52 protein-coding genes and 1 pseudogene are annotated in these 57,671 nt (G+C 53.4%); 17 read left to right on the forward strand and 36 right to left on the reverse strand.

Annotated features, from left to right (window positions below; genetic code table 11):
• Positions 1-12 precede the first annotated feature (12 nt).
• The 7 genes and pseudogenes from INT19_RS10390 to INT19_RS10420 all read right to left on the reverse strand — a co-directional run bounded on the left by INT19_RS10390 (position 13) and on the right by INT19_RS10420 (position 8,982).
• Positions 13-921, reverse strand: coding sequence for a hypothetical protein (locus INT19_RS10390; protein ID WP_193060674.1), 909 nt, complete (start codon positions 919-921; stop codon positions 13-15).
• Between the two features lie 86 nt (positions 922-1,007).
• Positions 1,008-1,856: pseudogene (locus INT19_RS10395) on the reverse strand (YifB family Mg chelatase-like AAA ATPase); the annotation flags it as partial.
• Between the two features lie 86 nt (positions 1,857-1,942).
• The gene (locus tag INT19_RS10400; protein ID WP_193060675.1) at positions 1,943-2,848 is read right to left on the reverse strand and encodes an ABC transporter substrate-binding protein; all 906 of its coding nucleotides are present in this window, start codon (positions 2,846-2,848) and stop codon (positions 1,943-1,945) included.
• Positions 2,849-3,006: 158 nt separating this feature from the next.
• Positions 3,007-5,133 (reverse strand): TonB-dependent siderophore receptor, encoded by a 2,127-nt coding sequence (locus INT19_RS10405; RefSeq protein WP_193060676.1) that lies wholly within the window; start codon positions 5,131-5,133, stop codon positions 3,007-3,009.
• Positions 5,134-5,301: 168 nt separating this feature from the next.
• Complete coding sequence (locus INT19_RS10410) at positions 5,302-6,270, reverse strand: helix-turn-helix transcriptional regulator (RefSeq protein WP_226916747.1); 969 nt, start codon at positions 6,268-6,270, stop codon at positions 5,302-5,304.
• A 49-nt stretch (positions 6,271-6,319) separates the two neighbouring features.
• Entirely contained in the window at positions 6,320-8,455 is a 2,136-nt protein-coding gene (locus INT19_RS10415) for a TonB-dependent receptor (RefSeq protein ID WP_226916745.1), read from the reverse strand.
• A gap of 185 nt (positions 8,456-8,640) precedes the next feature.
• Positions 8,641-8,982: an accessory factor UbiK family protein gene (locus INT19_RS10420; RefSeq protein WP_089040291.1), complete on the reverse strand. Its 342-nt coding sequence runs from the start codon at positions 8,980-8,982 to the stop codon at positions 8,641-8,643.
• A 360-nt stretch (positions 8,983-9,342) separates the two neighbouring features.
• Between INT19_RS10420 and INT19_RS10425 the strand changes: the two genes are divergently transcribed.
• From INT19_RS10425 to glnK, 3 genes are all read left to right on the forward strand, one after another.
• Positions 9,343-9,681 (forward strand): P-II family nitrogen regulator, encoded by a 339-nt coding sequence (locus tag INT19_RS10425; RefSeq protein WP_038479487.1) that lies wholly within the window; start codon positions 9,343-9,345, stop codon positions 9,679-9,681.
• A gap of 45 nt (positions 9,682-9,726) precedes the next feature.
• Positions 9,727-10,974, forward strand: coding sequence for an ammonium transporter (locus INT19_RS10430; protein WP_038479484.1), 1,248 nt, complete (start codon positions 9,727-9,729; stop codon positions 10,972-10,974).
• Positions 10,975-11,177: 203 nt separating this feature from the next.
• Positions 11,178-11,516: a P-II family nitrogen regulator gene (gene glnK, locus INT19_RS10435; RefSeq protein ID WP_009098335.1), complete on the forward strand. Its 339-nt coding sequence runs from the start codon at positions 11,178-11,180 to the stop codon at positions 11,514-11,516.
• 143 nt (positions 11,517-11,659) lie between these two features.
• On the opposite strand, the gene INT19_RS10440 is transcribed toward glnK, so the two are convergent.
• Positions 11,660-12,436: a ferredoxin--NADP reductase gene (locus tag INT19_RS10440; RefSeq protein WP_038479478.1), complete on the reverse strand. Its 777-nt coding sequence runs from the start codon at positions 12,434-12,436 to the stop codon at positions 11,660-11,662.
• A gap of 183 nt (positions 12,437-12,619) precedes the next feature.
• On the opposite strand from INT19_RS10440, the gene INT19_RS10445 reads away from it, so the two are divergent.
• Positions 12,620-13,546, forward strand: coding sequence for a LysR family transcriptional regulator (locus INT19_RS10445; protein ID WP_009723195.1), 927 nt, complete (start codon positions 12,620-12,622; stop codon positions 13,544-13,546).
• A 20-nt stretch (positions 13,547-13,566) separates the two neighbouring features.
• Here INT19_RS10445 and INT19_RS10450 read toward each other — a convergent pair whose 3' ends face one another.
• The 8 genes from INT19_RS10450 to phnD form a co-directional block, all read right to left on the reverse strand.
• Positions 13,567-15,423: a methyl-accepting chemotaxis protein gene (locus tag INT19_RS10450; RefSeq protein WP_193060678.1), complete on the reverse strand. Its 1,857-nt coding sequence runs from the start codon at positions 15,421-15,423 to the stop codon at positions 13,567-13,569.
• A 348-nt stretch (positions 15,424-15,771) separates the two neighbouring features.
• On the reverse strand, positions 15,772-17,889 hold the full coding sequence (locus INT19_RS10455; RefSeq protein WP_193060679.1) for a methyl-accepting chemotaxis protein: 2,118 nt from the start codon (positions 17,887-17,889) through the stop codon (positions 15,772-15,774).
• A gap of 10 nt (positions 17,890-17,899) precedes the next feature.
• Positions 17,900-19,771, reverse strand: coding sequence for a methyl-accepting chemotaxis protein (locus INT19_RS10460; protein ID WP_193060680.1), 1,872 nt, complete (start codon positions 19,769-19,771; stop codon positions 17,900-17,902).
• Positions 19,772-19,876: 105 nt separating this feature from the next.
• A complete protein-coding gene (locus tag INT19_RS10465; RefSeq protein WP_089040295.1) occupies positions 19,877-20,308 on the reverse strand; it encodes a host attachment protein in 432 nt (143 codons plus the stop codon).
• Between the two features lie 87 nt (positions 20,309-20,395).
• Positions 20,396-21,205: a phosphonate ABC transporter, permease protein PhnE gene (phnE, locus tag INT19_RS10470; RefSeq protein ID WP_089040296.1), complete on the reverse strand. Its 810-nt coding sequence runs from the start codon at positions 21,203-21,205 to the stop codon at positions 20,396-20,398.
• Positions 21,199-22,008: a phosphonate ABC transporter, permease protein PhnE gene (gene phnE, locus INT19_RS10475; protein WP_089040297.1), complete on the reverse strand. Its 810-nt coding sequence runs from the start codon at positions 22,006-22,008 to the stop codon at positions 21,199-21,201. Before phnE (INT19_RS10475) ends, phnE (INT19_RS10470) begins: the two co-directional genes overlap by 7 nt.
• Complete coding sequence (gene phnC, locus INT19_RS10480) at positions 21,995-22,801, reverse strand: phosphonate ABC transporter ATP-binding protein (RefSeq protein WP_089040298.1); 807 nt, start codon at positions 22,799-22,801, stop codon at positions 21,995-21,997. The genes phnE (INT19_RS10475) and phnC overlap by 14 nt, the downstream gene beginning before the upstream one ends.
• Before the next feature lie 57 nt (positions 22,802-22,858).
• The gene (gene phnD, locus INT19_RS10485) at positions 22,859-23,848 is read right to left on the reverse strand and encodes a phosphate/phosphite/phosphonate ABC transporter substrate-binding protein (protein WP_089040299.1); all 990 of its coding nucleotides are present in this window, start codon (positions 23,846-23,848) and stop codon (positions 22,859-22,861) included.
• Positions 23,849-24,005: 157 nt separating this feature from the next.
• On the opposite strand from phnD, the gene INT19_RS10490 reads away from it, so the two are divergent.
• Positions 24,006-24,599, forward strand: a complete 594-nt coding sequence (locus INT19_RS10490; RefSeq protein ID WP_193060681.1) for a histidine phosphatase family protein — start codon at positions 24,006-24,008, stop codon at positions 24,597-24,599.
• Between the two features lie 112 nt (positions 24,600-24,711).
• On the opposite strand, the gene INT19_RS10495 is transcribed toward INT19_RS10490, so the two are convergent.
• The 7 genes from INT19_RS10495 to hemE form a co-directional block, all read right to left on the reverse strand.
• Positions 24,712-25,440 (reverse strand): amino acid ABC transporter ATP-binding protein, encoded by a 729-nt coding sequence (locus tag INT19_RS10495; protein ID WP_009723183.1) that lies wholly within the window; start codon positions 25,438-25,440, stop codon positions 24,712-24,714.
• A gap of 86 nt (positions 25,441-25,526) precedes the next feature.
• Positions 25,527-26,627, reverse strand: a complete 1,101-nt coding sequence (locus INT19_RS10500) for an amino acid ABC transporter permease (protein ID WP_193060682.1) — start codon at positions 26,625-26,627, stop codon at positions 25,527-25,529.
• A 21-nt stretch (positions 26,628-26,648) separates the two neighbouring features.
• Complete coding sequence (locus INT19_RS10505) at positions 26,649-27,839, reverse strand: amino acid ABC transporter permease (RefSeq protein WP_193060683.1); 1,191 nt, start codon at positions 27,837-27,839, stop codon at positions 26,649-26,651.
• 91 nt (positions 27,840-27,930) lie between these two features.
• Positions 27,931-28,956 (reverse strand): amino acid ABC transporter substrate-binding protein, encoded by a 1,026-nt coding sequence (locus INT19_RS10510; protein ID WP_193060684.1) that lies wholly within the window; start codon positions 28,954-28,956, stop codon positions 27,931-27,933.
• Between the two features lie 267 nt (positions 28,957-29,223).
• Complete coding sequence (locus INT19_RS10515) at positions 29,224-30,234, reverse strand: amino acid ABC transporter substrate-binding protein (protein WP_193060685.1); 1,011 nt, start codon at positions 30,232-30,234, stop codon at positions 29,224-29,226.
• A 92-nt stretch (positions 30,235-30,326) separates the two neighbouring features.
• Positions 30,327-31,187, reverse strand: a complete 861-nt coding sequence (gene speE / locus INT19_RS10520) for a polyamine aminopropyltransferase (RefSeq protein WP_038479432.1) — start codon at positions 31,185-31,187, stop codon at positions 30,327-30,329.
• The gene (gene hemE / locus INT19_RS10525) at positions 31,187-32,299 is read right to left on the reverse strand and encodes a uroporphyrinogen decarboxylase (RefSeq protein WP_089040305.1); all 1,113 of its coding nucleotides are present in this window, start codon (positions 32,297-32,299) and stop codon (positions 31,187-31,189) included. Before hemE ends, speE begins: the two co-directional genes overlap by 1 nt.
• A gap of 230 nt (positions 32,300-32,529) precedes the next feature.
• On the opposite strand from hemE, the gene ribA reads away from it, so the two are divergent.
• From ribA to trhA, 4 genes are all read left to right on the forward strand, one after another.
• Positions 32,530-33,165 carry a GTP cyclohydrolase II gene (ribA, locus tag INT19_RS10530; RefSeq protein ID WP_030071109.1) on the forward strand — a complete coding sequence of 212 codons (636 nt, stop codon included), beginning with the start codon at positions 32,530-32,532 and terminating at the stop codon, positions 33,163-33,165.
• 226 nt (positions 33,166-33,391) lie between these two features.
• Positions 33,392-34,621 (forward strand): formamidase, encoded by a 1,230-nt coding sequence (gene fmdA, locus INT19_RS10535; RefSeq protein ID WP_089040306.1) that lies wholly within the window; start codon positions 33,392-33,394, stop codon positions 34,619-34,621.
• Between the two features lie 88 nt (positions 34,622-34,709).
• A complete protein-coding gene (locus INT19_RS10540; RefSeq protein ID WP_038479420.1) occupies positions 34,710-35,042 on the forward strand; it encodes an FmdB family zinc ribbon protein in 333 nt (110 codons plus the stop codon).
• 84 nt (positions 35,043-35,126) lie between these two features.
• Positions 35,127-35,825 carry a PAQR family membrane homeostasis protein TrhA gene (gene trhA / locus INT19_RS10545; protein ID WP_193060734.1) on the forward strand — a complete coding sequence of 233 codons (699 nt, stop codon included), beginning with the start codon at positions 35,127-35,129 and terminating at the stop codon, positions 35,823-35,825.
• On the opposite strand, the gene INT19_RS10550 is transcribed toward trhA, so the two are convergent.
• The 5 genes from INT19_RS10550 to INT19_RS10570 form a co-directional block, all read right to left on the reverse strand.
• Positions 35,822-36,448: a glutathione S-transferase family protein gene (locus tag INT19_RS10550; protein ID WP_193060686.1), complete on the reverse strand. Its 627-nt coding sequence runs from the start codon at positions 36,446-36,448 to the stop codon at positions 35,822-35,824. The genes trhA and INT19_RS10550 overlap by 4 nt on opposite strands.
• Positions 36,449-36,510: 62 nt before the next feature.
• Complete coding sequence (djlA, locus tag INT19_RS10555; RefSeq protein WP_193060687.1) at positions 36,511-37,272, reverse strand: co-chaperone DjlA; 762 nt, start codon at positions 37,270-37,272, stop codon at positions 36,511-36,513.
• 29 nt (positions 37,273-37,301) lie between these two features.
• Complete coding sequence (gene dxs, locus INT19_RS10560; protein ID WP_193060688.1) at positions 37,302-39,227, reverse strand: 1-deoxy-D-xylulose-5-phosphate synthase; 1,926 nt, start codon at positions 39,225-39,227, stop codon at positions 37,302-37,304.
• A 29-nt stretch (positions 39,228-39,256) separates the two neighbouring features.
• On the reverse strand, positions 39,257-40,153 hold the full coding sequence (gene ispA, locus INT19_RS10565) for a (2E,6E)-farnesyl diphosphate synthase (RefSeq protein WP_193060689.1): 897 nt from the start codon (positions 40,151-40,153) through the stop codon (positions 39,257-39,259).
• Positions 40,147-40,443, reverse strand: a complete 297-nt coding sequence (locus INT19_RS10570) for an exodeoxyribonuclease VII small subunit (RefSeq protein WP_172422333.1) — start codon at positions 40,441-40,443, stop codon at positions 40,147-40,149. Before INT19_RS10570 ends, ispA begins: the two co-directional genes overlap by 7 nt.
• A gap of 283 nt (positions 40,444-40,726) precedes the next feature.
• On the opposite strand from INT19_RS10570, the gene serA reads away from it, so the two are divergent.
• Positions 40,727-41,971 (forward strand): phosphoglycerate dehydrogenase, encoded by a 1,245-nt coding sequence (gene serA / locus INT19_RS10575; protein ID WP_193060690.1) that lies wholly within the window; start codon positions 40,727-40,729, stop codon positions 41,969-41,971.
• 181 nt (positions 41,972-42,152) lie between these two features.
• Here the strand turns inward: serA and INT19_RS10580 are convergent, their stop codons facing one another.
• Positions 42,153-42,443, reverse strand: coding sequence for a hypothetical protein (locus tag INT19_RS10580; protein WP_446719025.1), 291 nt, complete (start codon positions 42,441-42,443; stop codon positions 42,153-42,155).
• 198 nt (positions 42,444-42,641) lie between these two features.
• On the opposite strand from INT19_RS10580, the gene INT19_RS10585 reads away from it, so the two are divergent.
• Positions 42,642-44,009: an L-serine ammonia-lyase gene (locus INT19_RS10585; protein WP_193060691.1), complete on the forward strand. Its 1,368-nt coding sequence runs from the start codon at positions 42,642-42,644 to the stop codon at positions 44,007-44,009.
• On the opposite strand, the gene INT19_RS10590 is transcribed toward INT19_RS10585, so the two are convergent.
• Positions 44,006-44,899 carry a LysR family transcriptional regulator gene (locus INT19_RS10590; protein ID WP_193060692.1) on the reverse strand — a complete coding sequence of 298 codons (894 nt, stop codon included), beginning with the start codon at positions 44,897-44,899 and terminating at the stop codon, positions 44,006-44,008. The two genes, INT19_RS10585 and INT19_RS10590, sit on opposite strands and share 4 nt — an antisense overlap.
• Before the next feature lie 174 nt (positions 44,900-45,073).
• Here INT19_RS10590 and INT19_RS10595 point away from each other — a divergent pair, with 174 nt between their 5' ends.
• The 3 genes from INT19_RS10595 to mtgA all read left to right on the forward strand — a co-directional run bounded on the left by INT19_RS10595 (position 45,074) and on the right by mtgA (position 47,840).
• Positions 45,074-46,183: an S-(hydroxymethyl)glutathione dehydrogenase/class III alcohol dehydrogenase gene (locus tag INT19_RS10595; protein ID WP_089039612.1), complete on the forward strand. Its 1,110-nt coding sequence runs from the start codon at positions 45,074-45,076 to the stop codon at positions 46,181-46,183.
• Positions 46,184-46,258: 75 nt separating this feature from the next.
• Complete coding sequence (gene fghA / locus INT19_RS10600; protein WP_193060693.1) at positions 46,259-47,113, forward strand: S-formylglutathione hydrolase; 855 nt, start codon at positions 46,259-46,261, stop codon at positions 47,111-47,113.
• A 10-nt stretch (positions 47,114-47,123) separates the two neighbouring features.
• Positions 47,124-47,840 carry a monofunctional biosynthetic peptidoglycan transglycosylase gene (gene mtgA / locus INT19_RS10605; protein ID WP_193060694.1) on the forward strand — a complete coding sequence of 239 codons (717 nt, stop codon included), beginning with the start codon at positions 47,124-47,126 and terminating at the stop codon, positions 47,838-47,840.
• A 4-nt stretch (positions 47,841-47,844) separates the two neighbouring features.
• Here the strand turns inward: mtgA and INT19_RS10610 are convergent, their stop codons facing one another.
• A complete protein-coding gene (locus INT19_RS10610; protein ID WP_193060695.1) occupies positions 47,845-48,780 on the reverse strand; it encodes a DMT family transporter in 936 nt (311 codons plus the stop codon).
• 146 nt (positions 48,781-48,926) lie between these two features.
• Here INT19_RS10610 and INT19_RS10615 point away from each other — a divergent pair, with 146 nt between their 5' ends.
• The 3 genes from INT19_RS10615 (at position 48,927) to INT19_RS10625 (ending at position 52,176) form a co-directional block, all read left to right on the forward strand.
• Positions 48,927-49,316, forward strand: coding sequence for a DUF4168 domain-containing protein (locus INT19_RS10615; RefSeq protein WP_193060696.1), 390 nt, complete (start codon positions 48,927-48,929; stop codon positions 49,314-49,316).
• 222 nt (positions 49,317-49,538) lie between these two features.
• Positions 49,539-51,449, forward strand: coding sequence for a DUF294 nucleotidyltransferase-like domain-containing protein (locus INT19_RS10620; protein ID WP_193060697.1), 1,911 nt, complete (start codon positions 49,539-49,541; stop codon positions 51,447-51,449).
• Between the two features lies 1 nt (position 51,450).
• Positions 51,451-52,176 (forward strand): 3'-5' exonuclease, encoded by a 726-nt coding sequence (locus INT19_RS10625; RefSeq protein WP_089039606.1) that lies wholly within the window; start codon positions 51,451-51,453, stop codon positions 52,174-52,176.
• Between the two features lie 80 nt (positions 52,177-52,256).
• On the opposite strand, the gene INT19_RS10630 is transcribed toward INT19_RS10625, so the two are convergent.
• The 5 genes from INT19_RS10630 to INT19_RS10650 all read right to left on the reverse strand — a co-directional run bounded on the left by INT19_RS10630 (position 52,257) and on the right by INT19_RS10650 (position 57,669).
• A complete protein-coding gene (locus INT19_RS10630) occupies positions 52,257-53,897 on the reverse strand; it encodes a BCCT family transporter (protein WP_193060698.1) in 1,641 nt (546 codons plus the stop codon).
• Between the two features lie 82 nt (positions 53,898-53,979).
• A complete protein-coding gene (locus tag INT19_RS10635) occupies positions 53,980-54,402 on the reverse strand; it encodes a universal stress protein (protein WP_193060699.1) in 423 nt (140 codons plus the stop codon).
• Positions 54,403-54,562: 160 nt separating this feature from the next.
• Positions 54,563-55,435 carry a glycine betaine ABC transporter substrate-binding protein gene (locus tag INT19_RS10640; protein ID WP_193060700.1) on the reverse strand — a complete coding sequence of 291 codons (873 nt, stop codon included), beginning with the start codon at positions 55,433-55,435 and terminating at the stop codon, positions 54,563-54,565.
• Positions 55,436-55,630: 195 nt separating this feature from the next.
• On the reverse strand, positions 55,631-56,467 hold the full coding sequence (locus tag INT19_RS10645; RefSeq protein ID WP_089039603.1) for an ABC transporter permease: 837 nt from the start codon (positions 56,465-56,467) through the stop codon (positions 55,631-55,633).
• On the reverse strand, positions 56,467-57,669 hold the full coding sequence (locus tag INT19_RS10650) for a quaternary amine ABC transporter ATP-binding protein (protein ID WP_089039602.1): 1,203 nt from the start codon (positions 57,667-57,669) through the stop codon (positions 56,467-56,469). The genes INT19_RS10645 and INT19_RS10650 overlap by 1 nt, the downstream gene beginning before the upstream one ends.
• Positions 57,670-57,671 lie beyond the last annotated feature (2 nt).

Raw genomic sequence — 57,671 nt, forward strand, 5'->3', positions numbered from 1 at the left:
ATCCTACATACATTATGCACGAAAACTTTCGGTTAGGCACTTACTAAAAGGCCACGTTGCTGAGATTATCTCCAAGCAAAGATATTTGTTAGGTTCTGATTGTATTTGAACTGCACGTACAGAAAATTTAAAATTGTTAACTAGAAAAGGAATGCCTGCATATATATAAGACTCACCAGTAGCCCTTAAGGCATTAGCATAAATAGCATTAGCTGCTTGAATGCCATGTTCAGAAATAGTGAGATTCGCTGCATTATCAGCAAACTTATCCTTAATTCTCTTTCTTAAAATTACCAACCATTCGTCATCGGAAATTGTTCCAGTTTTTTGTATATTAACAATTCTTTCCCTAGTTGTTGCCCATGGCCCCGTTGTTAATGCTAGTGCGAACTCAGAAGAGGGTGCCATGAGGGCCCTAAAAACTTCGTGGCAAGGGATTATATAGGTACTTTGTGCTTGCTGAATTACAACGCAGTAGCTGTTAGAAAAGTCTTTTCCAAGATTGTATTCTGACTGCCCTATCCAACGGTATGGGAATTCATCTTTCCACCAACTTGGCCTTTCAGGCATGATATCGTTTGCTTTAACAATTCTAGAACTGTTATCTGTTAAATCTGCATTAATATTAATAGTTTGAGCATTAGCGCGACCAATTAGGCGCCCATTTTTGTATATGGTACCTAAAACAAGCTCTGGAACTATTCCCGTATGTGCGCGTACCAGGATCTCTTCACTCAGGCTGGCAGGCTTGCAGATTTCTTGTTTGTTTGGGTTCGAGCTTACTGGACAAAGCTTGACGCCAACAGAGGGGGTTGATGTTCGTCCCTCATGCGATTGGTACCCATCTACCCACCGTATCATCCAGTGGCGACCATCGTGAGGAAATTCTTCAAAATTAGTGATTAGATTTCGACTAGCCATGCAAATATTAGCACCTATTTTTTTCTTAAGTGCAGTATGCCAGTCGTGCAGTTTTTTGTTTAGTCGTTTTTATTAATGTAATTCACACCTCCCCCCACTAACGCGGCGGCGCTGGCGCTGTGGTGGGGCTGGCGAAAAGGGCGCTGGCCCCAGTCTGCTTCAAGCGGTAGCCCACAGACTGAACGTACAGCGGCCACCTGCAGCGCATCGTCTTCGCAAAGCGGCGGCAAAATGCCCGGTAAGCGGCTAGCGAGCATGGTTTTTCCGGTGCCAGGAGGCCCTGCTAGCAGCAAGTTATGGCCACCAGCGGCCGCCACTTCCAGTGCGCGGCGTGCCTGCTGCTGGCCGCGCACGTCGGCTAAGTCGGCAATGGGGGCCGTGGATCTCACCGAGGCAGACAGTTGGTGGGGCGATATTTTCTCTTGTCCCAGCAAGTGAGCAACGACCTGCCATAGGGTGTCGGCAGGTAAAACCGGTAAGTCGCCCGCTAACGCGGCTTCGTCGGCACAGGCGCGGGGAATAATCAGTGCTTTGTTGACGCGCCGTGTGGCGAGAGCAAAGGGTAATACGCCGGGCACGGCGCGTAGTTTGCCATCCAATGCCAGTTCACCTGCGCACTCCATGCCTTCTAGCGCATCTACTGGAATCTGGCCAGAGGCGGCCAGAATGCCGAGCGCAATCGGCAAATCGAAGCGGCCGCCCTCTTTAGGTAGGTCGGCGGGGGCAAGGTTGAGGGTAATGCGCTTGGTGTTGGGGAAATCAAACCCGGCATTGATGAGCGCGCTGCGCACCCGCTCTCGGCTCTCTTTGACGGCGGTTTCTGGCAGCCCCACCAGCGTTAGTCCCGGCAAGCCGTTGGCTAGATGTACCTCGACATGCACGGCGGGTGCTTCCAGCCCAACCCCTGCGCGCGTGGCCACAATGGCTAGTGTCATGGCGCCCCCTCGCTAGTTTTTTATTCCTGAGATAACCCTACGTTAATTGGAACGTTTAAAAATAGCGTGCGCCTGGAAAACTGACCTTAGTTAACAGTTGAGTCGGTTACTTGAGCTGGGCTGCCTGCCGACAGTGCAGCAAACAACTCCCTTGCAAAACGCTGGGCGGAGGGCAGTGCGCCGAAGCTCCATACCGGCGGTAGACGGACTATCCTGTCATGCCTGACGCTGGGGAGTTGCTGCCACAGGCCGCTGTTTGCGAGCTGCTCTTCGGCTCCGATGGGCAGTGGGTCGATGATCACCAGCGTTGCTTCTGGGTAGCGCGCCAGCGTTTCAATCCCCGCTAGTGCAAACCCCCAGGCATTGGTGGGTTGATCCCAGGCATTGGGCAGCTCAAGTTGCTCCAGCACGGCGTTATATAAGCTGTTTTCCCCAAACACCCGCACGTGGCGGGCATCCATAAACTGTACCATCAGCAGCGGCGCAGTTTCAGACTGAGAAAGGGGGCGAGATTCGCGCAGCGTGGTCATCAACGTTTGGGTCTCTTCAATAAGCTGCTCGGCCTGGGGCTGGTGCCCGGTTAACTCGCCCAGCTCACGGGTCAGGGTTTGCATCTCTTGCCAGGTATCGGTGCCGGGCAAGTAGAGCGAGAATGAAGTGACCGGGGCAATGCGCTCCAGGCGCGGTGTTAAACCGGAAAACATGGGCGAGATCAGCGTCTGTTCCGGAGGCACTTGGGCCAGTAGTTCTAAATTAGGCTGGGTGCGTAGCCCCATATCGGTGGCAGTGTCGGGTATCTGTGGCTCGCCCACCCACTGGTGATAATCACTCTGTTGAGCAACGCTGCTAACTGGCGCATCAATGGCCAGTAGTGTTTCAGCGATGGTCCAATTCACCGTGGCCCACTGCGCCTGGGCAGTGGAAACGCTCAGCATACAAACGGCGAACAGCCCGCAGCGCGCGAGCAAAGAGAACAGGTTAGTGTGGCGCATGGTGGTGAGAGGCTATCCAGAAAATAAGAACTGTATTTAAACGATAATATTTATTGTTTGCAAACTTGTCTTCAAGGAAAAATGCCCAGGCACAGCGGCCTGGGCAGATATGTTAACGATTACGTAATGATTCTTAGCCAAGGGCTTAAAACGGAAGTTTAGAAACGGTAGTGAACACTGGCGGTCACACCGCGTTCGGCGCCGAAGTAGCAGTACTCCAGCGAGTTGCAGGAGGCCACGTACTCCTTATCCAGCAGGTTGTTCACATTGAGGCGCGTTTCCACCCCTTCCACGCCGAGCTGGCTTAGATCGTAGCCAATGGTGGCATCCACCAGGGTGTAGTCAGGGACGGTTTCGGTGTTGGCTCGATCGGCGGCAATATCCGCATAGTGGCGTACGCCAACACCGACATCCACGCCGTTTAGCCAGCCCTTATTGGCCTCGTAGTGGCCCCACAGCTGTACTTGGTGGCGTGGGGAGTAAATCGCGTTGTTACCCTGGTTGCCATCATCGCTTTTGGCGTAGGTGATGTCGGTGAAGCTATAGCCTGCCTGAACCGAGAGGGTATCCGTTAGCTGGGTTTGTGCCTCCAGCTCCAGTCCTTGGGATTCAATTTCACCTACCGCGCGATAAGGGTCGGATGGCTGCACCTTGGTCGCGACGTTCTCTTGGCTGATATGGAACAGCGCCGCGCTGAATTGGCTGGCGCTGCCGTTAGGCTGGAGTTTTAAGCCGGCCTCCCACTGTTCGCCTTCCATTGGTTGAAGCAGGTCGCCACTCTCATCCACAAAACTAGTAGGGGTGAAGGCGGTGGAGTAGCTCAGGTAGGGCGCTACTCCATTGTCAAACAGGTAGACCACACCGGCGCGGCCGCTGAACTGGGTGTCGCTAAGTGAACTGGTGTCACCGCTATCGCGGTTGGTATTGTCGATATTCACCCAGTCGTAGCGGCCGCCTAGCGTGAAGCGCCAGTTATCGACGGCGATTTGATCCTGTAGATAAACGCCGGTTTGATCAATCTCGTGGCGCTCACGGGTAGGTGCGTAAAATTCAATCGGCCCGCTGCCATAGACAGGGTTAAAGGCATTGATGGGGTGGAAATACCCAGTGGGCCACGATACGTCGTTTTCCCGCTGTTGATAATCGACCCCGACAAGCAGTGTGTGATCCATAAAGCCGCTGCTGACGGTGGCTTCAAGCTGATTGTCGATAGTCCAAGCTTCCAGGGACTCATCACTGCCAGAATAGTAGCGGGTTAGTTCATCAGAGGTGGGTGACGTCCAGCCATAGCCGTAGACTTGATTCAGCACCACATCGGAATTGAGGTAACGCAGTAGCTGGCGACCCGTTACGTCGTCATTAAAGCGATGTTCCAGAGTATAGCCAGCCATGCGCTGAGTACGCTCGTAGGCGTTGTAGTCATCTTCGCCATCAAAGAAGTTGTTACTGATCTGCTTGCCGTTTCTGGGTACTACCGCTCCTTCATAGGGCACGCCGGAGTGGTAACCGCCTTCGGGTTCATCCTGTAGATAGGCCTCAACCGTTAGGCTGGTGTCGTCGGTGATATCCCAGGTTAGCCGCGGCGCAATGGCATAGCGCTCCTCTTCGGCGGGGCCAAACTGGGTGTCGGCGGTGCTGGCAATGCCGGTCAGGCGAAACGCTACTCGCTGCTCTGCGCCAATTGGCCCAGTGAGGTCAAAGGCGGCACTGCGCTGGTTATTATTGCCTACCCGAAAACGTAGCTCACCGCCTGGTTCAAACTCAGGGCGCTTACTGTTTAGCGCCACCACACCACCCGGCGACGCGCGGCCATAGAGCACCGAGGCAGGCCCGCGCACCACTTCAATGCTGTCTAAAAACCACGGATCGATGCGCATACTGCTATGGGAGTTGGCATCGCCCATCACTTTAAGACCATCTAAGAAGGTATTACTCAAGCTGCCGTCAGAAAAGCCCCGTAGTACCAGGTAGTCGAAGCGGTTGGAGGCGCCCACCTGATTGCTGTAAACACCGGGCGTATAGTCGGTGGCGCGCTGAACGGTGTCTACCCCACGGTGTTCCATTTGTTCGCGGGTAATCGTAGACACGCTTTGCGGCGTTTCAATAAAAGGGGTGGTGACTTTAGTGGCCGCCTGCTGGGCGGTTACCGTCACAGTGCCTAGCGCTGTACTTTCCAGAGTACTTTCCTGCGCACTTGCCTGAGCGTAAACCGAGGGTGCCGTGAGTGCCGCGATAACAGCGGCACTGAGTGGAGAGCGTAAAAGACGGCGAGGCGTAAAAGACATGGAGGTATACCTGCAATGAGAAGCAATTAACCAATGTGTTAATGAGAATTATTGCGTTTAATTGCTTTGGAAAGGTATGCGCTATGACAAAGAGGTTATGCGCACTGCCAAAAAATGCAGAGTAGGGGAACTTACGGCAAGACGTTATGGGTAGTTATGGATAGTACGTTAGCGACACTTGAAGACCTCATGCGGCGTGACACCAAAGGCCCGCTTATATGCCGTAGCAAAGTTGCTGGCGTGGCGGTAGCCGCAGGCGTGGGCAGTTTGCTGCACGCTATAACCTTTGCGTAAGTACGCCTGAGCTTGGGTCAGGCGACAACGCCGTAGGTAGTCGAATATCGAGCAGCCGTAACAGCGCTGGAACTTGGTGCGTAGGCTACTAGGGCTCATAGCGGCATTTCGGGCCAACTGCTCCAGCCGGTAATGCTGGTTGGGATAATGTTCGAGCTGCTGGCGCAAGCGCTCCAGACGTTGGTGATCGCGATGAGAAAGGTCCGGAGGGGGGCCATCTTGTGTGTTTTTGTCGCCGGTTTCCAGGCAAGCGGCAGGCAGGCCATGAGCGAGTAACTGGAGCGCGAGGCCTTGCCATAATAGGCACTGCCGTTCTGCTGACCAGTTCGAAGCCAGTGCTGTTTCTAGGCTATGGCGAAGGAGCGGCGGTACTTGCCAAGTGTGTAGCACTGGGGTGGCTGGAGGGGCAACGCTGATGGGCGAGGAAGAGAGAGACTCGAGGCCATCTAGAATCGACACGTTGAGGGTGCGTAAGCGTTGTGGTGCCGGCTGGAAGACCTCAAGCCCGGTCTGCTGATTGAAGTGCGCACTGAAGGCGTCGCCAGCCTGTAATTGAAATGACTGGTGGCCGAGCCCCACGTGAATGCAGCCCTCAAGTATCACACTGAGAAACCACGGAGCGGTACGACGGGAGGTGGAGGCATAAGCGTGCAGAACATCAAGATCTGAGTGCGTCACGCGTAGGGCTGGGGTGATCTCGAAATCGATCACACGCCCGCGAGCCACGTAAGGCGATGGGGAGTGGTCAGGCGCTTCGGGAAAGCGGTAATCGATCCCGAAGCGCTGACCAAGGGCCAGCAGGTCATAGGTGGTGAGTGGCGCGAGTGTGTCGAGTGTCGCCATTCCCATTACCTCGCTGTTGAGCGGCTGCCTGCGAGTAGCGGGGCGGTGCTTAATACGCCATCGACCAGTTCAGGGTGTAAGTACGTCCGCGCCCTTGATAGTCGTAGAGGTATTCTGGACCGTAGTAGGGCGAATAGAACATAGCGGCCCGCTGGCCCCAGACGGTGGAGTACTGATCATCGAGTAGGTTCTGTATGCCCAGACTCACGGTGCCAAAATCGGTCTCCTGGCTGAGCGATAGATCGAGGGTGGTGTTGCCGTCGATCTCACGATCCGCGTCGTCTTTCAGATCGAAAGTATGGCTGGCTTGCAAGCGCGCCGAACGCACGTAGTCGGTCCAGCCGATAAAGGCCGTTGAAGAGGAGAGCGATGCATAGCGGGCGTCACGCTTCTCCCACTCCCCTTGGCTGTTCTCCTGCTCGGAACGCACTAAGTGTAGAGTGCCGCCGACCTCCAGGCCGTTGTCGAAGTAACGGGTTACCGCGCTCTCTAGGCCAAAGTCGCGTTTCTTTTCGTCCACTACGCTGACGCTCAGATCCTGGGCGTTCTCTACTGCCTTGTCCGACCAAGCGTAGTAGAGTGCCGTTTGAGCCATCCAGTTACCCCCCTGGTAGCGCCAGCCTAGCTCCACCTGATCTGTCTCGATGGCAGATAGAGGGTTGTTATTGACACTCACCTCGGGGCTCTTGCCGTAGTATTTGGCGGGATCTGGCAGCTCGAAGCCCTGGCTAAACTGCAGCCAGTTCTGGTGACCGTTGCCGTAATCGTAGAGGACGCTGGCATTCAATAGCGTGGCTTCGTAATCGTTCTTACCGCCGGGAATACCCTGGAAATCGCCCACTTCGACATCCATATGCTGCTGCCGCAACCCTGCGGAGAGCTTAAGCGCCTGGGTGGCCTGCCAGTCACCTTGGACGAAGCCCGAAAGCCCGTCCACCTGATAGCCTGGGTAGCGGGGCTCAACGCCCGAAGCCTGCTGCACCAAACCTCCGGTGGCATCTGATACATCGGTATTAAACAGCATCTGGCTGGCATCGAATTTTTCGCGATCCAGGTCGAGCCCATAGGTCAATGAAATGTCATCACCCAGGCGCGACTCAAACAGCGCTTTAATACCGCTTAAATCAGTATTTTGTTGCGATGCACGAAACTGCAGGCCATCCGAGACAGGGTAAGGAAAGGCCTGGAAGCTGGATTCCTCTTCTCGATGGAAGGCCTGTAGATAGAAGTTTTGTCCCCATAGGTTAGCGTGGTGATAGTTGACGTTGACCAGCTTGCGGTCGGTTTCCGGGTCGCGCTGTGAACGGTAGCCGTCGCGAATCTCGGCATCGTTCAAGTTGGGCGTGGCTGCGTCGAGGTTGGGAAAGTAAACCCCCCGGTTACCTTCGTAACCGGAACGATACAGCTGGGCGCCCAGTTCCAGGCTCTGTTCATCGGTCAAACGGAACGAGAGGTTGCCCAATACATCAATGCTGCGATTGTCCTGCAGGTCGGTCTGGGCAATATCGGGAAAGATCTCCTGACCACTGCCGTCATAGTGACGGCCGTTGTCCACAATGGAGGTACCCAGATAGCCCTGAACCCGCTCATTGCCGCCGCTGATCGATTGCGACAGACGTCGATCCATATCATCGCTGTTGTTGAAGCCTGTGGTGATGCCTGCTTCGGTGCGCCAGTTCAGGCCTTCTTCGCCTTTGCGCGTAATGATATTGATCAAGCCCCCCGTAGCACCGCCGCCATACAGGCTGCTGGCGCCGGAAAGCACTTCTACACGCTCAATATTGAAGGGATCGATGGCATCGAACTGACGGGAAAGCCCACGCGAACTGTTCAGAGATACGCCATCGATAAGCACCTGCACGCCCCGACCACGCATGTTTTGCCCATAATTGGTGCGCCCTTGCGGTGCTAGATCCAGCCCCGGCACAAGTTGCCCCAAAGCCGTCTTTAGGTCTGCACCATTGCGGGTCTGCTGTTGCAGCATCTCTTTATCAATCACCCATACCGCGCCAGGTATCTGACTGATCTGGGTTGGGGTGCGGGAGCCAACCACCACCATGGTATCTCCAGCGTTTGCGTTTAGCGTGGATCCAGACGTTGTGTTTTGGGCGAAAACAGCGCCGGAAAAGCCTAGTAATAGACCCGTGCCAATGAGTGTAGCCGTTGAAGAAGACCAGTCAGACATGGTGAACAATCCGCGAGCAGTTAGGGAGTAGGAGGCGGAGAGTATCACCACAACAATCAAAGTCAATGATATTGATTCGTGTTTATTAAGTGGGTATGACGCTCTTTACGTCATCAACATCAACGTATTAAGCCACCACTTAGTCGGCAATAGGCGTCGTCAACCTATTGCCGTCCGTTCTGGATTTAGGCGGGCTTGTCATCCTCTGAACCATCACTGTTCGGTTCAGGAGCGGGGGTTGGTGGTGCTTCTGCTTCAATGGGGGAAGGGCTCGTTGAGGTAGACGCTTCCACGGCGGCCTCAAGGCTGGCCACTTGGCGCTCTAGAGCTTCAACGCGTGAGCGGGTGCGCTGCAATACATCCATCAAAATATCAAAGTCTTCCCGTGACACCAGCTCCAGCCTGTCAAAGGCACCACGCACTACCTGCTGTACGCCTTTTTGAATATCTTCCGGGGCTTGGGAGGCGTTCTGTAAACGATCCCCAATTTGCTGGGCTAAACGGCTAATGCGATCTTGAGGCGCCATCGCTCTCTCCTTAAATGACCACGCATAAATGTGCACTGCTTACTAATAAGGATACGCAACCCGCCGTCGATGCGCATGCATCGTTTGCAAATTAGCCTCTGGCCTCTCTTTATCGGCGGGGTGCATCGAAGGAGTGCATCGAAATAGAGCGCCGCGTTTTTATTCATGTTCTTTTATGGTGCAAGCGGGCAGTGGCGGCGGCTACTAAGTCTTCCTTGCCACCGAAAAACCTTAATTTTTATAAAACAAACTGCTGACTTATAAGAAAAAAAAGTTGGGTGGCACGGTATGCGCATTAACGAGATAAGCAGTTAATTCGGGCGGCGCTGCCGCTACCTAATCCAGCAGGGGAGATCCGGGATGAAACTCATCACCGCTATCATCAAGCCATTCAAACTTGACGACGTTCGTGAAGCGCTCGCTGACAACGGCGTTCAGGGCATCACGGTGACTGAAGTTAAAGGCTTCGGTCGTCAAAAGGGGCATACCGAGCTGTATCGGGGGGCAGAGTACGTCGTCGACTTTCTACCCAAGGTAAAAGTTGAAGTGGCCGTGGACGACACCCGGTTAGAGAGCGTATTGGAAGCGATCTGTAGCGCAGCTAACAGCGGCAAGATCGGTGACGGCAAGGTGTTTGTGACACCGCTTGAAGACGTTATTCGGATTCGGACAGGCGAACGCGGTGCAGACGCCGTTTGAAGCTGTTTTTTCGGATCATTTCTATAGTTCAACGGGGAACTTAAAATGAATGAGTTGACTGATCTGAGCTACGCGCTCGACACGTTTTACTTCCTAATTTGCGGCGTGCTCGTCATGTGGATGGCCGCTGGCTTCTCAATGCTTGAGGCTGGCTTGGTACGTTCGAAAAACACCGCCGAGATTCTGACCAAAAATATCGCGCTGTTTGCGATTGCCTGCACCATGTACTTGCTGGTGGGTTACTACATTATGTATTCCAGCAGCGCGGGTGGCTTCCTACCCAACCTTGGTTTCTTGATTGGCGCTGAAAACAGCGTGGATGCAGTGACCGCAGGCGGTGATGATGCGCCTTACTACTCAATGCGCTCTGACTTTTTCTTCCAGGTAGTGTTTGTGGCCACAGCCATGTCGATTGTGTCTGGTGCGGTTGCTGAGCGCATGAAGCTGTGGGCATTCCTGGCCTTCGCAGTAGTGATGACAGCCTTTATTTATCCGGTGTCTGGCTACTGGACGTGGGGCGGCGGCTGGTTGTCTGAAGTCGGCTATTCCGATTACGCGGGTTCCGGCATTGTTCACTTAGCGGGTGCCGCGGCTGCCTTAGCGGGTGTATTGGTGCTTGGCCCACGTAAAGGTAAGTACGGTAAAGATGGGTCTATCCACGCGATTCCAGGCGCCAACATGCCGCTGGCCACACTGGGTACTTTTATCCTTTGGATGGGTTGGTTCGGTTTCAACGGCGGCTCTGAACTGAAAATGTCCGACATCAGCTCTGCCAACAACGTTGCTCAAGTGTTTGTTAACACTAATGCGGCGGCTGCCGGTGGCGTGCTTGCCGCACTGATTCTTGCCAAACTGTGGTTCCGTAAAGCGGACCTTACCATGGCGCTTAACGGTGCACTGGCTGGTCTTGTCGCGATTACTGCGGATCCTCTGTCGCCTTCTGCGCTAGGCGCTGCGGTGATTGGAGCGGTGGGTGGCTTGATCGTTGTCGCTGCGATCGTCACGCTGGACAAACTGAAGCTTGATGATCCGGTCGGTGCTATCTCGGTACACGGTGTGGTGGGTATCTGGGGCGTGCTGGCGGTTCCGCTGACCAATGGCGACGCTTCTTTCGGCGCACAGCTGATCGGTATCGTTGGTATCTTTGGCTGGGTATTCGTTGCCAGCCTAGTGGTGTGGCTGGTGCTGAAAGCCATCATGGGTATCCGCGTTAGCGAAGAAGAAGAGTATGAAGGTGTCGATATTGCTGAGTGCGGTCTTGAAGCCTATCCTGAATTTAGCGTTAAGAAATAAGCTTACGCTAATGAAATGAGCTGGCGTGCTCTTTTGGCCTCCCCTAACGGGAGGCCTTTTTGCCTTAGTGCATTGTTACAATCCATAGGCGCTGATTTTTTATTCTCTGCCTGTAGCGGTGTATGCTTAACGCTAACGGGCTTGGCTAACAGCAGTGTCCCGCCAACCTTTAATAAAAGGCCACCAAGCTAGAGGATGTCGCAATGAAATTGATCTCAGCCATTATCAAGCCGTTTAAGCTTGATGACGTACGCGAATCGCTCTCTGATATCGGCGTGCAGGGCATTACGGTAACGGAAGTGAAGGGCTTTGGCCGTCAGAAAGGTCACACAGAGCTATATCGTGGTGCAGAGTACGTGGTGGATTTTCTGCCCAAAGTAAAGCTAGAAGTTGCGGTAGATGACGATATGGCGGAACAGGTTATTGATGCCATTACGCAGGTTGCCAATACCGGCAAAATCGGCGATGGCAAAATCTTTGTTATGCCGCTGGAGCAGGTGATTCGTATTCGTACCGGCGAAACCGGTAAAGACGCGGTTTAATCGCGACGGGTGCTTCGCAGCCTAAAATTACCAAAACGCCCCGCTAAGCGGCCTGCTTAGCGGGGCGTTGCGTTGTTACTTACGAGTTGGCAAACCTTTCCTTGCCTTCTATTTCTGACTCTTCACTTCTTACTTTTCACCCCTTACTTCTCAACAAAGGCACGCTCAATCACGTAATCGCCCGGCTCGCCCATCCGCGGGGAAATATTCAGGCCCAATTCGTCTAGCAGCGCGCTAGTGTCGTCGAGCATGGCGGGGCTGCCGCAAATCATCGCGCGGTCTTGGCGCGGATCAATCGGCGGAAGACCGGTATCTTCAAACAGCTTGCCGCTGCGAATGTGATCGGTTAGGCGTCCCATGGTGTGGAATTCTTCACGGGTAACCGTGGGGTAGTACACCAGCTTCTCGGCAATCTCTTCGCCTAAATACTCGTGAGCAGGCAGCTCTTTGGTAATAAAGTCGGCATAGGCAAGTTCAGATACTTCGCGTACGCCATGCACCAGCACAACTTTTTCAAAGCGCTCGTACACTTCTGGGTCTTGGATCAGGCTCATAAACGGTGCAAGGCCTGTTCCGGTGGAAAGCATGTAAAGGTTGCGGCCGGGAAGCAGGTCATCGCATACCAGCGTGCCCGTAGGCTTGCGGCTGACCATAATTTGGTCGCCAACTTGAAGGTGCTGCAAGCGCGAGGTGAGCGGGCCATCGGGTACTTTGATGCTGAAAAATTCCAGATGGTCTTCGTAGTTGGGGCTGGCGATGGAGTAAGCACGCATCAGCGGTTTGCCGTTCACTTCCAGGCCAATCATCACAAACTGACCATTTTTGAAGCGTAGGCTACGCTCGCGAGTGGTGCGGAAGCTGAACAGGGTGTCGTTCCAGTGGTGAACGCTGAGGACTTCTTCCAGGGCAAACTTGCTCATGCTAACTCCTCCAATGGGCAGAGTGGCCTAAGCCTCGTCTGCCATATTCTAAAAAAGCATAAAAAATGGCTAAATATGTTGCTACTAATTCTAAATAAAGAGAGATATATCTGTTAAGCGAATTATACTGATAACACTTATCTAAAGAATAGATATGTCGCCGAAACAAGATAGGTTGTCTCTATGCATTACACCCTGCGCCAGTTGGAAGTCTTTGTGGCCGTCGCCCAGCACGAAAGTGTTTCTCAGGCGGCGCGTGCCCTCGCTATGTCCCAATCTGCTACCAGTACGTCGCTAGCGGAGCTTGAGCGTCAGTTTGACTGCCAGCTTCTCGACCGCATGGGCAAACGGCTGAAGCTTAATGCGTTGGGCTTTCAACTGTTGCCAAAAGCGGTGGCCTTGCTGGACAGGGCCGAAGAGGTAGAGGAACTGTTGCGCGGCCAGCAGGGCGTAGGCGCATTGGACGTGGGTGCAACGCTAACCATTGGCAATTATCTAGCCACTCTGTTGATCAGCGATTTTATGCAGCGCTACCCAGGCAGTCGGGTGCGGTTGGCGGTGCGTAACACGCGCCACATTATTGAGAGTGTGCGCCAGCACTCGCTTGATTTAGGGCTGATTGAAGGGCAGTGCGACGACGATATGATTATTAGTCAGCCATGGGTAGAGGATGAGCTGTGCGTCTTCTGCTCACCGCGCCACCCGTTGGCGGGTCGCGAGCATCTTGAGCTGGAACAACTGTTGCGTGAAGACTGGATTATGCGCGAGGAGGGTTCTGGCACCCGCATGACTCTTGAGCACGCCGCGCGGCATCGGCGTAGTCGGTTTAATACCCTGTTGGAGCTTGAGCATACCGAGGGTATTAAGCGGGCAGTAGAATCAGGCCTGGGGATTGGCTGCGTTTCCAGGCTAGCACTGCGTGATGCTTTCCGGCGTGGCAGCTTAGTGCCTCTGCCAACACCGGAATTAGACTTAAAACGTCAGTTTACTTTCATCTGGCACCGCCACAAGTACCTTACCACGGGGGTGCGCGAGTTCTTGCGACTTTGCCGCGAGATGACCGCGGGTGCCAAGCGCAGTGATGATATTCCACTGCCGCCGATTCCTTAGTCACTCAATACGATAGTCACTCAATACGATGGCAAAACGTTGGGCGAGTTGACGGTTAGGGGAGCCGAAGGGTGTCGAGACAGCTTAAAGCTGCTGATGGTGCCCTTCAGATGATCAGCTTGCTCTTTCAGCTGTTCAGCGGCAGTGGTGGACTCTTCCACCATGGCAGCATTCTCCTGGGTCATACGGTCAAGTTCAGACACGGCGATATTGATCTGTTTAATACCATCGCTCTGCTCACTCGTGGCGGAGTTGATTTCCTCCAACACATCGGTAACGCGAGTGATATGAGCGACAATGTCCTGCATGGTTGCGCCCGCGTTTTGCACTAATGCGGTACCGTTATTCACTCTGCTTTGTGAGTCTTCAATGAGTTTTTGAATATCGTTGGCGGCTTCACTACTGCGCCCTGCTAATTTGCGTACTTCATCAGCAACGACCGCAAAACCACGGCCATGCTCCCCTGCCCGGGCGGCTTCTACGGAAGCGTTAAGGGCCAGCAAGTTGGTTTGGAAGGCAATACTGTTCATTAGCGTGACGATTTCGCCAATTTTATGGGAGGCCTGGGAAATATCTTCCATCGTGGTAACCACATTGGCGACCACTTGCCCGCCTTCTTTCGCTACTTTCGAGGCCGTTTGAGAGAGTTTGTTGGCCTCTTGGGCCGAGGCAGCGGTGTGCTCTACGGTGCTGGTTATCTGTTCGACTGAGGCAGAAGTCTGCTGCAGGCTAGAAGCTGCGTTATCGGTACGGCGGGATAGATCCTGGCCGCCCAAGGCAATTTCGTTAGCGGCATGGTGCACCGATTCACTGCTGGTGCGTACATCGACCAATACCGCTTCCATTTTGCCTACAAAGCGGTTGAAAGCACCGCAGATCTGAGCTACTTCATCACTGCCCTGTTCGGGAAGTCGGCGGGTTAGATCACCTTCGCCGCTGGCAATGTCATCCAGGGCATCACGCGCCCGTTCTAGGCCAGCGAAAGTACGTTTGAGCCACAGGCTCAACAGCAGCGCCGTGACAGCAATGATGGCGATTAGCGTCAACAGTGAAGATTTGAGGATGGCCCGCAGCCCTGCAGTAGCTTCATGCTCGTCTAGTGCCACGCCGAGTTCCCAGTCGGTTCCTGCGATGGGGGTCACTGAGAGTCGCTTATCCAGGCCATCGACTTCAATAGGCTCCCACGCGTCTTGCGCAGCACTTAGTTGTTCGATGGACGCAGGGGACAGGGTGTCGCTAATTCGACTCAGCGGTTTGAGCGTCAGTGCAGTGTCGGGGTGAGCAATGACTGTTTCGCCACCGCTACTTAGAAAGGCGAAACTCGAAGGCGTTGGCCGAATAGCGTTGACCTGACTGACTAGGTTGTCGATGACGACATCGCCGCCGATCACCCCATACAAACGGCCATTACGCTTGACTGGCGTAGCAAAGCTAACCACTAGCTGATTGCTATTAGCGTCCACGTAAGGCAGCGAGACGATAGTACGATCCTGCTTTGTTGCTGCTTGGTACCAGTCGCGCTGGCGTGGATCAAAATCACTGTCTGGTACCCAGCCATCGGACGAAAGGTGGCTACCATCGGCTTGGCCGAAAAATGCCGTTAGGAAACCGCCTGACTCTGCTACCTGAATGAGTGGCGCAAGCGGGTCATTATCGATCACTGGCGTGCGCGCGGCTTCTAGTATGGCGGCTCGGGCATCAACCCACTCCTCAATGGCCAGGGCGTTACCCTGTGCAATTGAGGCCAACTGCTGAGTTACCTGCTGGTCATTATGTGTTTGCAGGGTCAGGTAGCTGACTGAGGCATTAATAGTCAGTGCTAGCGTAATTACCATTAATGTGATGATAAGAATACGCAAGCGTAGGGACGACAGCATGAATATAGTCTCGCTAGTTAGGAAAGCTAAGGCCTGAAATAGGCCACTTTGTAGGTACTATCTGTTACGTACTATCTGTTACGTACTATCTGATAAGTACTATCTGATAAGTACTATCTGCAGCCCTACTATCGGCACCAATGATTACGACTTTAGGCGTATGCTTAAGATCGTGTAGTTATCGGTTCGCAAGGGGGAGAACACGCCCTGGAGTAAACTGAGCTAAGGCAGGATGGATAACGAGGTGGGCCTCGCAATGAGGCCTGGCAGGATAATGACCGCCGGAGCCCAGCGTAGCGATAAACCTCCGCTACTGCCGATCTCCTGGCGGCCTGATTTAATCGCTGTTTAGTACTGTGCCGGCGTTGGCGCAGGCAGCGTGTGTTGGCTCTGTGGGTGGCGGTTGTCATGTGCTTCAAGCGTGAAGCCACCCACCAGTGCATCGAGCCGATCCGCCTGATCTTTTAGCTGTTCGGCGGCGGTGGTGGACTCCTCCACTAGGGCTGCGTTTTGCTGAGTCATCTGATCTAGATCGGTGACGGCAATGCTTACCTGACTGATACCATCGTTTTGTTCTCGCGCGGCCGTGCTGATATCGCCGAGCATTTGAGTAACGCGCGTCACGCTTTGAGCCAGTTCATGCATAGCTGCTTCGGCATCACGCACCATTTGGGTACCGCTTTCTACCTTACCTGCCGAGGCATCGATGCGTTGGCGAATATCTTTGGCGGCGTCGCTGCTGCGCGAGGCGAGTTTGCGCACTTCATCAGCCACGACGGCAAAACCACGACCATGCTCCCCTGCACGGGCAGCCTCTACAGATGCGTTTAGCGCCAGTAGGTTAGTCTGGAAAGCGATACCATCAATGACGCTGACAATGCTCTGAATTTCATCAGAGTTGGTGCGAATATCCGTCATCGTGGCGACCACCTGCTCAAACGCACTGTCAGTACGGGACGCTAGCTCCGAGGCGGTTTGGGAAAGCCCGCTGGCTTCCTGTGAGGCGTGGGTGGTGTGGCCAACGGTACTGCTGATCTCTTCCATGGCTGAAGAGGTCTGTTGCAGGCTGGCGGCGGCCTGTTCGGTGCGCCGAGAAAGATCGTGCCCTCCTTGGGTAATCTCATTGGCCGCATGGTTAACCGCTTCGCTGCTGCGCCGTACATCCAGCAAGATGGTTTGGATTTTCTCCGCGAAGGCATTGAACTGTTCTGCTACCGCTGCGCTCTCGTCGCGGCCATGAACTGGCAAGCGTTGGGTAAGGTCGCCATGTCCGGTTGCGATCTCTTCCATCCGGTTGGCTAGGCGTTTAAGAGGGCGTGCGATTCGTCCACCAATCCACCACAGTGCGCCGACACCAATCGCGGCCAGCAATAAGCCCACCAGCGTCATGCCCAGCGTGTTTTGCTGACGCTGCTCGCTGAGCACGTCTTGCAAGGCGTTCAGTTCGGCCAGTACCACTGACTCGGGAAGCTGCAGTACCAGCACCCAGGGCTGGTCCGTATTGCCAAGGGTGATAGGCTGATAACGCTGGAACATACCATCGGCCATGCTGCTGTGTAGGCTGCCCTGCGTTGTTGCCTGCTCAATGCCTGCCAATAGCGTGTCACTTAGCGAATCGCTAGCGGGCAAGCCCAAGGCTTCTTTGCCAGCGGTATCCGCTACCAAACCGCCACGTCCCGCCACCAGTGTCATCCGGCCAGCGCCGTTATAAAGCGCCTGGTTAGCATCGTTTAACAGGGTTTGGATAAAGTTAAGCGCCAAATCAATCCCCGCCACACCGCGAAATTCGCCATCTACCAAGATCGGCGCGTTGAACGAGGTGACTAGCTGGGTTTCACCGCCGAAGTCGTAAGCCGCGGGGTCGATAATACAGGGAGCTAAGGTTTCCCGTGGACACAGGTAGTACTCGCCTTCGCGCACGCCGCTTGCCAGGGGCGTTTCGCTCTCTATGTCCTCACCTAGCGGCAGTATCGCCAGCTCGCCATCATCAGTGCGGTACCACCAAGGCATAAAGCGGCCGCTGGCGTCATGGCCGTAGCGCTCGTCACCCGCGTAGCGCGCGTCATCTCCAAAAGCGTTGGGCTCCCAGCCGATATAGGCATCCACTAGGTCAGGGTTGTCGGCGACGGTTTGGCGCACAAGGTTTGATAGCTGTCGGCGGCTTAAGTAGAGTGCGCGTTGGCCTTCTGCATCGTCCATGCCCATTAACGCATTGGTCATGGCGAGTTGGCTGGCCAGCGTCATCGCTTTGTCCAGCTCGCGCTGAATGCGCTGACCTTCTGCTTCGGCAATGGCGTTTAAGCGGGCATCCAGCGCGCCTTCCATGAGCTCACTGGTGTGGTCATCCACGGTTTGTTGAGTGTGTGAGGCGGCGATCAAGTTATACACCACCAGGGCGGCCACAATGGCTAACAGGCAAGGGCCTGCTAGTGCCACGACAAAAGAGCGTAATGAGCGGAAATGCATAGTGTAATCCCTAGGCGATATGGCGACGTTGGTTGTCAGGTGTTTGGTAGGGCACTTGCAAAGCAGGCGTGGCAGCGTGGGACAGTTTAAAGCTGCTGATAGTCCCCGCGAGATGCTCCGCTTGCTCTTTCAGTTGCTCAGCAGCAGTAGTGGACTCTTCCACCATGGCAGCGTTTTCCTGGGTCATGCGATCAAGCTCGGCAACGGCAATATTGACTTGATTAATGCCGTCGCTCTGCTCGCTGGTGGCTGCGTTAATCTCCTCCAGCACATCGGTAACACGGGTGATATGGGCAACAATATCCTGCATCGTCGCACCCGCATTTTGTACCAGAGAGGTGCCATTGTTGACTTTGCTTTGTGAGTCTTCGATTAGCTTTTGAATATCGTTGGCAGCTTCGCTACTGCGCCCCGCAAGCTTGCGGACCTCGTCGGCCACTACGGCAAAGCCACGGCCATGTTCGCCGGCACGGGCCGCTTCTACAGAGGCGTTGAGTGCCAGTAGATTGGTTTGGAAGGCAATGCTGTTCATCAGCGTGACAATCTCACCAATTTTATTAGAGGATTGAGAAATGTCTTCCATTGTTGTGACGACATTTGCCACCACTTGGCCGCCTTCCTTCGCAACGTTTGATGCGGCATGGGAGAGCTGGTTGGCTTGCTGGGCAGATGCGGCAGTGTGTTGAACGGTGCTGGTGATTTCCTCGATCGACGCAGATGTTTGCTGCAGGCTTGCGGCCGCGTTATCGGTACGGCGTGATAAATCCTGACCACCCATGGCAATTTCGTTGGCCGCGTGATGAACCGCTTCACTGCTCGTGCGGACATCAACCAATACGGCTTCCATTTTGCCGACAAAACGGTTGAACGCGCTGGCAATTTGGGTCACTTCATCGTTGCCTTCTTCTGGCAAACGCAGGGTTAAATCGCCATCTCCCGAGGCAATGTTATCCATCGCGTTGCGCACGCCAAGCAGTCTACGAAGCATCAATGAAAGCAGGACACCAAATATAACGGCGGTGATGGCCGCGACAATCAACAAAGTGATAATTGAGGTAGTCGCAATGGCACGCAGGCCTGCGGTGGCTTCGTGCTCATCAAGCGCCACGACTAACTGCCAGCCACTACTGCCGCCCACTGTGCTGCCCATCAGCAGCTTGCCACTGTTTTGCAGTTCAAGCGCTTGAGGCTCTTCGGCTTGGATAATCTTGGCCAAGCTGTCGTTGGTTAGATCGCTGCTCAACACTGAGGACGGCTCAAGCGTTAACTCAGCGTCAGGATGCGCCACAAGCGTGCCATCTTCCGTCGTCAAAAAACCGAAGCTTGAAGGTGTCGGGGCGATACTGGCCACAATATCAATGACATCTTCAATGGTGATATCTGCACCAATGACAGCGGCGAGCTGCCCGTTACGGTAGAAGGGGCGTGCAAAGGTAACGATTAACCCCCCTGTTTGGGCATCGACATAAGGCGTTGTGATAATGGTGTCTTTGGCGTTGGCAGCGTCTTGATACCAGGGGCGTTGGCGAGGGTCATAATCACTAGGCGGCTGCCAGTTATCAGAAAAAACAGCATCAGACGTAGAGGGATAAGCCATATAGGCCGTCATGAAGCTTCCAGAATCAGACAGCTGTCGCAATGCGGCAAGCGGGTCGCTGCTGCCAACAGCATCATCCATGCTGGCCAGCATGGTATAGCGAGCGTTAAACCACTCATTAATCGCCTGGGTGTTACCGTTAACGACGGCACTGAGATTGCGACTTACTTGTTGATTGTTGTGATGCTTGACGGTGGTGTAGCTGGCTATGCCATTAATGATGAGGGCTACAATAATGGCCGTGAGGGCGGCTAGTAAGATGCGGGCTCGCAGGGAGGAAAACATGGTCGCTCTCTAAATCGTCAGGGGTCAGACGACTATCGGCAAAAGCGACCACTTCTTTAGCAGAAAAGCGTGCTTAGTGGGAAAGCGAGGGTGACGTAGAGAGCATTAGCGTAGGTCGCTAACGGCGTTTTGAATATCGGCCAGGGAAGCTTTACTCAAATCTTTTGAAAGCGTGTGAATGACCAGTTTGTGGGTGGTGTTGTCGAGCTTTTCTCGCAGTAGCCCAAGAAATTTCGGTGGCGCGACCATAATAAGCTTTTCCATGCTGTTATCGACGCGTGCACCATATAAGCGCTTGGCGACTTCTTTGGCAAACAGCTCATTTTCATGCTGCGAGGCAGCGCCCTCTTCTCCAGACGAGCGCGATGAGGTTGACGTAGATTCATGAACATCGGCACCGCGGCGATCGGTGATTAAATCACCTTCGTGCAGCCTGCCTGCTGCGTGTACAAGGCTCTCATGCTCAGTGAGATTCAACGCATCACGGGTAAAAATACGCGCGCGGGCGGCGTCAGCTACCACGATATAGGTGGTCATCGTCGTACGTCCTCCTTGTCGTTAGTTACCCTCTAACCATGGCAAGCGTTTGCCGTTTGGTCAAACACTTGCGAAGGTAAAAAGGGGTTAAAGCACTTTGCTGCGCAGTAGGCTAGTAATGGCTTCGCCAATCAGTACCAAAATGATAATCGCGATCAAAATAGTAGCGACTGTCGGCCAAGCAAAGGTGTCGATAGCGCCTTGCAGAATCACGCCAATGCCACCTGCGCCAACGAGTCCCAGCACGGTGGATTCCCGGATGTTGATATCCCAGCGCAGAATCACGATGGCAAAAAAGGCTGGCATCACCTGGGGCACAATAGCGTAGGCGACCACTTTTGCCTTGGAAGCACCGGTGGCTTCCATCGCTTCCACCGGGCGACGATCGATTTCTTCAATGGCTTCACCCATTAATTTGCCAATAAAGCCTATCGAGCGAAACACAATCGCCAGGATCCCTGCTAATACGCCGGGGCCAAAAATAGCCACGAATAACAGCGCCCATATAATCGTATTAACCGAGCGGCTGGAGACTAGAATAAAGCGCCCCAGCCATAGGCAAGCACGATTGGGGGTGGTGTTCTGGGCGGCGATATAGGCGACTGGCAAGGCGAGAAAAATAGTCAGAAATGTGGCTAACGTCGCGATATGTACTGTTTCGAGCAGCGCGTTCAGAATATTGCTTAACCCGGCAGGGCTAGGCGGCCACATTCGCGCAGCCAAATTAGACATTTGGTTGGGCGCGTCCCATACCCAGGGCCAGAAAATATCAATATCGCGAACCGCCCAGAACACCAGCATCAGTGTGCCTAGCAGTACAGCGTAGCGGATTAAGCGTTCTTTACGGTCGTAGCGATGCCAAACACGGTCGGCAAGTTGCTGAGCGTGATCTACCATATTTTTTTCCTCACCCAGCCGCTGATGCCTTCACTCAGTAAAATAACCGCAATAATGACCAGTAAAATCGCAAAGGCGAAGTCGTAATCATAGCGACCAAAGGCATTCATTAATGTGCCACCGATACCGCCTGCACCGACGATGCCGACCACCGCAGAGGCGCGTAGGTTGCTATCAAGTTGGTACATCGATAGACCGACCTGGCGGGGCAATATTTGTGGAAAGACGGCGTAATAAAGCGTGGCAATGTAGCCTGCTCCTGCCGCGCGCATGGCTTCTACCTGCCCCCAGTCAATCTCTTCGATCTCTTCTGCTAGCAGCTTTCCAACAAACCCGATGGAGTAGAGAGTCAGCGTTAAAATACCTGCCAGCGGCCCAAACCCAACGGCTGCCACGAATAAAATAGCCACGATAACGGGGTGAAAGCTGCGCGAGATAATAATGACCGCGCGGCCAATCACGTAAATGGGCATCGGGGCGATGTTACGAGCGGCCATCACCGCAAAAGGAATCGATAGAAAAACGCCTAGTAGTGTGGCGAGAATGGCAATTTGGAAGCTCTCTTTAAAGCCTGTTAGTAGCAACTCGTAACGTTCCAAGCTGGGTGGAAAGCCCCCGCTAAAGATGCGCGCTGCCCGCGGTAAGCCTTCTGAAATGCGCGCCCAGTTAAACGGCAAAGAACCGAAAGCCCACACCAGATAAATCGCCGCGACAATAAAAATGCCGTAGCGGATGATGGGGTTGGCAATGAATGGCGGTTTTTTCCAGGTACGTGGGGGAGACGGGGAGTCAGACGGCGTCATGTCGTGGCTCCTCAGCATGGGCACCGGGCTGCTCGGTAATAGCATCGTCAGGCGCTTCAATACCACCATAAATGGCATCAAGAGCGTCTTTGTTGAAGTCTGCAGGCACGCCATCAAAAATCATCTTGCCGTGGCGTAAGCCGACAATGCGCTCAGTGTAGGTTTTTGCTTGCGCAACGTTATGAATATTGATCAATACCGGTAGCGAAAGCTCACTGGCAAGGCTCTGCAGCAGTATCATTATTTGCTCGGACGTGCGTGGGTCGAGCGATGCTGTTGGTTCGTCGGCCAGCAACAGGTCAGGTTCTTGCATTAATGCCCGCACCACCCCGACACGCTGGCGCTCACCGCCGGAAAGCTCATCGGCACGTTTATTGGCGTAATGAGCAATCCCAACGCGCTCCATAAGGGTAAATGCACGCTCTATATCGGCTTGAGGGTAGCGACGTGAGATTGCTTGATAGAGATTAACGTAGCCAAGCCGCCCAGCCAGTACGTTCTCCATGACGGTGAGGCGATCAAGTAAGTTAAATCCCTGGAAGACCATGCCAATTTTGCGCCGGGCACGGCGTAATTCAGCGCCTTTCACATTCACCAGTTCGGTGCCGTTGAGTTTGATAGAGCCCGATGTAGGTTCTACTAAGCGATTGATACAGCGAAGCATGGTGCTTTTACCAGCACCAGACGCGCCAACAATAGAAACAACGCTGTTGTCCTCTACCTTAAGATCGAGTCCCTTCAGCACCGCCTCGTTGTGGCCATAACGTTTGACCAGATTGGTAATTTCCAGCATGTGATTGTTTCCATCGAAAGGCGAATAATTGCGCCGCTGGGGGCGGCGCAATCGTTGTTACTCCAGGTTTTCTCGTGTATAGCTCACGTCATTAGCCGCCTGGATGGTACGAATCACTTGCCAGTTATCTTTGTAATTAATCGGAATAAACTTTTCGACGCCTTCAAACTCCTCGCCAAGCTCGGTGCCGACGAAATCGAAGGTAAAGAAGGCTTCCTCGATTTTTTCTACAAGATCCGGGTGTAAGTTATGGGCGTAGTTATAGGAAGTGGTTGGGAATCGATCAGATTCGTAGATCAGACGTACATCTTCCTCATCGTAAAGGCCGCGTGCTGCCATACGTTCGACCACTTCAGAAGCCACCGGCGCGGCATCGTAATCCCGAGCGACGACGCCCAGCATCGATTGATCGTGGCTGCCCGAGTAAACGATGTCGTAATCCTCTTCGGGAGTGATGCCAAGCTCTGGCAGTAAGGCACGCGGCGCTAGATTACCGGAGTTGGACGTTGGCGAGGTGTGGGCAACACGCTTGCCCTTGAGGTCTTCCAGGCTCTCAATGTCTGAGTCTACGTGGGTAAATAGCTGCAGGGTGTAGCCGAACTGACCATCATCTGACCCCATCAGTGCGAAGGGGACCGCGCCTGCTAAGTTCACGGCAAAAGGAGTCGGGCCGGTCGAGAAGCCAGCAATGTGTAAGCGCCCGCTGCGCATGGCTTCGACTTGGGCGGCGTTAGATTGAACAGCAAAGAAGCGCACATCGCGTTCGGTGACCTCGGATAGATGATCAATAAAGGGCTGCCAGATATCCGAATAAATGGCCGGATCTTCTACCGGGGTATAAGCAAAAATAAGCGTGTCCGGGTTTGCCCATCCAGACTCGTCGCTTGGCCGATCAGCCACCATGTCGCCGTTTTCATCGCAGTACAGTGGGTCCAGGTCACCACGCTCGCACTCTGCCAAGGCATGGGTAGAGAGGAGTGCGAAGGGGAGCAGTGATGCAGCCGCTAGCATGGCAAGCGGACGCTTGCAGAAACGTGACGTTTCCATAGTTAGCCTCTTATGTGCGTTATTTTTGTGTTGTGCTATCCACTATCGAATTCAGCGCTTCTTTTACTGCGCGTACGTTTCGTAAGTGGACATTTGTAGCGCTAGATGTTTATTTTTCGAAAACGATCTCTTTCAATCTAGGGTTTATTACGAAGATATGTCAAACACTTTCACAGCTGCCTTCTACCATTGGCGAAATCGCTATCTGTTGATGCGCCATGGCCATAGCCAAGCGAACGAACAAGGCCTCATTATTAGTTCGCCTGGGCGTGGGCTTTGCGACTTCGGCTTGTCGCCTCTGGGCGAAGAGCAGCTCTCAACAGTCGTTGCACAATGGTGTTGGCCGACGCCCACCAAGGTGCTGCACTCAGACTTTTTGCGGACAACACAAACCGCTGAAAGAGTTGCTGCAGCGTTTGGCTTAACGCTGGAAAAAGAGGAGCGCCTTCGTGAGCGTTACTTCGGTGAACTCGATGGCCAACCGGATAGGCATTACCCTGACGTCTGGGAGTTAGATGCCCAGGATGCTGAGCATCAACAGCATCAGGTGGAGGCGGTCAGCAAGGTCGCCGCAAGGATGTATGCAGTGATTGAGGAGCTAGAGCGCCGCTGTGAAGGCGAAACGGTGCTGGTGGTGAGCCATGGCGATCCACTACAGATATTGCTCACAGCACTCGCCAATAAACCGCTGACGCAACACCGCGAGCAACCTGCCCTGCAGCCTGCCAGTATTACCCCGCTGGGGAGTTAGTCGGGTTGGCAGTGGTTGTGAGAGAGCGGGCAATGAATCGGCATCGTTGCAGATAACAATGGGCCTTCGATGAGGCCCATTGCTTTATCAACTGCTTTATCAATTGCGTTACTTAGTGCCCCAGAATCTGGCTTAAGAATAGCTGGGTACGTTCTGACTGCGGGTTATTGAAGAACGGCTCAGGGGCGTTTTCTTCGATGATTTGCCCTTGGTCCATAAAAATCACCCGGTCGGCAACGGTTTTGGCAAAGCCCATTTCGTGGGTCACACACAGCATGGTCATGCCTTCATTGGCAAGCTCCACCATGACGTCTAGCACTTCCTTGATCATTTCTGGGTCAAGCGCCGACGTTGGTTCGTCGAATAGCATGACGTCAGGGTGCATGCACAGTGAGCGGGCAATGGCGACCCGCTGCTGCTGGCCGCCGGAAAGCTGACCCGGGTACTTAAGCGCCTGTTCAGCAATACGCACCCGTTCTAAGTACTGCATGGCCATTTCTTCCGCCTCGCGACGCGGCTTTTTTTGCACCCACATGGGCGCTATACAGCAGTTTTCCAGCACGGTTAAGTGAGGGAAGAGGTTGAAGTGCTGGAATACCATGCCCACGCTACGGCGGATTTGCTCGATACGCTTAACGTCTTGGGTAAGCGGTACGCCGCCTACCACGATATCGCCTTGCTGGTGCTCTTCCAGATGGTTAATGCAGCGAATCAAGGTTGACTTGCCCGAGCCTGAAGGCCCGCAAATAACAATACGCTCGCCGCGCTTTACTTCCAGGTCGATATCGCGCAACACGTGAAAATCGCCGTACCATTTATTAACGCCGCGCATTTCAACCATTAGATCAGAAGTCGGGGTGCCAGAGATGTCGGTAGCTGCTTGAGTCATGTCTTTATCCTGCTAAAAAATCGTTAATAAAAGCGGCGTTAGCGCTTATGACCGGTGTGTAGCTTGCGCTCTAAATACTGGCTATAGCGCGACATGCTGAAACAGAAGACCCAGAACATGAAGGCGGCAAAGACATAGCCTTCCAGTGAGAAGCCCAGCCAGCGTGAGTCGGCCAGCGCCGCTTGCACGATCCCCAATAGGTCAAATAGCCCGATGATCATGACCAGGGTGGTGTCTTTAAACAGCGAAATGAAGGTATTCACAATGCCGGGAATCATCATTTTCAGCGCCTGAGGAAGCACAATCAGCCCCATACGCTTCCAGTAGGTCATGCCAAGCGCAGCAGCAGCCTCTTCCTGGCCTTTTGGAATGGCTTGCAGGCCGCCACGAATCACCTCGGCCATGTAGGCGCTTTGGAATAGCGTTAGGCCGATCAGCGCCCGTACTAAACGGTCTACATTCATTTCAGAGGGTAGGAACAGCGGCAGCATTACCGAGGCCATGAATAGCACCGTAATCAGAGGTACCCCACGCCAGAACTCGATAAATACGACGCAGAAACTTTTCACGATGGGCATATTGGAGCGCCGCCCCAGCGCCAGCACAATGCCGATAGGCAGTGCGCCCACCATACCGACGGTGGCCAGCAGCAGGGTTAGCAGTAAGCCACCCCAGCGATGCGTAGGCACGCGAGGCATGTCAAAGTAGCCGCCGTGCAGCAGCACATAGGCAACGATGGGGAAACCGACGAGCGCGAATATCGCCACCCAACGTTTGAGGGGCAGGCGGGGAATAGCTAGCCAGGCTATCAGCGTAAAGAAACCAGCAAAGACGATGTTGGCTCGCCAGATTTCCTCACGGGGATACAAGCCGTAGATAAACTGGGTGAAGCGTGCATTGATGAATACCCAGCAAGCCCCTTCCCGAGAGCAGTCATCTCGTGTGGTGCCGATCCAATCAGCATTCAAAAACGCCCACTGAACGGTGGGAACGACAAGCAAATAGAGTATGTAAAGCCCGATTAGGGTAAAGATAGTATTGATCGGGCCGTTGAACAGATTGGCACGTAGCCAGGCAACCGCCCCGACAGAACTACTGGGGGCTGGCCGCTCTTTAATGATTGTTTGATTATGGATCATGTAAATATCCTCACCGTCGGCCTAGCGTTCAACCAGTGCCACTCGGGCGTTGAACCAGTTCATAAACATGGACACCAGCAGGCTGATGGTTAGGTAGACCGCCATGGTCATTGCAATGACCTCAATGGCTTGGCCGGTCTGGTTCAGCGTGGTGCCTGCAAACACCGAGACAAGGTCGGGATAACCGATGGCGGTTGCCAGCGACGAGTTCTTAATCAAGTTCAAGTACTGGCTGGTTAGCGGCGGAATAATGACGCGCAGTGCCTGAGGGATAACCACCAGACGAAGTACCAGGTTACGTGGCAGGCTTAGTGCCTGTGCAGCTTCCGTTTGCCCGTGCGAAATTGCCTGAATGCCAGAGCGGACAATTTCAGCAATAAACGAGGCGGTATAAATCGACAGTGCCAGCCAAAGCGCGAGGAACTCAGGGATTACCGTAATACCGCCACGGAAATTAAAGCCGCGTAGTTCCGGCATTTCCCAGGTGACTGGCACGCCAGTGGCAACTAGCACTAACAGCGGTAAGCCAAAAATCAGTAAAAACGAGATCCAGTAAGCCGGTAGGCGTTTGCCTGTGGCTTCATGGCGACGCTTGTTCCATATCACCAGGGCAATACTGGCAACAATGGCGACAAGGAAGGTAAGAGGGATCAAGCCAAAGCCAGACTCAAACAGCGGTTGGGGTAAATACAGTCCGCGTACGTTGAGAAAGATGACTTCACCAAATGCCAGGCTATCTCTGGCGCTTGGCATCGTGCGTAATACCGCAAAGTACCAGAAGAATATTTGCAGTAGCAGCGGGATATTGCGGAAAGTTTCGATATAGGCAGTGGCTAAGCGCGCTAGCAGCCAGTTAGGCGACAGGCGGGCGATGCCCACAATAAAGCCAATGATGGTCGCGGCCAATACCCCTAGGCCACCCACCAGCAACGTATTCAGTAAGCCGACCAAGAAGGTGCGGCCATAAGTGCTTTGAGATGAGTAGTCGATCAGACTCTGCACAATCCCAAAACCTGCGGTGTTGCCCAAGAAACCAAACCCGGTGGTGATACCACGTGCGGATAAGTTGTCTTGGACATTACCGACAATGTAGAACAAAAAGGCTGCCACAGCGGCGACGAGGAGTAGCTGGAAAATAAGCGCACGTTTGGCGCGATCTCGCCAAAACGGCGGCTTGTGGCCAGCGGGACGAGTGTTAGGGCTTACGGACATGGAAGGCGTCTCCGCGATACGGACGGTCAATCAAATGGCCCGCCGATGCCCTTGGAAGGATGGGGCGGCGGGCCGGGGTCAAACGAGACGCTTAGCGAATCGGCGGTGCGTACTGGAAGCCACCTTGGTTCCAGAGGGCGTTAACACCACGTTCAATTTCAAGCGGAGAGCCCATACCGACGTTGCGCTCAAAACTTTCACCGTAGTTACCGACTTGGCTCAGGATGTTGTAGGCCCAATCGGCTTCTAAGCCCATACCTTCACCGTAGTTGCCATCTTGGCCAAGTAGGCGGGCAACATCAGGATTCTCAGAGCTGAGCATCTCTTCGGCATTTTCGCTGGTGACGCCATACTCTTCGCCGTTAATCATGGCGAATAACGACCACTTCACGATGTTAAACCATACATCGTCGCCTTGACGTACCACAGGGCCCAGAGGCTCCTTGGAAATAATGTCGGGTAGAATGACCGCGCTGTCCGGTTCATCTAGCTGAATACGCAGTGCCGCCAGCTGAGACGTATCCGAGGTTAATACATCACAGCGCCCAGACTGGAAGCCACCCACGGTTTGTTCAGAGGTATCAAATACAATGGGGTCGAACTGCATATCGTTGGCGCGGAAGTAGTCGGCTACGTTGAGTTCGGTAGTGGTGCCAGACTGAATACAAATAGCGGCACCATCCAATTCGTCTGCACCACTCAGACCCAGATCGCGGTTAACTAGGAAGCCGATACCGTCGTAAAAGGTCACGCCAGTGAAGTTGAGGCCCAGGGTGGTGTCACGAGTGGTGGTCCAGGTGGTATTACGTGATAGTACGTCGACTTCGCCAGACTGCAGGGCCGTAAAGCGCTCTACGGCGTTCAGGGAAATGTAGTTCACCGCATCAGCATCACCGAGAACGGCGGCGGCAACGGCACGACATACGTCAACGTCGAGTCCTTGCCAGTTACCTTCATCGTCCGGGGCGGAAAAGCCTGGCAGGCCGTCGCTGACGCCGCACTGTACGGCGCCGCGTTCCATCGTGTCTTCTAACGTATCAGCTTGAGCAGTGGCGACACCGGCCAACGTGATAGCACCCGCGGAGGCCAGCAGTACCAAGTGTTTTTTATTCATCATGGTCGTTCCCCTTACTCGATTTAATGTCGTTATGCATGCAGATGCATGACACTAGAAGCTAGCAAGGAAGGTGCCAGAAAGGATATGTCGTCAAATTCAGCGCTTTTCAACGCAAAATGCCTGCTGTATACGAAAGTATTGGTGCAAAAAGAAACATTAGCGACTAGTGATTGCTCTATTTTGATGCATAGTCGCTAATGTGGCTGTTAGCTTAAAAAATAGTGTCGCTCAGTGTGATGGATTAACGGGCTTGAAGGATGAACAGGGTTAACGAATAGGGGGTGCGTACTGAATGCCACCATCTTTCCACAAGGCGTTTAAGCCTCTGGCAATCTTGAAATCAGAGTCGGCACCAACGTTTCTATCAAAGATATCGGCGTAGTTACCCACCTGCTTGATGATTTGGTACGCCCAATCGGTATTGATGCCCATTGGCTCGCCAAAGTCACCATCTTGACCAAGCAGGCGCATGACATCAGGATTCTCCGAATTAAGCTGTTCATCTACGTTAGCTTGTGTAATGCCCAGCTCTTCCGCATTTAGCATGGCAAACAGCGACCACTTCACAAGATTGAACCATTGGTCATCATTTTGACGAACGGCTGGGCCTAGCGGTTCTTTCGAGATAATTTCAGGGAGCACGACCGCCATGTCGGGATCAGCAAGCTGCATCCGCTGGGCATACAGTTGGGAAGCGTCGGAGCTTAAAACGTCGCAACGGCCCGCTTCAAAGCCGGCAATAGACTGCTCAGGCGCATCAAAAACGACAGCATCATAAGTCATGCCGTTGATGCGGAAGTAATCAGAAAGATTGAGTTCGCTGGTGGTGCCGGACTGGGTACAAACTGCCGCGCCATCAAGCTCTTTGGCGCTTTGCACGCCTAGATCGCTGGCCACCATAAAGGCTTGGCCATCGTAGTAACTTACGCCGGTAAAGTTCATCCCCATCGTTGTGTCACGGCTTGAGGTCCAGGTCGTGGTGCGTGATAGGACATCGACTTCGCCAGACTGCAGCGCGGTGAAACGTTCTACCGAGTCGAGTGGCACGAAATCTACTTTTGTCGCGTCACCAAGCGCCGCAGCGGCTATGGCACGGCATACATCGGTATCCAGGCCCCGGTATTGGTCGTTGTCATCTAATGACGAAAAGCCTGGCTGGGCAGCGTTGACGCCGCAGCGCACGCTATCGCGCTCTTGAACGGTTTCCAGCGTGCTGGCCATGGCCATCGCAGGTACTAAAACACCAATTCCTACTCCCAACCAACGAACGGTTTTCATTTGTTATTCCTTAACGTGAAAGGGCAAGTAAACGTAAGCACATAAAAAAAGCCGAGCAATGCTCGGCTTTTTGGCTATTCGCAGGCGCTAAGTTATGCGAAGGCTTTACGCATAAAAGGCGGCAGCGATAGTGCACCACGGTGAGCATCACCAGTGTAGTACTGTAGCGGCATTTTATGCTCAGCGGCAGCCTGTTCGCGGAAGCTTTCAACGCTGGTCGCTTTACCGGCCAGCGTGACGCTCCACCAGCCAGAAGGGTAAACCGGCTGTGGGAAGGGCAGTGTGGCCACGCTATCAAAGCCCGCTTCACGCATATCGTTACGCAGTTCGCGAATAATAGAGCCGCTGTGGTAAAGCGGTGATTCGCTTTGCTGCACCATCACGCCGCCATTTTTTAGAATACGGTGGCAGCGCTTCAGGAAGTCGGTTTTAAACAGCCCTTCGGCGGGGCCGACCGGGTCGGTAGAGTCGATAATCAGCACGTCGATGCTCTCGTCGGCAGCGTCGTCTACCCACTTCACACCGTCTGCAAACAGCAGCTCGGCACGCGGGTCGCCGTTAGCTTCTACCAGCGCTGGGAAGAAACGCTCGGCGGCCTTGGTAACTTCTTCATCGATGTCGATTTGCGTCACTTTTTCAACGCCCGGATGACGCAGCACTTCCTTCAGCGTGCCGCAGTCGCCGCCGCCAATAATCACTACCCGCTTGGGGTCTTGATGGGTGAACAGCGCCGGGTGGGCAATCATTTCGTGATAGAGGAAGTTGTCGCGATCGGTCAGCATCACGCAGCCATCGAGCACCATCAGGTTGCCGTAGGTCTCCGTGGTATACACTTCCAGGTGCTGGTAGGGGCTTTGCACATCCAGCAATTTCTCAGTGACTTTCAGCGAGAAAGCGCTGCCGTGGCTATCAAATACTTCGGTAAACCACTGGTCGTCGCGTAAATCGCTCATTACTTTGCTCCTGGGCGCGGGGCGTTCGTTTGGGTAGGAATGCCTTGATGATACTGCGGGCTTAAATCGTGCAGCGCCTCCATAAAGGCGGTGACGTGGTCAGGGTTGGTGAACTGGCTGATGCCATGGCCCAAGTTAAAGACGTGGCCCGGGCCGTGGCCGTAGCTCTCCAGTACGCGAGCCACTTCGGCGCGAATGGCCGAGGGGCGGGCGAACAGCACGTTGGGGTCGAGATTGCCCTGCAGCGCGACTTTATGGCCCACGCGGGAGCGGGCGTCGGAAAGCTCGGTGGACCAATCGATGCCCAGGGCATCGGCTCCGGCACAGGCGATGTGTTCCAGCCATTGGCCGCCGTTCTTGGTAAACAGAATAACCGGCACATGGCGACCATCGTGCTCACGAATCAGGCCGGAGACAATTTGCTCCATGTAGCGCAGCGAAAATTCCAGGTAGGCGGGGGTTGAAAGCGCACCGCCCCAGGTATCAAAAATCTGTACCGCTTGAGCGCCCGCGCGAATTTGCGCGTTTAGGTAGTCGGTTACCGACTGTGCCAGGGTATCCAGCAACTGGTGCATGGTGTCTGGCGTATCGTAAAGCATGGTTTTCAGATGACGGAAGTCTTTGCTGGAGCCGCCTTCCACCATGTAGGTGGCTAGCGTCCAGGGGCTACCCGAAAAGCCAATCAACGGCATGCGGCCGTTCAGCTCACGACGAATGGTCGATACGGCACGCATCACGTAATCGAGATCGCGCTCGGCGTTGGGTACCGTTAACGCTGCAACCTCTTCTGGGGTGCGTACGGTTTTTCTGAATTTAGGGCCTTCACCGGTTTCGAAATAGAGCCCTAGCCCCATTGCATCTGGGATTGTGAGGATGTCGGAGAATAGAATGGCGGCATCTAGCGGGTAACGCTCAAGGGGCTGTAGCGTTACTTCACAAGCTAGGTCATGGTTGCGACACAGATCCATAAAACTGCCAGCATCGGCGCGGCTGGCGCGATATTCTGGCAGGTAGCGGCCTGCTTGGCGCATCATCCACACCGGAGTGCGGTCGACGGGCTGGCGAGCCAGCGCACGAAGAAAACGGTCGTTTTGCAAAGGTGTGGTGGTCATAAACACTTGCTCTTGAGAAGTTTGCCCGCATTGTAAGGGAGTCATTGTACTTGAAGATAACGGTACTTGAAGATAACTGTGTCTGAAGGCGGCAATTGTACTGAAAAACGTACTTAAAAACGCCTCTCCCTGTTGAGACCGTGAGGCTACCGCTGCTTCCTGGTAGAATGTTTTCTTATTTTTCCAACACCGGTGTGGTTAGCTGGTTTGGTTAATCGACGAGGTAACCTGTGACCATTCGCTTCATTGCCGCTTCCCGGCTGCCCACCCCTTGGGCCACATTCACCATGCACGGCTTCGAAGACGAAGCTACGGGTAAAGACCATATCGCCTTAACGCTAGGTGATGTGAGCGGCGGCGAGCCAGTACTGGGGCGCGTGCATTCTGAATGTTTAACCGGCGATGCGCTGTTTTCCATGCGCTGCGACTGCGGCTATCAGCTACAAGAAGCGCTCAAGCGTATTGCCGAAGAAGGTCGTGGCGTGCTGTTCTACCTGCGCCAGGAGGGGCGAGGTATTGGGCTGCTGAATAAAATCCGTGCTTATCATCTGCAAGATCAAGGTGCAGACACGGTTGAAGCCAATGAGCAACTTGGTTTCGGTGCGGACATGCGTCGCTACGACCTGTGTGTGCCGATGCTTAACCACTTGGGTATCACGGCATTAAAACTGATGACCAACAACCCTCGTAAGGTGGATGCCTTAACCCGGGATGGCGTGAACGTGGTTGAGCGCCTGCCGATTACCACAGGCCTAAATCCCCATAATGAGCACTATCTCTCAACCAAAGCGGGCAAGCTTGGCCATATGATGGCGCTGGACGATTTTACCCAGGCCAGCGACGTCGATATTGAACGTAAAGGGTGACTAAGCCCTTTTGTCACACTGCTGAACCGCTCTTCTGTCTGAAAGCTTCTAAAGCCCGCTCTCCTGAGTATTTGTTGAGCAGATACTCGGCTGAGTTTCGTTAAGGCTGCGTAATAGTCGAGATGTAATTAGCTTATAACTGTCTGAGTGACTATTTTGCATAGTGGGGTAGGGGAAACGATCTTCTCTACGCTGACTATCCTACGTTACGTGACAGAGGTTTGTTATGGCTGAAACAATTATTAAAATTGACCTTAAACAATCACCTTACGAGAACGAACAGATCCATAATCGCTGGCATCCCGATATACCCATGGCCTGCATGGTAAAGCCTGGCGACGACTTTATCGTTGAGTGTCATGACTGGACTGGCGGGCAAATCCATAACAATGATAGCGCCGACGATGTGCGCGATGTGGACTTAACCCAGGTTCACTTTTTATCAGGTCCTGTGGGGGTTGAAGGTGCTGAGCCTGGTGATTTGTTGGTGGTCGATATTCTTGATATTGGTACCTTTGAGGAGAGTCAGTGGGGGTTCAATGGCTTTTTTTCTAAACAGAATGGCGGTGGTTTTTTAACCGAGCACTTCCCAGAGGCTCAAAAGTCGATCTGGGACTTTAATGGCATGTTCACTAAATCCCGACATATTCCTGGTGTCGAGTTTGCTGGTTTGATCCATCCCGGCTTGATTGGCTGCCTACCTTCAAAAGAGATGTTGGCTGAATGGAATAAGCGGGAAAAAGCACTTTACGATACCGAGCCTGACCGTATCCCTCAGTTAGCCGCGCTGCCCTACGCCGATACGGCGCATATGGGTAAATTGTCAGGCACTGCCAAGCAACAAGCTGCCGCTGAAGGCGCGCGAACAGTACCGCCCCGTGAACATGGTGGTAATTGTGATATCAAAGACTTATCGCGTGGGTCGACAATTTATTTTCCCGTTTACGTTAAAGATGGTGGCTTGTCGGTAGGCGACCTGCACTTTAGCCAAGGTGATGGGGAAATCACCTTTTGTGGCGCTATTGAGATGGCCGGTTGGATCCACTTGCGGGTTAACCTGATCAAAGGCGGGATGGAGAAGTACGCCATCAAGAACCCTATTTTCAAGCCAAGCCCTATCACGCCGAAATACGATGATTACCTGATTTTTGAAGGGGTGTCGGTAGACGAGCAGGGTAAACAGCACTACCTGGATGTACATGTGGCTTATCGTCAGGCTGTTCTCAATGCCATCGAATATCTCAAAAAGTTTGGTTACACCGGTGCTCAAGCCTACTCGCTGCTAGGCTGCGCGCCCGTACAAGGGCATATCAGTGGCGTTGTCGATATTCCCAATGCTTGCGCAACACTTTGGCTGCCAACGGATATTTTTGATATTGATGTGAAGCCGAATGCCAATGGGCCTGGAGCGCAGGTTGCCCAGGGGGCTGATCTGCCGCTCTCCAAAGATAAGTAGAGCGCTTAGCCACCGCTGCATTGAGAAAGGCAGCGACACGCCAGTATCGCTGCCTGTTTAAAATGGATGCTAACAAGGAGAAAGTGGTATGCCTCTCTATGACTATAAGTGTGCTACCCATGGCTTGTTCCACGAACTGGTTCCACTGCGCGAAGTAGGTGATGCTTGCGCTTGCCCAACGTGTGGAACCTTGTCACCACGAGTACTGCTGGTCGCCCCTCAGTTATTAACGATGGATCCAGCGCGGCGCAGTGCCTTTGCGCGGAATGAAAAAGCCGCACATGAGCCCAGGCATGGCAACCAGCATAGTGAGCACGAAAAAGGCTGTTGTCATCAAGAACGTCATAAGCCCCAAGTATTTTATACGGCGGAAGGTAATAAAATGTTCCCTTCCGCACGGCCTTGGATGATAAGTCATTAAAGCCACGTTACCTGCGCCAGCGTTGTAGGTATTGAACGCATGGAGTGATAATGGTGGGGCGTGGCATATCAGGAGCGCCCCAGGCTGAAAGCTCTAGATGAACAACGGCATGACGTGCTGCCTCAAGAGCAAGGCGAGTTCAGCATTGTCGAAGAGTGGTTACATAGCATTACCCACGGGGTTGGTGCTGTGCTCAGCTTGGTGGGTATGGTCGTACTGCTGGTAGTAGCGAGCTTAGCCGCCCACGTCGACCCTTGGAAAATTGTCAGCCTGAGCCTGTACGGCACCACGCTAGTCCTGCTTTATACTGCCTCGACTTTCTATCATGGCATTGCTCATCGGCGCTGGAAGCAACGCTTCCAGCTGCTTGACCATTGCGCAATTTACTTGCTTATCGCGGGCACTTATACGCCTTTTCTGCTCGTTAATATGCGTGGCACCACGGGCTGGGTGTTATTTACCGCCGTGTGGTCGCTAGCGCTAGTGGGGATTGGCTGCAAACTGCTCTGGCCACAGCGTTTCGCGGTACTCCGCGTGGCTATCTATTTACTGATGGGCTGGATGATCGTCCTGGCCTCTAGAGAGATGGCGGCCAGTTTGTCGGTGACCGGCATCGCTCTGCTTGCCGCAGGGGGAATCATCTACACGCTAGGGGTTATCTTCTATGCCGTGCGTGCCATTCCCTACAATCACGCTATTTGGCATCTGTTTGTGATTGCCGGAAGTATTTGCCACTACTTTGCCGTCTACAGCGCTGTTCTACCTCATGGGTCGGTTACCTAGCGATCAACTGCCGCTTCTTGCTCTTTTTCCATGGCACGGGCTAGCGCTGGGCGCTCAGCGTGACGTGCGCGGTAGACCGCTAGGGGTTCAGGCAGTCGGTGTTTCATACTGGCTGCCCACGTTAATGTATGGGTAAGGAAGATATCTGCCAGGGTGAACGTCTCGCCGACTAACGTCTCCTGGCCCTGGTAACGGCGTTCTAGTGCTAGCAGTGCCCGCTGAAATTCCCAGGCGGCGGTGGGCAATACTGAAGGCACGCGCTTATCTTGGGGGAGGGCAAATTTATGCTTGGCCTGAAGCCACAGCGGTTGCTCGATTTCGGTGACGATAAAGCTTAGCCACTGGTCGACCTGCGCTCGCTCAGCGGCGCTTTCTGGCAGAAGGCTGCCATCACCGTATTGCTCGGCTAGATAACGGCAGATAGGTGCCGATTCAAACAGCGTTAGCTCACCATCTTCAATCACTGGCACCTTGCCATCTGGATGGCGGGCTAGGTGCTCAGCAGTTTGTCCCTCGCCGCTATCCAATGCGACATGCCGGCAGCGGTACTCCAGGCCAAGCTCTTCAAGTGTCCAGGTAACCCGCAGCGAGCGAGAGTTCGGAAAACTGTAGTTCGTTATCATTAGGCGACTCCTAAGCAGCGCGGTGAAGCTTTAATGTAGCGAGTGCTTGGAAACCTGTCGAGCTACTGGTCTCGGGCGCTACGGATGCGTTCGTAAGCGTTGCCAATTTCGCTGGTGCGTGCCTGGGCCACTTCACGCATGCTTTCAGGCAACCCTTTACCGGCGAGTTTGTCGGGATGGTTTTGGCTCATTAGGCGGCGGTACGCTTTTTTGATTTCAGCGTCGCTGGCGTCTTCACTCACTCCTAGTACTTGATAGGCGTCTTTCAATGCCTCTTCGCTGGAGCCCTGCGAATTCGCGGCGGCACCGTGAAGCATGGCTTCAATCTGCTGAACTTCCGCTTCACTACAGCCAACCCCACGGGCCACGCGCAAAATCATCTCGTGCTCGGCAGGGTGCAGCACGCCGTCGGCAGCGATAGCGGTTAACTGAACCTGCAAAAACACTTGGCGTAAAACCGGTTGGCGCTGGGTCAATCGGTTAACGTTCGCCAGTTCTGCATCTAGGTTGAAGTCGTCGGCGCGTCCGCGCTCGAAGGCGGCTCGCGCTTTGGCACGCTGTTCGCCTTGAAGATGCATTTGGTCAAACAGCTTTTCGGCCACGCCAAGCTCGCCATCGGTGACTTTACCGTCGGCTTGGCACAAGCAACCCATTACCGAGAAGATCGACTCTAAAAAGCCTTCTTGGATTTGTGTGCGGGCAGCGTTTAAGCGGCGGCTAATGCGTCGCCCTAGCCACCAGCCCAACCCACCGCCTACCAGCAGGCCAATGGGGCCGCCGACAGCAAGGCCAATCAGGCCAAACAAAATAATCAAAAATAGCATGGTGTTATCAACCGTTGAAAAGTTAAAAGTTACGGGAGACGAGCGCGAATAGCGCGCTCGATACCGTCGGCATCCAGGCCGCAGTCGCGTAGCAACTCTGCGGGGGTGCCGTGCTCAACAAAGGTGTCAGGCAGGCCTAAATTAAGCACTTCGATTTGTACGCCTTCCGCGTGCAGCAGCTCGTTCACTGCGCTGCCGGCGCCACCGGCGATCACGTTCTCTTCCAGAGTGACCAGCAGCTCATGTTCATCGGCGGCATGCAGCACGGTGTCTCGGTCCAGTGGCTTGATAGAGCGCATATTGATATGCGTTGCGTCGAGCTTTTCGGCAACCTCAGCGGCGGCGCTGTTGACGCTACCAAATGCCAGCAATGCAATACGCACACCTTCAGTCCCAGCATCGCGGCGTAGCTGTGCTTGGCCAATGGGCAGCGGCTCTAAGTGTTCAGGAATGGCTGCGCCCGGGCCTGTGCCACGTGGGTAGCGAACCGCTGCTGGGCCTGGGTGATGGTAAGCGGCGCTAAGCATGGCGCGGCACTCTGCTTCATCAGCAGGGGCTAAAATCACCATGCCTGGAATGCAACGTAAAAAAGACAAATCCATGCTGCCGTGATGCGTTGGTCCGTCTTCACCCACAAGGCCTGCGCGGTCAATCGCAAATGTTACGTCTAGATTCTGTACGGCCACATCGTGAATAAGTTGGTCGTAGCCGCGCTGTAAGAACGTGGAATAGATCGCCACAACAGGTTTCATGCTCTCGCAGGCCATGCCCGCAGCGAGCGTTACGGCATGCTGCTCGGCGATCGCGACATCAAAATAGCGCTCAGGATACTGCTGGGAGAAACGAATTAAATCCGAGCCTTCGCCCATGGCGGGGGTAATTCCCATCAGCCGTGAATCGGTGGCTGCCATATCGCACAGCCAGTCGCCGAACACGTTGCAGTACTTTTTCTTAGCCGGGGCCTTGGGCGCTGCCGCTGGCTTCACCAGTGGCGCATTGGCAGTGGCGCTGGGCTTTTCTAGCTTAGTGATGGCGTGGTAGCCAATCTGGTCAGCTTCGGCGGGCAGAAAACCTTTACCCTTAACTGTTTTGATATGCAGAAATTGAGGGCCATCCTGGTCGCGCAGGTTGCGCAATGTTTCGGTGAGCGCCTCCAGGTCGTGGCCATCGATCGGGCCGATGTAGTGAAAGCCCATTTCTTCAAATAGCGTGGCAGGGCTCACCATGCCTTTCATGTGCTCTTCGGTGCGCTTGGCAAGTTCGAGTGCGCCCGGCAGATGGGAGAGCACTTTTTTGCCTTCTTCACGCATCTTAAGGAAGGGCTTACTAGACAGTACACGGGCTAGATAGGTCGCGATGCCGCCAACATTTTCCGAGATCGACATCTCATTGTCGTTCAGCACCACTAGCATATTGGCGTTAACGTGGCCCGCATGGGCCAGCGCTTCAAACGCCATGCCCGCAGTGAGTGCGCCATCGCCAATAATGGCGCACACACGACGCGGGTCGTTTTGTGCCTGGGCGGCTAACGCCATCCCCAGGGCGGCTGAAATCGACGTGCTGGAGTGGCCAACACCGAAGGTGTCGTAATCAGATTCTGCGCGGCGGGGAAACGCTGCTAGGCCGCCATGCTGGCGAATACTGAGCATCGCTTCGCGTCGCCCAGTTAAAATTTTATGCGGATACGCTTGATGGCCTACGTCCCACACCAAACGGTCTTTGGGCGTATGAAATGCGTGGTGCAGCGCTACGGTCAGTTCCACAACGCCCAGGCCTGCACCGAAGTGGCCGCCTGTCACACCCACGCTGTATAGCAAGTAGGCACGTAGTTCGTCAGCCAACTGGGCAAGCTGCCTAGCATTCATGGCCCGCAGCGCAGCGGGATGATCAAAAGAGTCGAGCAGCGGCGTTGCCGGGCGCTCGCGGGGAATCTCGTCGAACAGCTTCATAGGCATGTTTTCATGGACAGGGTCATGGACATCGTTTAGTGGTCGCGCTCGATCATATAGTGGGCAAGATCGGCCAGCGGTGCGCCTTGCTCGCCAAGCGGGGCGAGGGCGGCAATGGCCTCTTCGATAAGCATATTTGCTTTGCGTTGTGCGCCGGAAAGTCCCAGTAAGCTAGGGTAAGTCGGCTTGGCACGTGCAGCATCAGCGCCAGAGATTTTACCCAGTGTGACGGTATCGCCCGTCACATCAAGGACATCGTCATGAATCTGGAAGGCTAGACCAATGGCGCGGGCGTAGCGAATCAGAGCGGCAAGCCGAGGATCGTTTTCATCCACTGCGACTAAGCCGCCTAAGCGCACTGCGGCCACAATCAGCGCGCCAGTTTTGTGGGCATGCATATGAGCTAAGGCATCCACGTCCGGATGGCCACCTACGGCGGCTAAGTCGAGTGCCTGGCCTGCGACCATTCCTGCCCGGCCAGAGGCAACGGCCAGCGTGGTGACCATGCTGCCAAGCCGTGGATGAGGCTGGCTGGCAAGTACCTCGAAGGCCAGTGCTTGCAGTGCGTCTCCCGCTAAAATTGCGGTGGCTTCATCGAACGCTTTATGCACAGTGGGTTGGCCGCGACGCAGGTCGTCATCGTCCATGGCAGGCAGATCGTCATGAATCAATGAGTACGCATGAATCAGCTCAATGGCTGCTGCAGGGGCATCCAATGCGTCGTCCCGCGCCCCTAGCGCATTACCTGCGAGATATACCAGCAGTGGCCGCAAGCGCTTACCACCTACCAATAGGCCGTGACGCATAGCGGCTTCCAGGCGTGGCGCGACGGCTGGTTGGGAGTCAAACAAGGCTGAAAGTGTGGCATCCACCCGTGTGTTACTCGCCTGGCGCAGCGTCGCCAGTTGAGAAGCATTAGCTGTTGTTACCATGGCGGCGTTTCCTCGCTGTCGTTGCCGTGACCTGTGGCATTGTCCGTTTCTGGCGCCGTCGCGAAAGAGGTAATGTCAAGCTTACCATCGCGGTCTTCACTTAGTGCGCGAACTTTTAGTTCGGCGTTGTCGAGCCGCTGCTGGGCTTCACGCGTGAGTCGCACGCCTTGCTCAAACGCGGTCAGAGCGTTCTCCAATGAGAGTTCGCCGGACTCAAGGCGTTCCACAATGGTTTCAAGCTGTGAAACCGTTGCGGCGAAATCTTGCGCTGGTGGAGTGTTATCGCTCATTGGGTAAGGCCTACTATTTTGCTGGCGCCCTGACGCTGATTAAGGGCGGCGACTGTGGCTATAGCCGTGTTATCAAAAAATAAACGCCCAGTATACACCGAGCTAAGGGGGTGGCGTCTGCCCTCATCCCGGGTCAATTCTGCTACTTGCGTCTGGTTCATCTTGTAAACGCACACTTTTCATCATCTCAAGACGCCGAGAGCGGCTGTGGTTGTGCTACCATATGCACCTCCCGTGAACCGATACACGGCGCATGCCGCCGACCATAGAGGTTGATTCAGCCATGGCCAAAACGTCCCTGGACAAGAGCAAGATCAAGATCCTGCTGCTCGAGGGCGTCCACCAAAGCGCGGTGGACAATTTTCACAACGCAGGTTACGAGAACATCGAGCACCTGCCGACATCGCTAGATGAGGCGTCGCTGATCGAAAAGATTCGCGATGTGCACTTCATCGGCATTCGTTCGCGTACGCAGCTCAATGAGCGCGTATTTGACGCGGCAGAAAAGCTGGTGGGCGTTGGCTGTTTCTGTATCGGCACGAACCAAGTTGATTTAACGGCAGCCCTTAAGCGCGGTATCGCGGTCTTTAACGCGCCGTACTCGAATACCCGCTCAGTTGCAGAGCTGGTACTGGCAGAAGCCATCATGCTGCTACGTGGTATCCCCGAGAAGAATGCTCGCGCCCACCAGGGCGGCTGGCTGAAATCGGCGAAAAACTCCCACGAAGCGCGGGGCAAAACCCTGGGTATCGTTGGTTACGGTAGCATCGGTGCGCAGCTTTCAGTGCTGGCAGAATCGCTTGGTTTCAACGTTATCTATTACGATGTGATCACCAAGCTAGGCATGGGTAACGCGAATCAGGTAGCGAGTCTGGAGCAACTGTTAGCACGCTCTGACGTGGTCAGCCTGCACGTTCCTGACTTGCCTGCTACGCGCTGGATGATTGGCGAGAAAGAGATCGCAACCATGAAGCAGGGCGCCATCCTGATTAACGCAGCCCGTGGTAGCGTTGTTGAGATTGAGCCTCTGGCCGAGGCGATTAAAGCGGGCAAGCTTAACGGTGCCGCCATTGATGTCTTCCCGGTAGAGCCGAAGGGCAACGATGAAGAGTTCCAAAGCCCGTTGCGCGGCCTGGATAACGTGATTTTAACCCCTCATATCGGTGGTTCTACCCTGGAAGCTCAGGAGAATATCGGTATTGAAGTGGCTGAAAAGCTGATTACGTATTCGGATAATGGCACCACGGTTACTTCTGTTAACTTCCCCGAAGTAGCACTGCCCGCTCACCCGGATAAGCATCGTCTGTTGCACATTCATGACAACGTGCCGGGCGTGTTATCGCAAATTAACCGCGTACTGTCTGAAAACGGCATCAACATTTCAGGTCAGTACCTGCAAACCAATGACAAAGTGGGCTACGTGGTCATTGATGTCGATAAAGCCTACGGCCCACAGGCCCTAGAAGCGTTGAAGAAAGTTGAGCACACGCTGAAAATTCGCGCGCTGTACTCGTCACATAATAGTTAAACGCTGTTATCAGCGTGATCAACAAAAAAGGCCCTACTTACGGGGCTAATGCCAGTCAGTTAAGGCTGACTGGCTTTTTTCTTTCTGAAGGCAAAAAAACGCCGATTGGCTTTATTTAATAAGTGCCTGACGATGACTTCACCCCAGCCCTCCGAGCCGCCTTCGTCATTCCCGCAGGCCCTTAGCGGGAATCCATGTTGACCTGTGCAGCCACAAACGCCAGCAATAGTAGCGTAACAGTAGGCCATACCTTGAGTACCTGGCGCACGTAGATGAGTAAGCCACAACAGCTGGCCAGCACCAGGGTTTGAGCGAACTCTGTAAAGCCTAGTTCGGTATAGCGCACATCGGGTAGGTAGAGAGCCTCAAAATATCCACCCTGGGCGATACCAGCGACAAAAAGCATATAAAGCGTTGCGCGCAGAAGCGTATATCCAAAACTGAGTGGCCACTGCGGTGGGGAAGATGGCATACCAACATCCTTATCGGAGAGATGACGTTGTAAGAGAGATGCTTAAAAACATGCATAGAAGAATGTTCATTATATCGCCACACTTCTGTGCTCGCACGTCGAACTTAATGTGAGCTGCTCGACTAATAGTGGATTAAGGCTGCAAAGTAACTAGGTTATTAGGTGATCAACAACTACCGCTGAGGGGCAGACAACACAATGGCAATAAGCGTTTTTGATCTCTTCAGAATTGGGATTGGCCCATCAAGCTCTCATACGGTTGGGCCGATGCGTGCGGCGCGCGATTTTAGCCAAGCGGTTACCTCACCGTCGCTGACGCGCATTGTGGTTAGGCTTCACGGTTCGCTAGCTTCTACCGGCATCGGGCATGGTACTGATAGTGCGGTCATCATGGGTTTGATGGGTGAAACGCCAGAGTCAATTGACCCTGACACCATGACTGAGCGGCTACGAGCGCTAGATGAAGGCGCTCTGTTAACGCTGCCTAATGGGCAAGCGCTATCGTTTGATCGCAGCCAGGATATTGAGTGGGACGACCACTGCCTGCCATTTCACCCGAACGCTATGGTGTTAACGGCTTATCAGGACGATACGGTTATTGCGGCGAATACTTACTATTCCCTTGGTGGTGGCTTTTATGTTGATCAAGCCTGCGCCGATCAGGGTGGGCTAGACGAAGACAAAACCGCGCTACCTTACCCATTTGAAACGGCTAATGAGTTGTTAGCGCTCTGCCAAACAAATGGTTTGCGTATCAGTGAGCTCATGTTTGAAAACGAAAAAGCATGGCGCAGTGAAGAGGTGATTCGCACAGAGCTGCTAACGATTTGGCAAGCCATGCGCACCAGCATTGAAAATGGCTTAAAAGCGACGGGGCACTTGCCCGGTGGATTAAATGTTCGGCGACGTGCCCATAGTTTGCACCAACAGCTGCTTTCACCGCCGCAGAACCAACGCTTAATTGTATCGAGCTTTACTGTGATGGATTGGGTCAATTTGTTTGCGCTGGCGGTGAATGAAGAGAACGCCGCGGGTAAACGGATGGTCACTGCACCGACAAACGGTGCTGCCGGTATTGTGCCTGCTGTGCTGGCGTACTATTTGAAATTTGAGCCAGATGCCTGTGACGACGACATAGTGGCTTTTTTGTTGGCCGCGGGAGCAATGGGCATATTGTGTAAAAAGAACGCGTCTATTTCTGGTGCGGAAGTTGGCTGCCAGGGAGAAGTCGGCTCTGCTTGTGCGATGGCCGCAGCGGGGCTTGCAGAAGTGCTGGGCGGCTCGCCAAAGCAGGTAGAGAACGCTGCTGAGATTGGTCTAGAACATAATCTTGGCCTAACTTGCGACCCTGTGGCGGGGTTGGTACAAGTGCCGTGTATTGAGCGAAACGCCATTGCCTCGGTGAAGGCGATCAATGCTGCGCGTATGGCGATGCATGGTGATGGTGATCATTTTGTATCGTTGGATAAAGTGATTCGCACCATGCGTGACACTGGCCGAGATATGCAGGATAAATACAAAGAAACGTCAAAAGGTGGTTTGGCTGTTAACGCCATTGAGTGTTAGTAAGTAGAGGGGGGCAGCGTTGCGTCAATATTGGCCACCAAGTAATCGACGAGCTGACGGATTTTAGGTGATAGGTGGCGGTGTCGAGGGTATACCGCCCATACCGCCGTATCGTTGTGTTGGAAAGGTTCCAAAACGGACACCAGTTCGCCACTGGCAAGATAGGGGGCTACGTAGTAATCCGGCAGTTGAGCAAGCCCCAGTCCTTTAAGTGCGGCGTCAAGCAGCGCGGGGCCGGAATTGCCGCTCCAGCAGCCTTCCACTTTAACTTCGCGGCGCTGACCGTTGACTTCAAACAACCAGTTAGGCCGCGAACCCATCAGACAACGGTGTTGGCTAAGTTCCGACAGCGTATGTGGCCGGGTAGCCTGACGGAAGTAAGCCCGGGATCCCACGACATACTCCTGCCGTTCGCATAGCCGCCGAGCAATCAAGCTAGAGTCTTTGAGTACCCCCATACGAATGGCAATATCGTAGCCCTCTTCAATAATTTCTACGGGGCGGTTAGTGAAGTGCATATGTACTTCAAGCTGCGGATGCAGGCACTGAAAGTCATTCACCAGTGGCGCGATGTAGCGCTCGCCGAATGTTGTCGCTGAGGTCAGTTTCAGCAGCCCACGTGGATTTGCCTGAAGCTCGCTGATCGCTTGCTCTGCATCGCGCAGGCCATCAAAAAGATGGCGGCAGTGCTCAACGTAGATTGCCCCAGCATCGGTTAAACGAATTTGCCGTGTTGTGCGGTACAAAAGCTGAACACCCAATTGATTTTCCAGCTGGCTCACTAAGCGGCTAATATGCGATGTCGATACCTTTAAATGGCGTGCGGCCGCTGAGAATGTTCCCAGTCTTACCACCTCGACGAATGCCTCAATACGATCCCAGTGTTGCACGAACGATCCTTAATTAATCTCTGATTGTTGCTCAGTAGCAATAATCTTGTGAGTGTATCCCGCTTTATCTCACTCGCCTAGCTGGCCTACACTGCAGTCATTGAATCTGATTCGATTAAAACGAGTCCGATAAAACAGCCTTCAGTTTTATGTGACCGTTAAGGAGATGCATAGATGAAATCACGTGCCGCCGTAGCACTCGAAGCGGGTAAGCCGCTTGAATTAGTTGAGATCGATGTGGAAGGTCCAAAAGCGGGCGAGGTACTGGTGAAGATGGCAGCGACGAGCGTATGCCATACCGATGCTTATACCCTTTCTGGCGCTGACCCCGAAGGTAATTTCCCAGCGGTATTGGGCCACGAAGGTGCTGGTGTGGTGCAAGAAGTTGGCGAGGGTGTGACCAGCGTTAAGCCGGGTGACCATGTTATTCCGCTGTACACCGCCGAGTGCGGCAAATGTAAATTCTGCCTATCCGGTAAAACAAACCTGTGTGGCAGCGTGCGCGCTACTCAAGGTAAAGGTGTGATGCCTGATGGCACCTCGCGCTTTTCACTAGATGGCAAAATGCTGCATCACTACATGGGCACGTCGACTTTCAGTGAGTACACCGTGCTGCCGGAGGTATCGCTTGCGGTGGTCTCTAAAGAAGCGCCGATGGATAAAATCTGCCTATTGGGCTGCGGCGTTACTACCGGTATCGGTGCGGTACTGAATACGGCAAAAGTAGAGCCAGGCTCCACCATCGCCGTTTTTGGTTTGGGCGCGATTGGTTTGGCGGTCATCCAAGGGGGAGTCATGGCAAAAGCCGCGAAGATTATTGCCATCGATGTGAACCCCGATAAATTTGCATTGGCCAAGCAGTTTGGCGCGACTGACTTCGTTAATCCGAAAGACTACAGCGACCCGATTCAGCAGGTAATCGTCGATATGACCGACGGTGGTGTTGATTACTCCTTTGAGTGTATCGGCAATGTTAACGTGATGCGTTCGGCCCTTGAGTGCTGCCATAAAGGCTGGGGGGAGTCGATTGTCATTGGTGTCGCGGGTGCGGGCGAAGAGATCTCCACGCGTCCTTTCCAACTGGTTACCGGACGAGTTTGGAAAGGCTCTGCGTTTGGTGGTGTTAAAGGACGCAGTGAGTTACCAGGTTACGTCGAGCGCTATATGAATGGTGAGCTGAATATCGACGACTTTATTACCCACGACATGCCGTTTGAGCAAATTAATGAAGCCTTCGAATTGCTCCATGCAGGTAAGAGCATTCGTACCGTGCTGCATTACTGAGTATCATTGGTAATAGGGTAAATGAGCGCGGTAGGGGAAACCCTCCGCGTTTTCATCTTTTTAAGGAGCCGGCCCATGAGCATGAGTGAAACTTTAGAACTAGTGTCTGCCAATCGCAGTTTTGGTGGCTGGCACAAGCGCTACCGCCACTACTCCCGGGCGCTGGATTGCGACATGGTGTTCGCGGTTTACCTGCCTCCTCAAGCAGAGAGCGAGCGCGTGCCGCTGCTTTGGTGGTTGTCAGGTCTAACCTGTAACGATGAAAATTTTATGCAGAAAGCGGGCGCACACCGAATTGCTGCTGAGCTAGGGGTGGCGATTGTTTGCCCCGATACCAGCCCACGCGGCACTGAGCTGCCCGGTGAGCATGAAAGTTACGATCTAGGATCGGGCGCTGGTTTTTATGTGAATGCCACCCAAGCCCCCTGGAAATCGAATTACCGCATGTATGATTACGTGATTGAAGAGCTGCCTTCAGTGGTGCGTCAGCACTTCCCTGTGAATGGGCGTGAATCGATCAGTGGTCACTCCATGGGCGGTCACGGCGCGTTAATTCTGGCGTTGCGTCACCCTGGCCGGTTCCGTTCGGTTTCCGCTTTTGCACCTATTGTTAACCCAATGAACTGTCCTTGGGGGCAAAATGCGTTTACCAGCTATTTAGGCGACGACCAGTCGCGCTGGCGCCAGTATGATGCTTGTGAGCTGGTCGCTAATGGTGCCTCTCGTCAACGGTTATTTATCGATCAAGGTGAGGCCGACCAGTTCCTGGGTGAGCAACTGATGCCAGAGCGTTTGGAAGCCGTGTGTGAAGAGCATGATCACCCACTGACGTTGCGCCGCCAGCCAGGTTACGATCATAGCTACTTCTTTATCGCCTCGTTCATTGAGGAGCATATGCGCTATCATGCAGAACACCTCATGAAGCGCTAAGGATATCGAAATGCTCAATCGCGCGTTGCGCCGTTTTCTTGGTTTGATATGGCGTCTTATTTGGCGTGGCGCGCTGGCTTTTATTGTTCTCTCAATTGCGCTGGTTTTACTATTCCGTTTTGTGCCACCTCCTGGCTCAATGGTCATGGTAGAGCGCAAAATTCAAAGCTGGATAAACAGCGAACCTATCGATATACAACGCCAGTGGAGAAGCTGGGACAATCTATCCAGCAATGCCAAGTTGGCGGTTATCGCTGCTGAAGACCAGCGCTTTCCTCAGCATCGTGGTTTTGATTTAGTTGAGTTGAAGCGTGCCCTGAAGGCCAGTCTCGATGGCGAACGATTGCGGGGTGCCAGCACGCTCAGCCAGCAAACAGCCAAAAATGTTTTTTTATGGAGCGGCCGTAGCTGGGCCCGTAAGGGGCTAGAAGTATGGTTTACGTTGCTGATCGAAATGCTGTGGAGCAAGCAACGCATACTGGAAGTGTATTTAAACGTCGCTGAGTGGGATACGGGAGTATTTGGACTAGAAGCGGCGGCAGGGCGCTATTTTGGCGCTTCTGGCAGTGCATTGACCGAACGGCAAGCAAGCCTGCTAGCGGCGATTCTTCCCAGTCCGCGTACCCGCAGCGCGTCACGCCCAGACGCCCAGGTAGAGCGCCGCAGCCAGTGGATTCTTCAGCAAATGCGTAATCTAGGCGGTGTTCGTTATTTGGAGCGCTTGTAGCGCTTTAAGCCTCTCCTTTGTTGCTAGGCTTACGTACCACCATGACCACCCCAGCAATGGCAATGACCATACCTGCCAGCCCGAGCAGGGGTAGGCGTTCGTCGAAAAGCCACCATGCTTGTAGCGCAGTCACGGGTGGCACCAGATAAAACAGGCTGGCAACGCGGGATGCTTCGCCCTTTTTAATCAACACCATTAATAGCAGGATGGCGGCGATAGACAGAATAAGTACTAGCCAGCCAAGAGTGAGCACAAACGTTATGCTCCATTCGACCTGGCGGGTTTCAAACAGCAGTGCTCCGATGCCCAGCAGCATGCCTGCCGCTATGTATTGAATAACCGCCCCAGAAAGAAGTGGCATGCTGGTGCAGTAGCGTTTCTGATAAAGCGTCCCCAGTGAAATTCCCACCAAAGCAGCCATCACGCTAACTAAGGCGCCAAGGCCAAAGCCAGCAAAAAGTGAGGTGCCGAACTCTAGCTTGCTGCCCAACACCAGACAGATGCCCACAAGGCCAAACAGTAGCCCCAGCCACTGGCGGGGGGTTAAGCGTTCCCCCAGAAGCGGGCCAGCACAGGCTGCGGTTAGCAGCGGCTGTAGGCCAACCAATAGCGCTGCCAGCCCAGCAGGCATGCCCAAGTAGATACCGTAAAAAACCCCACCTAAATAAGTGCCGTGTACCAAAAGCCCTGAAACGCCTATATGCAGCCAAAGTGCTAGCGATGAGGGCCATGCTATGCGCATTAGCCACGTCAGTGGAGCAAGCAACATCAGGGTGAGCATGAAACGAATAAACAAAAAGGTAAAAGGTTCTGCGTAGGGCAGACCAAATTTTGCGCCAATGAACCCCGTGCTCCAGAGCAAAACAAATAATCCAGGCATAGCGGCAAGGCCTAAAGAAGCCATATTTACATTTTTTAAACTATTGATAGTGTTGGACATAGTTCCTCGATGTGGGCCTTTTCTGCTTAGTTTTGCGTTGCTTAAATTTTCATTATGTTACTAACTTTTACATAAAAAGTTGAACCTGTACCTGAACGACGCGTCACATGGTGCACATTCATAACGCGCCAATGAGGTTTCTTACTATGCAACGTATGACTGCTCTGTTCTCTGCTGCTCTTCTCGCTACTGGTCTTCTGGTCGGCACCGCTCATGCACAGCAAGCCCAAGACCCCGCTCAGGATCCGATGGCTGCCCAACAAGCGCCCGTTCAGGATTTCTCTGATGAGCAGCTACAGCAGTTCGCCGATGCTTCTCAAGAAATCGCCGTGATCTCTCAAGAGTACACACAGCGTCTGCAGGAAGCAGAAGATGAAAACACCCAACAGGAAGTTCGCGCTGAAGCCAACGACCGCATGATCGAAGTCGTTGAAGATAGCGGTCTAGATGTTGATACCTTTAACGCCATTGGTCAGTCAATCCAGCAAGATCCTGAGATGATGCAGCGTGTTCAGGAAATGGCTAATCAGTCATAACTAGTTCCAGTCAGATAGTGTTTTGGATAGTGACAGATTTTCCTTAACCTGCGAAGTATCGGTCCTGCTGCTGCCAGTCTGTTAGTGCACAAAGCCCAGCGTTTTTGCTGGGCTTTTTTGCTTTTGTTCACTCTCATTTGTGATTGAAGGGTTTACGGTACACGCTATCCAAGACAAACTTCATCTATTGATGATGCTGCCGCGCCAAGTGCAGGAGATCGCATGGATGTTGAACTGTTAGAAATACGTCAGCATATGGGGCAGTTTCCCCCGTTTGATGGTTTATCGGATGCATTGCTAGACGCCATAGCTGAGCAAGTAGAAGTGCGCTATTTCAAAACCGGTAGCCACATTTTAGAGCTCAACGACATGCTTGAGGAGCTGTGCTTTATCCGTAGCGGTGCAGTTGAGGTTTATCGTCGTCAGGGCGAGCTATATAACCGCTTGGGTGAAGGGGACATCTTTGGCCACTTTAGCCTGCTTCGAAACCATAAAGTGCGCTTTCCAGCCAAAGCGATCGAAGACACGCTGATCTACTTTATTCCCAACGCTGTCTTTCAGCGGTTATGTGAAGAAGACGATGATTTTGCTGACTTTGTTGAGCTCGAACGCCCCCGTTTAGAAACCGCTGCAGAGCAGCAGAAAAAATCTAACGACATGATGGTCACGCGAATACGCAAATTGGTGACGCGTTATCCCGTCATGGTTGAGTCCACGACTACCGTCCAGCAAGCCGCTAAGCAAGTGAACGAGGCTCAAGCGTCGGCGGTGTTAGTAATTAATGAAGGCAGTGATAATCCACGTTACAGCTTTCAGGACAGCGAAGGCAAAACCTGGCAAATGTGCGGTATTCTGACGGATAGTGACTTCCGTACCCGCATTGTAGCTGAAGGGCTGTCAGCGCAAACGGCCATTGGCGAGGTTGTTTCCGAACGGTTAATTACCATTCAATCGGATGCGTCGGTTTACGAAGCCATGCTGACGATGCTGCGTAACAATGTTCACCACTTACCGGTGCTTTACCGCCAGCGTCCGGTTGGGGTTGTTCACCTCTCCGATATTATTCGTTACGAGACGCAAAGTGGGCTGTACCTAGTAAGCAATATTTTCAACCAGTCCAGCGCCCAGGGGTTAGCAAAACTTGCTCCAGATGTGCGCGCAGCTTTTGTAAGAATGGTGCAAGAAGGTGCTAATTCGCAGATGGTGGGGAGTGCCCTGTCGACTATTGGGCGTAGTTTTACGCGGCGACTGCTAGAGCTTGCCGAAGAAGCGCTGGGGCCACCGCCGGTGCCTTACTGTTTTATGGTTAACGGCTCCATGGCGCGGAATGAGCAAAGTATCGTCACCGACCAGGATAATGCACTGATCTTGTCAGACGACTTCAATCCCGACGAACACGACGACTATTTCCACGCGTTAGCGGCCTTTGTCAGCGATGGCTTAGATGCCTGCGGTTATACCTACTGTAAAGGCGATGTGATGGCGACTAACCGCCAGTGGCGTCAGCCGTTGCATGTTTGGAAGCGTTATTTCCAAGACTGGATGGCGAACCCAACCCCTGAACGATTACTCCATAGTTCGATTTTCTTTGATTTAGACAGCATTTACGGCGAAGACCATCTTGTTGAAGCGCTCCAGGATTTGATTGCCCAAACGGCGCCCCAGTCGCCACTGTTTTTGGCGGCCATGGCCCGTAATGCGCTGAATCGAACACCGCCGCTTGGGTTCTTCCGCACGTTTGTGATGGAAAAGGATGGCAAACATAACAACTCAATCAACCTAAAGCGGCGTGGTACTGCCCCGATGGTTGATCTTATTCGGGTACATGCGCTGGCCTGTGGGTCTAAAGCGCAAAACTCGTTCCAGCGCTTAAACGATATTAGCAATACTCAGCTACTGGCGACGGGCGTTAGCGACAAACTGAGCTATGCGCTGGAGTTTTTATGCATGTCGCGGATTCGTCATCAAGTGATTGACCTACAGGAAGACCGTTTCCCCGATAACAATATCGAACCGGAGAATGTTGAGGATAGCGAGCGCCACACGCTTAAAGATGCTTTCCAAGTACTCAACAACGCGCAAAAATTCTTAAAGTTCCGCTACCCAATACCCACTCAGCGGCAGGGGCGATAATATGCGTGGAATTCGGCCCCGCCAAAAAGTAGTTCAAGCTAACTGGATAGGCTATATGGCTGAGCGTGCCGAAAAGACCCATGATGGTGCGCTTAGGGAATTTTTCGCAACACCGCTACCTAGTCCGGATACGCCTATCGCGCAAGTGCCGATGGTTGCGTTAGATATGGAAACAACCGGTTTGGACGAGCGGCGTCATGCGATTGTCAGCATTGGGGTGGTGCCTTTCACACTGGATCGCATTCCGCTTGCTCAGCGTCGCTACTGGGTAGTGAAACCCTCGCGACCCTTAGATGAGGCGTCCATTGCTTACCATCACATCACTCATTCTGAAATCGCCACTGCCCCGGACTTTGATGCCGTGCTGGATGAGCTCCTAGCGGTGCTGGCAGGGCGACTTGTGGTGGTACATTTTCGCAACATCGAACGCCCGTTTCTTGATGCTGCCGTAAAGGCACGACGGGGAGACGGGGTGATGTTCCCGATGATCGATACGATGTCGCTTGAAGCGCGCATGCATCGACAAACGTTATGGGCACGGTTTCGCCGTTGGTTAGGGCGTCCGCCTGTTTCGATTCGTTTAAATGCCAGTCGAGAACGCTATGGCCTGCCTGTCTATCAAGGACATCACGCGCTGGTTGATGCATTGGCGACAGCCGAACTGTTACAAGCGCAGATCAGTCATCACTACACGCCTGAGACGCAGTTGAAAGATATTTGGGTTTGAGCAGTGCAGCGTTATTTAACGCAAACGGGCAGCCATTTGGCTGCCCGTTTGCGATTCGGTGCAATGGTTAGCGATTCACATCATACCGCTTTAGGCTCGCTCATCAGCCCTTTGATAATGGCATAACATGCCACCAGCAAGATGATGGTGAACGGGAAACCGGTAGAAACCGCCATAGTTTGCAGTGCGGTCAGACCACCGCCAAGCAGCAACGCAATTGCGATAGCCCCTTCGATAATCGCCCAGAACACGCGCTGAGGCTTCGGTGCATCCACCTTGCCGCCTGCAGTAATTGAGTCGATAACCAGTGAGCCTGAGTCAGAAGAGGTCACAAAGAAAATAATGACCAGTAGAATCGCAACAAACGAGGTGATTTGTGACAGCGGTAGTTGTTCAAGCATGATGAACAGCTGCAGATCCACACCGGCGTCGCGCACGGCTTCAATGCCTTCGCTAACGTACTGATCAATGGCGGTGCCGCCAAAGGTGGTCATCCACAGTACCGATACCACGGAGGGTACAATCAGTACCGAGACTAAGAATTCACGAACGGTGCGGCCACGAGAAACCCGTGCGATAAACATACCTACGTACGGGGACCAGGAGATCCACCAAGCCCAGTAGAAGGCCGTCCAGCCTTGGCTAAAGTTCGCATCTTCACGGCCAAACGGATTCGATAGAGCCGGCAGGTTAACGGCGTAGCTAATTAGGTTTTCAAAGAAGCCTGTCGCAATAAGCAGTGTTGGACCCACGGCAATAACGAAGAACAGCAGCAAAGCCGCCATGGCGATGTTGACTTTTGAAAGCAACTGAACGCCTTTGTCGACACCGGCCATAACCGACCCGATAGCAATAATCGTGATGCCGATGATGAGCAGAATCATCGTGATATCGCTTTCTGGTGCGCCAAACAAGTAGGTTAACCCTGCCGCTGCTTGAGTCGCCCCCAAACCAAGCGATGTCGCTAGGCCAAACAGCGTGGCAAAGACCGCCAGAATGTCGATTAAATGCCCCGGCCAACCCCAGACGCGCTCACCCAGAATTGGGTAGAATACCGAGCGCATAGACAGCGGTAGCCCTTTGTTGAACGAAAATAAGGCAAGTGACAGCGCTACTACTGCGTAAATCGCCCAGGGGTGAAGGCCCCAATGAAAGATAGTCGCTGCCATACCCAGCGCAGCTGCGCCTGCAGCATCGCCCTCCGCACCCGCTAATGGTGCCCAGCTACCTCCATCAAAAGAGGTACCAAAGTGGGTCAATGGCTCGTTAACGCCAAAGAACATCAGGCCGATGCCCATGCCCGCAGCAAATAGCATTGAAAACCAGCCCACATAGGTAAAATCGGGCTTTGCATCAGCGCCGCCGATGCGAATTTTACCGAGTGGCGAAACAATTAACCCAAGACACAGAATAACGAAAACATTGGCGGCAAGTATAAAGAACCACGCTAAATTACCGGTCAAGAAACTAAAAATGGCGTCATACACCGGTGCGATAGTGTCTTGTAGCGCGAGGGTTAATACGACAAACAGAAGCACCACAATCGATGAAATGGTGAACACCTTGCCATGTAGATCAAGGCTCACCCCCATCCTGGTGGTAGTGATGTTGTCTTGACCGATAACGTAATCGGTATCTATTAGATTCGCTGGGCCGTCAGGGGCGGGTATGCCCTCTGATACTGGCTCTTCAGGTGGTCGATTTTGCGGTTTTTTATCCACAAATTTGCTCCCATCATTATTAAAAGTGCGCGCTGTTAAGCGCGAGTTGTCAACGCATTGCTTCTACAACGCAAGAGCGCGTTTATTGGGTCACTCGAATCAGGAAAACGGAGACGTCTGTGTGGGTGGCTACTTTGCCGCCATGGGACGGCATAATAATGTCCAGGTGGCGGGGTAAATGTGTTGCCATTACCACCAAATCAGCCCCCGTTTCCTCCACTGCATCAACAAGCTGCTTGTCCACATTAGCAATGGGATCCGTCGAGCTGTAAACCCTAATACTTACCGGTTGACCGTGCACTTTATGTCGCTCGTGGGCAAAAGCTTCAAGTTTTTGCTCGTACTCTTGGGGAGTGCGGGCAACGCTTGTAGGTGTATTTGCGGTAACGCCAACGTAGATGATATGAGCGTCATATCGCTTAGCAATGTCTGCCACTACGCTTAAGGCAGGCTCCAGTAGCTCTAGATGAGCAAGATCGACTGGTACCATAATGTTCTTAAACACAGTACGCTCCTCATATGGCTCCATTTAGCATGGGTTTACCGTACTAATTAAAGCTATATTGTTGTTTGAAAACAGTGGGTTTAAACAAATGAGCTGAAGCGAAGTGCAACTTCAGCTCATTAATCATTCTACTAATAAACTGGATTTAGCCAAGACAACATTAGTTACTTAGCCACAGCTCGACTACATCTTGATTATCTTCAACCCACTGCTTAGCATTTTCGTAGGGGTCGCTGCCATCTTCCTGGTTCATCAGCATGACCTCACCCATCTGCTCGGGCGTCCACTCGAAGGCGTCAAGGATGGCGTAGGCTTCTGGCATGTCATCTTTTAGGTCTTGGCGCACCACCGTGTGAATCTGCTCAGCACCGCCATAGACATTTTCCGGGTCTTCGAGGTATTTCAGGTCGAAGCGGGCAAACATCCAGTGTGGTGTCCAGCCAGTCACCACAACATCTTCCTCATTGTTAATCGCGCTTGAAAGCGCTGCGGTCATGGTGGCACCGCTACCGCTACGCAGGCGCAGCCCGAGGTCATAGGTATCCACGACCTCTTCGGACAGCGCCATTAGGCCTGCACCGGGGTCAATACCAATGATCTCGCCGTTAAAGCTGTCGGCGTTGTCGTTTAGGTCGGCAATAGAATCGACATCTGTATAAGCCGGTACTACCAATCCCAGCTTGGTGCCATCCAAGTTCATGCCGAGATCTTCAATATTGTCACCTACACGCTCCATGTAGTCAGCGTGAGTCGTGGGTAGCCAAGCGGCGACGATGGCATCGGCGTCGCCAGTGGAAAGTGCCTGGAACATAGCGGCGGCAGAAAGTGACGTTAGTTCAACATCGAAACCAGCTTGCTCTAATACAGCAGCGACGACGTTGGTAGAGGCTACTTCAGACGACCATTCAACATAGGCAAGGTTGATAGTGCCCTGGTCTTGGGCGTGGGCCAGACTTCCAGCGGCAATGCCAGTGCCAGCAATGAGGGCTAATGAGGCGAGGCGGATCCGGTGATTCAACGTACGAGTTTTCATTCACTTGCTCCTTGGGGAAACAGTTGTTGGCAGTTATCAATAGGGTGAGTAAGCGCCACAACCGTAGTAAGTATGCTATCAGATGCACTTAAATTAAGAATTCGAAGATACGACCAGCATGCACATGTAAAAAGCGTTCATCAAGAAGACCGGTCAACGCAGTGTGATTGTCTGCGTGACCTTTCATAGCTTGGTTCACTGTGAGCGGCGCGTTTTCCGTAGTGACTGAGTTAAACGGTCAAGTAGCATGGCCAGAATGACCACGGCAATACCCGCTTCAAAGCCATCACCGGGGCGTAGTCGCTGAATAGCGCGCCACACTTCGCTACCCAGGCCATCTGCACCAATCATAGCGGCGATAACCACCATCGAAAGTGCCAGCATAATGGTCTGGTTAATACCCGCCATCACCGTAGGTAGCGAGAGCGGAAGCTGAACTTTGAAAAGTTTTTGGCTGCGCGTTGCGCCATAGGCATCGGCGGCTTCAATAAGCTCAACCGGCACCTGGCGAATACCTAACGTTGTGAAGCGAATCGCCGGCGGCATCGAGAAAATTACCGTTGCAAAAATGGCGGATACAGAACCAATGCCGAAAAACGGAATGGCTGGTATCAGGTAAACAAAGGCAGGCATGGTCTGCATAAAGTCCAATATCGGCATGATCAATCGGTACAGCCGATTAGACAATGCCGCAGCAATGCCGACAGGCAATGCGATAACCACGGCAACCAGGGTTGCGAAAACCACCAGCGTGAGCGTCTCAATCATCGGGTTCCAGAGACCCAGATTCCAAATCAAGGCTAGCCCGGCGACTGAACCAATCGCTAAGCGAGCACCCGCTAGCTTCCAGCAGAGTAGGGCGATTAACCCAAGTAGCGCCCACTCAGGTAGCCACATCAAGCTATCGTTCAAAACATCAATGCCGGTTTGAGTAAAGCGGGAAATTGCCCGGGTGACGGCTGAATATTCGCTGGTCAACCAGGTCAGGCCACTTTCGATCCAATCGCCAAGGGGGATGCTTGGAATATCCATTACTGTTCTCCTGCCCGTGCTAATTCATCCAGTACTGCGCCCTTCACAACGACGCCTAGCAACCGCCGCTGCTCGTCAATGACGGCGATGGGAAAGCTTTTATCGCTAAACATAGCGAACAGGTTTTGCAGGGGTTCCTCTGGGGGGACTTTGCGGAAGTCTTGAGTCAGGTGATCAATAATAGTATCTGACTTGGCATCAATCGCCTTGCTCGCCTCATCGGCCTCTAACAGGCCGATGAGGCGGCGGTCACGATCAGTGACATAAATTGAATCAATACTGTGGTCACGCATACGATGTAGTGCAGTGCGCGGGCCGTCGCTTTCGCGGGCGGTAGAGCGCACGGGGCGCATGGCGCTCTCGGCGGTTAATACACGCGAACGATCGACACCTTCGATAAAGCGGCGCACATAGTCATCAGCAGGTTGGGTTAATATTTCTTCAGGTGTACCAATCTGAACGACTTCGCCATCTTTAAGCAGCACGATGCGATCACCAATATTGAGCGCTTCATCTAAATCATGGGTAATGAAGACGGTTGTTTTCTGCATTTTAGATTGCAGTTGCAACAGCTCTTGCTGCATATCCTTGCGGATTAAAGGGTCCAGCGCTGAAAAGGCTTCATCCATTAATAGCACGGTGGAATCATTCGCTAGGGCGCGGGCTAGGCCGACACGCTGTTGCATACCACCGGAAAGTTGATTCGGATAAGCCTCTTCCCAGCCATCTAGCCCCACTTGGGTTAGCGCGTTTTGGGCAATTTGCTTACGCTCAGCTTTATCGACACCGCGGATTTCAAGCCCGAACTCGGCGTTTTGGCGTACAGTACGGTGTGGGAACAGTGCAAAGTTTTGAAAAACCATAGAAAAGTGGCGGCGGCGACACTCTAACAGTGCCTTTTCGCTTAACGTGGGAATATTCTCGCCATCAATGATTATTTCGCCTTCGGTGGTATCAATCAGGCGGTTCAAACACCGAATTAACGTTGACTTGCCAGAACCAGAAAGCCCCATAATGACGAGCAGTTCGCCTTCATAGACATCGAATGAGATGTTTGAAAGGCCTAACGTTTGACCAGTTTTCTCAAGAATTTCAGGGCGTTTTAAACCTTGGTCACGAAGTTCAAGGGCTTTTTTCGGCTGCTTGCCAAATACCTTGCTTAAGCCGCGAACCTGAATTTTGACAGGGCGTGTCTCGTCCATCA

It is taken from the genome of Halomonas sp. 3A7M (assembly GCF_014897875.1).
Classification (GTDB): domain Bacteria; phylum Pseudomonadota; class Gammaproteobacteria; order Pseudomonadales; family Halomonadaceae; genus Vreelandella.

Bases quoted from the DNA above. Each gene is read 5' to 3' on its own strand.
- INT19_RS10390 (WP_193060674.1), bottom strand. From the start codon at position 921: ATGGCTAGTCGAAATCTAATCACTAATTTTGAAGAATTTCCTCACGAT.
- INT19_RS10400 (WP_193060675.1), bottom strand. From the start codon at position 2,848: ATGCGCCACACTAACCTGTTCTCTTTGCTCGCGCGCTGCGGGCTGTTC.
- INT19_RS10405 (WP_193060676.1), bottom strand. From the start codon at position 5,133: ATGTCTTTTACGCCTCGCCGTCTTTTACGCTCTCCACTCAGTGCCGCT.
- INT19_RS10410 (WP_226916747.1), bottom strand. From the start codon at position 6,270: ATGGCGACACTCGACACACTCGCGCCACTCACCACCTATGACCTGCTG.
- INT19_RS10415 (WP_226916745.1), bottom strand. From the start codon at position 8,455: ATGTCTGACTGGTCTTCTTCAACGGCTACACTCATTGGCACGGGTCTA.
- INT19_RS10420 (WP_089040291.1), bottom strand. From the start codon at position 8,982: ATGGCGCCTCAAGATCGCATTAGCCGTTTAGCCCAGCAAATTGGGGAT.
- INT19_RS10425 (WP_038479487.1), top strand. From the start codon at position 9,343: ATGAAACTCATCACCGCTATCATCAAGCCATTCAAACTTGACGACGTT.
- INT19_RS10430 (WP_038479484.1), top strand. From the start codon at position 9,727: ATGAATGAGTTGACTGATCTGAGCTACGCGCTCGACACGTTTTACTTC.
- glnK (WP_009098335.1), top strand. From the start codon at position 11,178: ATGAAATTGATCTCAGCCATTATCAAGCCGTTTAAGCTTGATGACGTA.
- INT19_RS10440 (WP_038479478.1), bottom strand. From the start codon at position 12,436: ATGAGCAAGTTTGCCCTGGAAGAAGTCCTCAGCGTTCACCACTGGAAC.
- INT19_RS10445 (WP_009723195.1), top strand. From the start codon at position 12,620: ATGCATTACACCCTGCGCCAGTTGGAAGTCTTTGTGGCCGTCGCCCAG.
- INT19_RS10450 (WP_193060678.1), bottom strand. From the start codon at position 15,423: ATGCTGTCGTCCCTACGCTTGCGTATTCTTATCATCACATTAATGGTA.
- INT19_RS10455 (WP_193060679.1), bottom strand. From the start codon at position 17,889: ATGCATTTCCGCTCATTACGCTCTTTTGTCGTGGCACTAGCAGGCCCT.
- INT19_RS10460 (WP_193060680.1), bottom strand. From the start codon at position 19,771: ATGTTTTCCTCCCTGCGAGCCCGCATCTTACTAGCCGCCCTCACGGCC.
- INT19_RS10465 (WP_089040295.1), bottom strand. From the start codon at position 20,308: ATGACCACCTATATCGTGGTAGCTGACGCCGCCCGCGCGCGTATTTTT.
- phnE (WP_089040296.1), bottom strand. From the start codon at position 21,205: ATGGTAGATCACGCTCAGCAACTTGCCGACCGTGTTTGGCATCGCTAC.
- phnE (WP_089040297.1), bottom strand. From the start codon at position 22,008: ATGACGCCGTCTGACTCCCCGTCTCCCCCACGTACCTGGAAAAAACCG.
- phnC (WP_089040298.1), bottom strand. From the start codon at position 22,801: ATGCTGGAAATTACCAATCTGGTCAAACGTTATGGCCACAACGAGGCG.
- phnD (WP_089040299.1), bottom strand. From the start codon at position 23,848: ATGGAAACGTCACGTTTCTGCAAGCGTCCGCTTGCCATGCTAGCGGCT.
- INT19_RS10490 (WP_193060681.1), top strand. From the start codon at position 24,006: ATGTCAAACACTTTCACAGCTGCCTTCTACCATTGGCGAAATCGCTAT.
- INT19_RS10495 (WP_009723183.1), bottom strand. From the start codon at position 25,440: ATGGTTGAAATGCGCGGCGTTAATAAATGGTACGGCGATTTTCACGTG.
- INT19_RS10500 (WP_193060682.1), bottom strand. From the start codon at position 26,627: ATGATCCATAATCAAACAATCATTAAAGAGCGGCCAGCCCCCAGTAGT.
- INT19_RS10505 (WP_193060683.1), bottom strand. From the start codon at position 27,839: ATGTCCGTAAGCCCTAACACTCGTCCCGCTGGCCACAAGCCGCCGTTT.
- INT19_RS10510 (WP_193060684.1), bottom strand. From the start codon at position 28,956: ATGATGAATAAAAAACACTTGGTACTGCTGGCCTCCGCGGGTGCTATC.
- INT19_RS10515 (WP_193060685.1), bottom strand. From the start codon at position 30,234: ATGAAAACCGTTCGTTGGTTGGGAGTAGGAATTGGTGTTTTAGTACCT.
- speE (WP_038479432.1), bottom strand. From the start codon at position 31,187: ATGAGCGATTTACGCGACGACCAGTGGTTTACCGAAGTATTTGATAGC.
- hemE (WP_089040305.1), bottom strand. From the start codon at position 32,299: ATGACCACCACACCTTTGCAAAACGACCGTTTTCTTCGTGCGCTGGCT.
- fmdA (WP_089040306.1), top strand. From the start codon at position 33,392: ATGGCTGAAACAATTATTAAAATTGACCTTAAACAATCACCTTACGAG.
- INT19_RS10540 (WP_038479420.1), top strand. From the start codon at position 34,710: ATGCCTCTCTATGACTATAAGTGTGCTACCCATGGCTTGTTCCACGAA.
- INT19_RS10550 (WP_193060686.1), bottom strand. From the start codon at position 36,448: ATGATAACGAACTACAGTTTTCCGAACTCTCGCTCGCTGCGGGTTACC.
- djlA (WP_193060687.1), bottom strand. From the start codon at position 37,272: ATGCTATTTTTGATTATTTTGTTTGGCCTGATTGGCCTTGCTGTCGGC.
- dxs (WP_193060688.1), bottom strand. From the start codon at position 39,227: ATGCCTATGAAGCTGTTCGACGAGATTCCCCGCGAGCGCCCGGCAACG.
- ispA (WP_193060689.1), bottom strand. From the start codon at position 40,153: ATGGTAACAACAGCTAATGCTTCTCAACTGGCGACGCTGCGCCAGGCG.
- INT19_RS10570 (WP_172422333.1), bottom strand. From the start codon at position 40,443: ATGAGCGATAACACTCCACCAGCGCAAGATTTCGCCGCAACGGTTTCA.
- serA (WP_193060690.1), top strand. From the start codon at position 40,727: ATGGCCAAAACGTCCCTGGACAAGAGCAAGATCAAGATCCTGCTGCTC.
- INT19_RS10580 (WP_446719025.1), bottom strand. From the start codon at position 42,443: ATGCCATCTTCCCCACCGCAGTGGCCACTCAGTTTTGGATATACGCTT.
- INT19_RS10585 (WP_193060691.1), top strand. From the start codon at position 42,642: ATGGCAATAAGCGTTTTTGATCTCTTCAGAATTGGGATTGGCCCATCA.
- INT19_RS10595 (WP_089039612.1), top strand. From the start codon at position 45,074: ATGAAATCACGTGCCGCCGTAGCACTCGAAGCGGGTAAGCCGCTTGAA.
- fghA (WP_193060693.1), top strand. From the start codon at position 46,259: ATGAGCATGAGTGAAACTTTAGAACTAGTGTCTGCCAATCGCAGTTTT.
- mtgA (WP_193060694.1), top strand. From the start codon at position 47,124: ATGCTCAATCGCGCGTTGCGCCGTTTTCTTGGTTTGATATGGCGTCTT.
- INT19_RS10610 (WP_193060695.1), bottom strand. From the start codon at position 48,780: ATGTCCAACACTATCAATAGTTTAAAAAATGTAAATATGGCTTCTTTA.
- INT19_RS10615 (WP_193060696.1), top strand. From the start codon at position 48,927: ATGCAACGTATGACTGCTCTGTTCTCTGCTGCTCTTCTCGCTACTGGT.
- INT19_RS10620 (WP_193060697.1), top strand. From the start codon at position 49,539: ATGGATGTTGAACTGTTAGAAATACGTCAGCATATGGGGCAGTTTCCC.
- INT19_RS10625 (WP_089039606.1), top strand. From the start codon at position 51,451: ATGCGTGGAATTCGGCCCCGCCAAAAAGTAGTTCAAGCTAACTGGATA.
- INT19_RS10640 (WP_193060700.1), bottom strand. From the start codon at position 55,435: ATGAAAACTCGTACGTTGAATCACCGGATCCGCCTCGCCTCATTAGCC.
- INT19_RS10645 (WP_089039603.1), bottom strand. From the start codon at position 56,467: ATGGATATTCCAAGCATCCCCCTTGGCGATTGGATCGAAAGTGGCCTG.
- INT19_RS10650 (WP_089039602.1), bottom strand. From the start codon at position 57,669: ATGGACGAGACACGCCCTGTCAAAATTCAGGTTCGCGGCTTAAGCAAG.